The following is a 51,404-nucleotide window of genomic DNA, read 5'->3' on the forward strand; positions in this document are numbered from 1 at the left end:
GGAAAAGAAAGACAGGCGATACCTGAGGGAAAAGAAAGACAGGCGATACCTGAGGGAAAAGAAAGACAGGCGATACCTGAGGGAAAAGAAAGACAGGCGATACCTGAGGGAAAAGAAAGACAGGCGATACCTGAGGGAAAAGAAAGACAGGCGAGGACGCCTATCCCACTCAATGAAATTGCGACGCCTATCCCACTCAATGAAATTGCGACGCCTATCCCACTCAATGAAATTGCGACGCCTATCCCACTCAATGAAATTGCCTTTCTTAATTTAATTGCAGGTCAGAAAGCTTTAGCAGCTTCTGCTTATGGGGTGGCATCCAAATATTTGAATGCAGGGATAGAACTGCTGGCAAAAAATAGCTGGCTGCGTGCCTACGATCTAACCCTAGCACTTTATGAATCAGCCGTAGAGGCAGCCTACCTCAATGGCGACTTTCAACAGCAGAGTAAGTTAACTGAAGTGGTGCTGCAAAAAGCTAAAACTCAACTCGATAAAGTGAAAGTTTCTCAAGTTAAAATTAAAGCTTGCATAGCACAGACACAATTGCCAGAAGCCGTTGAGATAGCTTGGCAAACTGTTTCGTTACTCGGGGTAAATATTCCCAAGCAACCAAGCCGTGCAGACTTGGATGAAGCTTTGTTAGAAACCGCAGCGAAATTAGCAGGAAAAGAATTTTTAGATTTAATAGAATTGCCCCCCATGTCCGATCCAATTGCCCTGGCAGTGATGCGGCTGTTAGCGAGTGCTAATGCTGCGGCTTATACCGCCAATCCTCAACTATTGCCGCCGATCATATCCCAGCAGGTTAACTTATCGCTTGAGTATGGTAATGCTGATGTATCTCCCTTGAGTTATGCTTATTACGGTGCTATCCTTTGTGGTTCGGTGGTATCGATTGAGTCCGGCTATAAATTTGGTCAGGTGGCTTTAAAACTTTTAGATAAATTAGAAAATCAGCAAATATTAGCTCGGACGATCGATTTAGTTTATGGAACGATCCAAGGTTGGAAATTTCATCTTAAGTCTACTTTAAAACCTTTACATAATGCCTATGAAATTGGCAAAGATAACGGCTGTTTTGAATGTGCCGGGTATAGCATTGTAAAATATTGCTATTATTCTTTTTTAACTGGACAGCCTTTGAACGAGCTAGAACAAGAAATGAAAACCTACACTGAGGTTTTAGCTCAACATAAACAATTGACAGCCGTTAATTATCTCGAACGAGATAGACAGGCTATTTTGAATTTAATCGAAGGTTCTCTTTTGCCAGGTGTTTTGACGGGGAAAGTTTATGATGAGTGGGAAAAATTACCGATTTACGAGCAAGCAAACGATTATTACGGACTGTTATATTTATATTTAAATAAATTAATACTTAGCTATTTATTTGAAGAGTATTCTCAAGCGATCGCCTACGCTAACCTAGCAGAAACTTACCTGGATGGGGGAACCGGGTTAGCTCTAGTTGCCGTCTTCTATTTTTACGATTCTCTAGCGCGACTGATGGTATACCCAGAGTTGGCAAGTGAAGAGCAAGCAAAGATTATCAAAAGAGTCAATGTTAATCAGAAAAAAATGAAATATTGGGCGAATATCGCGCCGATGAACTATTTACATAAATACGCTCTAGTCGAGGCAGAAAGGCATCGAGTTTTAGGGCAATATCTGGAAGCGATGGACTATTGCGATCGCGCGATCGCCGGTGCTAAAAAAAACGAATACATCCAAGAAGAAGCACTTAGCAATGAGCTGGCAGCTAAACTTTATTTAAATATGGGAAAAGAAAAAATTGCCCAAGTTTATATGCGGGATGCTTGCTACTGCTATACCTGCTGGGGAAGTCAGGCAAAAGTCAAAAAATTGTCAGATAAATATCCCCATTTAATCACTGAAAATTGGACGAAAAATAGCGTTAAATATTCAATCACCAGTCACATAACTACTAGCACTAGCTCAACGGAAATTTTAGATATAGCGACGGTGATTAAAGCATCTCAAGCGATTTCTGGCGAAATCGTCCTAGAAAAGTTACTGGCTAAGTTAATGAAAATTATGATCGAGAATGCCGGGGCACAAGTTGGCTATTTAATTTTACATTCCCAGGCATATCCAGGGAACGAGTCAGGGCAATTGCTGATTGAAGCTTCCGGTTCAGTGGATAATGAAAACATCGCTGTTTTGCAATCTATTCCCGTTGAAAACTGTCTGCCTGTTTCGGTTATTAATTATGTAGCGCGGACTAAAGAAATAGTCGTGAACCACGATGCTGCTAATATGGGAAGATTTACCGATGACCCCTATATTAAAACTTATCAGTCTAAATCTATCTTGTGTGCGCCAATTATAAATCAAGCTCAACTGAGCGGGCTGATCTATTTGGAGAATAATTTAACGACAGGAGCATTTACAAGCGATCGCATCGAAGTAATCAACCTGATTACTGCTCAAGCTGCTATCTCGATTGAAAATGCTTTATTATACAGCAACTTGCAGCATACCAAGCAGCAATTAGAACACTATTCTCACACCCTAGAAGTTAAAGTAAAAGAACGCACCCAGGAATTAGCAACGGCTAAAAAATCCGCTGAAGCTGCTAGCCTTGCTAAAAGCGAATTCCTCTCCAATATGAGCCACGAACTGCGAACCCCCCTCAACGGCATTTTGGGTTATACCCAAATTTTGCAACGAGACAGCAGTTTAAAAAATAAACAAAAAGAAGCGATTAATATTATACATCAATGCGGCGGTCACTTGTTAACTCTAATTAATGACATTCTCGACCTCTCCAAAATTGAAGCCGGGAAAATGGAACTCTGTCCCAGTGAAATTGATTTTGATTTCTTCCTGCAATGCGTTGTAGAAATCTGCCGCATCAAAGCCGAACCCAAAAACATTTCGTTTACTTACCAACCTTCAAAGCAACTACCAAAGAGCATTTATACTGACGAAAAGCGGTTGCGTCAAGTTTTAATTAATCTCCTGGGTAATGCAATCAAATTTACCGAAGAAGGGGGAGTAACTTTTAAGGTAGAGGTAATTGGTAATGGGTCATTGGTAATAGGTAATGAAGCCAATGATAACCGATTACCAATTTGTCAAATTCGCTTCCTAATTCAAGATACTGGCGTTGGCATGAGTGAGGAGGAAATAGCACAAATTTTCTTACCTTTTGAACGGGTAGGCGATAAAGCTCGTTTGGTAGAAGGAACTGGACTCGGACTGGCAATTAGCAAAAAAATAGTTAACATGATGGGGTCTACCATCAACGTTAAAAGTCAGCTGGGAGAAGGCAGCACTTTTTGGATAGATTTAGATTTACCAGTCATCGTCGGTAACACAAAATCAAGTCAATCTAAGCACAATGAAATGATTATTGGCTACGAGGGAAAACAGCAGAAAATTTTAGTAGTAGACGACAAATGGCAAAACCGCGCCGTTTTGAAAAATATGCTCGAACCCCTGGGTTTTATTATTGCAGAAGCTGCCAACGGTGAGGAAGGTATAGAAATTGCTCGCGCGCTACAACCAAACCTAATAATTATCGACCTCGTTATGCCAGTATTAGACGGTTTTGAAATGATGCGCCAGTTGCGGCGGTTACCGGAATTTCAAGCAGTTCCGATAATTGCTTGCTCTGCCAGCGTTTATAATATCGATCGGCAAAAGAGCATCCAAGCAGGCAGCAACGATTTTCTCTCTAAACCAGTCGTCCTAGAAAATATGTTAGAAAAATTACAACTGCATTTAGGACTGGAATGGATTTATGAACAAAAAAATCCTCAACTCCCACCAGAGATAGAAAATGCACACCAGCTCGCTACGATCGTACCACCACCCGCAGAAGCACTCGCCCGACTGTACGATCTAGTGCGACAAGGACTGATTTTCGAGGTAGAGGAAGAAGCGTCAAGACTTGAACAAGAAAATGAAGAATTTGTTCCCTTCTGTACAAAAATTTTACAATTCGCCCAAGAGTTTGAAGTCGAAAAAATCTTACATTTTCTTGAATCTTATATCAACCCCGGTTAAATTAGAAGGGGTGGGTTCAATCCCAGAACTTTAATTGAGTAAAAATCCGGGGGCAGAACTATGAATCAATCGCCACAAAAAGAACCTATATTAATCGTTGACGACACTCCCAACAATTTGAAAGTTTTATCCCAAGCTTTGACCGACGCTGGCTATACAGTTGCGGTTGCAAAGAGTGGCGAAACGGCGATTAAACAAATCGAATATAAACCGCCAGCGCTGATCTTGCTAGATATACTGATGCCGGGAATGGATGGTTTTGAAACATGCGATTGCCTAAAATCCAATCCCGCAACAAAAGACATTCCGGTTATATTTATGACCGCTTTAACCGATACGGTTGATAAAGTTAGAGGTTTGTCCCTTGGAGCGGTAGATTATATTACCAAACCCTTTCAAATTGAAGAAGTTTTAGCCCGCGTTAAAACTCACTTAGAAGTCAGACGTTTAAATATCACCTTGGAGCGGCAAAATTCGCGTTTAAAAGAAGAAATTGACGCGCATCAAAAAGCTCGCGCCGCCTTGCAACAACTCACCGAAGAATTAGAACAACGGGTACAACAGCGAACCGCAGAACTTTCTCAAGCACTCGATGAATTACGCAAAAGTCAAGAAAAATTAGAATACGATGCCTTCCACGATTCTTTGACGGGATTACCGAATCGCGTCTGGTTAATTAAGCGGTTAAAAAACTTAATTGAAGCGAATTTAAGTTATACCGTGCTGTTTGTTGACCTGGATCGGTTTAAGGTGATTAACGATAGTCTGGGACATATAACCGGAGATGAACTTTTAAAATGGGTTGCAGTCAGAATGCAAGCTTGTTTGAAAGCACCCAACACCGCAATCAGGATGGGTGGGGATGAGTTTGTCATATTGTTAGAAACAGGAGAAGCTACAGAAGTTGCGCGACAATTGCTCGAACAATTAAGCATGCCATTTAACTTCAACGATTACGAAGTTGTTATCGGGGCTAGCATCGGGATTACTTCCAGTAAAATGGGTTACCAAAACCCTATGGATGCGCTCAGAGATGCAGATATTGCCATGTATCGATCCAAACAAGAAAGCAACGGTGGCTATCAGGTATTTACACCCGAAATGCAAGCATCCGCTCTCGCTCGGATGCAGATGGAACACGATTTGCGGAAAGGGATTGGCTCTGAAGAATTTTGCCTTCACTACCAACCAATTTTATCTTTAAAAACCAGAGAACTCAAAGGTTTTGAAGCCCTCTTGCGTTGGAATCATCCCAAGGGAAGAATCTCGCCCGCTCAATTTATCCCCCTGGCGGAAGAAACAGGTTTAATCAATCCTTTAGGCTGGTGGATCGTGCGCGAAGCTTGCAGCCAGTTACAACGTTGGCAAACTGAATTTCCCGACTTTCCCCTCAGCCTTAACATCAATTTCTCCCCGGTACAGTTTAATCAAGCCAATCTGTTTGAAAAACTCGCAGAAATTTTGCAAGAAACAGGTGTGACTCAGAATTGCATCAGAATAGAAATTACCGAAAGTTGTCTGTTAAACAATCCTAACCTCGACTTAAATTTATTGAAAAGCATGGGTTTAGAGTTATGTATAGATGATTTTGGGACGGGCTACTCTTCGTTGAGTCGCTTGCATGAATTACCAATTCATACTTTAAAAATAGACCGTTCTTTTGTAGTTCAATTAACTCCAGAAGACCGGGATACGGCGACGATAAAAATAATTTTAATGCTGGCTAAAAACCTGGGATTAGAAGTAGTAGCAGAAGGTATAGAAACAGAATTTCAATTAGAAAAACTGCGAGAACTTGGATGTAATTGGGTACAAGGGTATTTGTTATATAAACCCCTCGATCCTCAAGCGGCAACGGAAGTGATTAGAAGCTTTTATCAAAAACACTTTACGCGGTAACATTGCCAGGAATTACGCAAATCAACGTTTCTCTGAAAAATGGCTAATTGCTAATTGCTAATTGCTCGCTTTTCAATTGCCAAAAGAGCAGCCAGCGATTATCTATTAACTCAAGTTGCTAGTTATCTCTCTGGGAGCGGCTAATGGCTAATGGCTAATGGCGAGATTGGTAAAAATCCAAGATTAGCAATTAGCAAGCTTGCCAGCTTGCAACGCCAAAGTTTATAACTAGCAACTTGCGTTATTAGCAGTTACACAACCGTTGCAAGAGGACATGATATTACGCAAATCACCGTTTCTCTGAAAAATGGCTAATTGCTAATTGCTAATTGCTCGCTTTTCAATTGCCAAAAGAGCAGCCATTAGCGATTAGCTATTAGCAGTTACACAACCTTTGCAAGAGGACATGATATTACGCAAATCACCGTTTCTCTGAAAAATGGCTAATTGCTAATTGCTAATTGCTCGCTTTTCAATTGCCAAAAGAGCAGCCAGCGATTATCTATTAACTCAAGTTGCTAGTTATCTCTCTGGGAGCGGCTAATGGCTAATGGCTAATGGCGAGATTGGTAAAAATCCAAGATTAGCAATTAGCAAGCTTGCCAGCTTGCAACGCCAAAGTTTATAACTAGCAACTTGCGTTATTAGCAGTTACACAACCGTTGCAAGAGGACATGATATTACGCAAATCACCGTTTCTCTGAAAAATGGCTAATTGCTAATTGCTAATTGCTCGCTTTTCAATTGCCAAAAGAGCAGCCATTAGCGATTAGCTATTAGCAGTTACACAACCGTTGCAAGAGGACATGATATTACGCAAATCACCGTTTCTATGAAAGAAACAAAGGTGTTTGGCATCAAAAGTCTTGTGGTACAGGCCAAAATCCTACCTCTGCCGCGCCCCTAAGATGCGATCAAAACAACTAAGCTTCAATCACCACTCGCAAATTCCCTCGCTTTTTAGCCACGCGACAAGAAGTTGTGTTTCCCGTCCGCTGGAACTCCAAATCCAACAAAGTAGCACCAACTTTTAAATTTTCCAGCCGTAAAGATGAAATCGATTCTGGCAGTGCCGGATCGATAATTCGCAAGCAGTTATTCGGCGCATCGGGAACCAAATTGATCATCATGTGCAGCAGCTGAAAAATACTGCCCGTTGCCCAAGCTTGGGGGGAACAAGCGACGGGATACCGCACCGGAGTACTGTCACCATTACGTTCGTAACCGCAGAATAGTTCTGGCGGACGCTGATAAGGTTGATACAGGGTCATATCTATCAACCCCTGCGCCAATTCTAGAGCTTGATCGATCAACCCCAGACTACGCAACCCCATCGCGATTAGGGCGTTGTCGTGAGGCCATACCGAACCGATATGATACCCCATCGGATTATACGCGGGGGATAAACTGCTCAGGGTCCGAATTCCCCATCCGTTAAACATATCCGGCGCGCGCAATCGTTCGGCGACGCTATAAGCACGCTCTGGCGTCAGAATGCCCAAACTCAAACAATGCCCTGGATTAGAAGTGATGCTATCAACTCGCTGGCAATCGCCATCCAATGCCAAGGCGCAAAAACCCTCGTCTTCTAGCCAAAAATCGCGATTAAACCGGGTTTTTAAATCCCTTGCTTCTTCTTGCCACCGATCTGCTAAATCGATTCGCTTTTTCAGCCGCGCAATTTCCGCCAGACGCACTTTCGCCGCATAAACATAACCCTGCACTTCACACAAGGAAATCGGCGGCGATGCCAGCTGTCCTTTGCGATTGATCATACAATCACCAGAGTCTTTCCACCCCTGGTTGACCAAACCGCGATTAGAACGACAGGAATAGCTGAGATAGCCAGTTTCCGCACAATTGCGATCGATCCAATCCATCGCCGCTAAGGCATTGGGCCACAACCGATCTAAAGTTTCAATATCCGCAGTCCAAGCATAATACTCGGCATAAAGCATCAACCACAACGGCGTCGCGTCTACGGTACCGTAGTAAGGCGTGTGGGGTATTTCTTGACAGCGCGCCATTTCGCCAAAGCGAATTTCGTGCAAGATTTTACCGTATTGCTCGTCGCGCCAATCATCGTCGGTTTTGCCTTGGTATTCGGCTAGGATGGTGAGGGTTTCTCTTGCGATCGCCGAATTCAGCATCAAAGTTTGCGACGCCGCAATAATCGAGTCGCGTCCAAACAACGTGGAAAACCAAGGCACTCCCGCAGATAGCACCTTTCCCTTACCAAAAGTCTGCCGCAGCAAGTAAGCATCTTGTTCCGCACGCGAGATCGCTTGGTTAAACATACTCCGATCCGAACTAATCCGCGTACTCTGATGCACCCAATGTTGCTCCTCCATTAACTCCGCCGCCTTCGCTTGCACCAAAGTAACGGGTGCGTCAACTCGCGAAACGGGACGGTTATTCATAAACATTTGCAGCCGATAACCCAATTTAATACTTTCATGGGACTGCAACTCCAGCTGCCAAATTGCCGTGTATCCCTGGAACGAGTCTGGCGTGCGATGGTGAAACTCGATGCGCGATTCCATCACCGAGCCATCCAAACCTTGGTAAGCTAGCGTCAGATTGCCCGTTTCTTCTTGAGCTGGTTTGCCCTCGCGCACCGCGCGCAACAGTTGACCCCGCTTTTGCCGCGAAAATCCCCGGACTTCAAATAAATCGACAAAATCGGCGTCAAACGTGATGCTGAGTTCAAAACTAACCGCGCCGGTACTGTAATTACATACCTCTATTTCTGAAAACAGCGCGCCGTTGAGAACGATTTCGCGCCGAATTCCCAAGGTGTCGGCATTGATACGCCCTTCAATTTTTGGGTTCGTACACAACACCGAAAGCATAAATCCTTTATCGGCGGTACTGTTGAGTAAAACCGGCGCGCGACCTTCTATTTGCAACTCCAGGCGCGAAAGAAACCGCGTATCGTTGCAAAACAGCCCCATGCTGGCTGATATGTCATCTCTTAAATTAAAATTACAAGCAATATTGCCCAGGGTATCGGTGACCAAAAACATGTCATCGTCTTTGAGTGTAAGCGTTGGCTGGGGTTCTTCGTTGACGACGCAAGGCCACTCTGGGGTGGGCAATTCCTCGGCGGGGATAAAAGTTTGACCTTCGAGTTCAATAATATTCGGTGACATTACTAGCTGTTTTCTCTCCAATCTAAGGTTTCCAAAAGACGAAATTTTGCTGACCGGGTTGCTGGTGTCAACAAAATTACACGATGGATATCCGGTGGCATCGATATTGTATGGGGCGACGGGGTGGGGTCGGTTTAATTGGGTTATTTGTCTCTCTCAAAAGTTATTGGTAAAACCCGCACCTACAGCACCGAAAACATACGATATCGCACAAACGGACACCATATGCAGGCTGCTTGAAGGTTGACAAAATTGAACGTTTAAGCAGCCCGATCGACCATCTTTCTATAAATCTATTCATAACGAAAATTTCGGACATTTGCTAGGATTTAGTTTCTTTTTTATTGATTTTTTTAATTTAACTGAAAATCTTAAGAAAACCAAATTTTTTTGGCTATAATTAACCATTTTTTGATATATAACGCCAGTTGCTATTTATAAACAAGGGCGTTGCAAGCTGGCTAATTGCTAATTGCTAATATAGGATTTTTACTGAGATTAGCCATTAGCCTCGTGACCCAGGCGGTCGCCTGGGAACGCCATTAGGTGCTATGCATGAGATAACTAGCAAATTGAGTTAATAGCTAATGGCTAATGGTATAACTGCCAAATCTTCCCATCAGCAATTAGCAATTAGCAAGCTTGCAATTAGCAAGCTTGCAACTAGGGTTATAAAGCTTGTTCCAAGGATTCGAGTTTATATTCAACCGTTAATCCTGGCAGTCCCTCTAGTTTTTCTTCAAGTGGCATTTCTACGGTTACTGGCGGCACTAAAATAGTTAATCCTCTAGGAATGCACTCAACTTCAAGGGGAGTAGTACCGACAATTTCTCCATCTAAAACAACTTTTTGGGGCGGATTTGCGGTAATTTTGCAGCGTTTGGCGCGCAGATAACCGATATCATCTCGATTGGTAGCATTGCCGGTAAGTGCGGTGCGGAATAAATGATACGAAGCTGCGATCGCTCCTGCTACATTCGCTGGTGCTACCACCGTTAGGTCTAGCAAACCATCATCGACAATCACACCAGCAGGGCCTTGCGCCAAAATCGAGGTAGCCGGTGCAGCATTGGCAACCGTGACGGCAACGGCGTTTACTGTGATAATTCTATCCTCGGTTTCGATCTCGGCCTCAAATGCTTCCATTTCTTGCAGCTGTTTAAATCCAGCCAAAATATAAGCGAGCAAACCAAAGCGATTTTTGGCTTCTCGGTTCGCTTTTTCCACCGTTTCTGCTTCAAACCCAATCCCGGCTAACAATACCATCGGTTTGCCATTACAGAAAGCGGCATCGACTTGGCGCGTCGCCCCGCCTAAAATAGTCTCGCAGGCAGCTGCGATGGTATCGGGAAGACCTAAAGCAGAGGCAAAAGCATTGGCAGTGCCTCGGGGAATTACTCCTAAAGGAATATTGCTTCCCACCAAAGCAGCAGCAACCGCCGAAAGGGTGCCATCGCCGCCAGACGCGATCAGCGCCTCCACCCCGCGCGCGATCGCGCGTTTTGCCAATTCGTCAGCGTCCACTTCTGCTGTGGTCAGAAGTATTTCTAAATCGATCTCTGGCGCCAAAATTTTGCGAATTTGGGCTAAATCTTGGTCTGGGTCGCTTTGACCTGCTACAGGATTAAAGATTAGGCAAGCAGAACGGGTCATAATCAATTTCAGATATTAGATGATAAAAAGTGACAGCGCTGTTTGTTCTCAAGCGCTGCGGTTATAGCGGGAAAGCAGGCGCATGAGGTACACCGAGAGTTTGTGTAGCGGGTATTTGTGCACCCGCTACACAAACGACGCCTTAAGGCTTTCCCTCACTCACTTGCAATCTGCTGTAATGTCAGCAGCCTATAACCCTTGCATCTGACGTTTACTGCCACTAAACTAACAGCGGCTCGTCACCCTTCGCGACTATCCCAAGTAATAAAAACCAAAAATGCCAGACCCGTTAATGTATAACCAGGATGCTTTTGTCGTCCTCGAACCCAACCAAACCGAACAATTCCTGATGCCGGAGGAATTGTTAGAAAAGCTCAAGCAGATTTTGGCGCAGCGACAGGATGATTTACCCCGCGATCTGCAAAAATATACTTCGGTTGAACAACAAGCTCAGTATTTGCTCGAAACTTCCTGCGAACTCGATGTCGGTCCAGGACAGTATTTGCAGTGGTATGCGGTGCGATTCGAAAAGTAATTGGTAATTGCAGATTTGAGATTGCAGATTGCAGATTTAATCTAAAATCTCAAATCTAAAATCTCAAATCTAAAATTAATAAAGTTTGGTAACGCAACGCCACGGGGATCTTGACAGTTGTCCCCAATCGGGCTATTGTCTCTGTTTAAGGTTGCTCTAGTTCATCGACAGCAACCCTTGTCCACCCAAAAACCTAGAATCGCTATCCAAAGCCGCTGCAAACGGCAATGGACAGCTTGACCCCCCAAACTGCCAAAAACAGTCGGGAGGCTAATTGAGAATTTTAACATTCTCTGGAGCCACCCTGCTTTGCGCTGCCTGCGGGGTGGCTAGATTTTTTGGATTTCCCAGCCAAAAAATAGGAGAAAATATCATGGCAGAAGAGTTTTTGTCGGACTCTAGCGGATCTGCGCGTCCAAATTCTGACGCAGGAGAACCGGAACGGGAACGCACCCTCGTTTTTGATTATCGGTACTCGCGAGGGGGTGATGGCAGAAATCCGCAAGTTTTACGCCATCGGATTTGCTCAGGTCGATGATTGGAGTCGCCTGACGCCAGTACCCAATTCGGATCGGGTGATGAGCATCCTGGGCAAGCTATCGCAAACCAGGATCTACCGATTCATCGACTCCGAAGTCGGGACGGTAAGATCGGGACTGACGCAAAGAAACCGGGTTTCTCTACGCAGAAACCCGGTTTCTGATCTCAAGTCCGGTCGAAAAGGTTGTATATAACGCAAGTTGCTAGTTACATCAAGCGGTACTGGTAATGGCTAATGGCTAATGGCTAATGGGTAGTTGTCAAGAAGGCAAAAGCCTGTTAACCCAATTAGCAATTAGCCATTAGCAATTAGCAAGCGAGCAATTACCGCTGTCACAAGTTATAACTAGCAACTTGGGTTATATAGTTTTTTATGCTGTAGGGGCGGGTTTTACCAATCAATCCGTGGAACCATGAGATATCTCTTTAAACCCTTCCTTTGTTTACGCTACCGATGCAACCGGATTTGATATAACTAGCAACTTGGGCTACTAATTCTTTACGCTGCAGTTTTAATCAGCGCCATTTCCACCCGATCGGTATCGGGTTGGGTCAACTCTACTTTGATATTGGGGCCAAAGTATTTTTCCATTTTCTGCTGCTTTTCTTGCCAGCTTTCAAAGGAAACCTGCGGGGATTCAAATTCCAGCACCAAAGTGTAAGCACCTTCAGTTGCTCTTTCGCGTATCCCCACAACCAGGGGTAGTTGTTCGTTTGAGGAACCCAAACCCAAGTAGGCAAGCGCTCGATCTAAATGGGCGACTTGACCGTAGCAATAGCGGGTAATGTCTTTGCGGATTTTATTTTGAGTTGTAGTTGCTTGTTGTTCCCTCAGCGCCAGCACCTCTGGAGTGGTAGGTTGAGAAAACGGCACTGGCTTGAGTTCCGCTGTTTTCAGCGCCAGTCCGCCCAAAATCAGTGGAATCCCGTAGAAGAATCCTGCCAAGTTCAGGGTGGCGTAATCGGCAACGTAGGCGTACACTCCCACGGAGGTTAAAACGAAACCCAGCCCCAAGCCTAAAGTTGCCAAAGAAATTTGACGTAACATGTTGGATAGATACAAAAATTAGCAATCTTTATTATTTTCCCTGTATCGGTGACAAGATATAGGCAACACGCACCCGTAGCGATTCAAACAGTGCCCAATACTGGCGGCGACGGTGCGATATGCCAAGGGCTAGCTGCGCGAACGCGATTCTCCTGTACGCTGACTTTGGTCATAGGTTTTATCCTTGCTGGAAGGGTACTATGTCTGTGTTGGGAAAAATTGGGAAGAATACTGGTAGCAAGCCAAAGCAGCGCTAACTTTAATTATTATCAAAGGGCCTACACATGACTTCTAATGAAGATCGGCAACCTAATGGGGCGCGTGCCTTATTCGAGCAGATCAACTCGCTTAAGAGGGAAGATGAAACGCTGTATAACATCCTGGCTGTCGATGTTTGGGCTTTAGCCAAAACGATGGATGAGTTTCAACCAGGGTTTTGGACTGCTTTCATGAAAAATCGCGAAAAGGCGCTGAAGCGATTTATCGCCGAATCTGTGAAGAATAAACCTCAAGAAACTCAAAGACCACCATTTTTACGCTAAAAGCTTCCTTGGAGCCAAATCTTGACAAATAAACTTAAAAATGATATATGTTGCGCTCAACCAGAGCCAGTCAATTAAACTGATGGTTGGTGTAGTTAAGCAAAAATATGATAGACCCAAAAACGATTCGCGAACGAATTGCCGTGATTGAAAGCAAGCGCGATACTTTGTTGCGGCTGTTGGAGCAACCAGACTTGGGCACCCTGAGAATAGACGTAAACCAAGCACTGGAAGAAATGGACGATCTGATCGAGGAGTTTAAACGCACTTTTGGCGAAACCGACACCCAATAAAACATCAAGCTTGCCTGTTTACTCCAAAAGCCGTTGAATTAAGATTCAATGCTGCTCTTAGTGCCTAACTCCTTGACCAGCGAGATCAGATCTTGGGTATTGGTGTCTTTGCGGCAGAATGCATCTACGCAGGCGGCTGGGTTGATTGCGGCAGCCTGCGCTTCTTCCATTGCCGAGTAAGCGATGATTTGAGTTTGAGGATTAATCTGTTTGATTTGGCTGGAGGCAAGCCAACCGTCCATCACGGGCATCTGTAAATCTAGAATAATTACATCAGGCTCGTGATTTTTTACCATTTCTACGGCTTCTTGACCGTTTTTGGCCACGCCAACTAGCTGGATATTGCTCTGGCTAGTTAAAGCTAACTTTAAGCTTAAACGGGTTAACTCGTGGTCATCTGCCACCAGCACACGTAAATTAGAACGGGAGCATGTCAACATTATGTCCTCAGATGATTCCCAGCAGTAATTGATCCATCTAATTTAGTAAAATTAAATGCGGTTCGCCTCTACCATCAGAGCGATTAGTTAACCAAAGATGCAAGTAAATTCGGGCTGATGCCGGATATAAACATAAAATATTTTTTATTTACATAAATTTATCAGAAAAATATTTAAGTACAAACTTGAGTCGATTGAGTAAATTCTCAGTTGATTGATGGCAAAAAGCGATTATACTGCACGCCGGCGGCGGACAGGCTGCGAGAGCGCCAGCTTCACACAATCTTTAAATTTCTGCCCATTTCACCATCAACCTGCGGCAGTTGGAGAGCAACCGCGATTGATCCGGAGGATGAAAGACTTAACGAGGGATTTTAATCGCTTGACCCTCCCCCCTCTTAGAGGGGGATTCTACAAGGAGGCGAAGCAACGGTCTCTTGACACGTTGCTCCGCTTTTTACTTGCCAATTTCCACAGGAAAATCCTGGGCGGGGAGGTCAACGTCCCCCTAGACACTCCACTCAGATCGAGTCCAAGTGTTGCGCTTACTTTGGTTATGATATTGGCTGCTCCGTTAGCATCAGCATTGACATAAAAGTTGTTCGCAGCACGGAACAACCCGCGCTTAACTCGCGATCCCTTCGACTTCCAGTCTTTGGGTTTCTCACCGTATTTAGGAACTGTATCGCCGTCTAAAAAAGATGCTACCGACGCATCAGCTTCTTCAGTTTCGATAAACTGTATGCCGTATTGTTCGCACAACTGAGCAATACGGCATTTTAATTTAGCTGTTGGGATTTGAACAAAAGATTGGTTATTGCGCTTGCCAATATTTATTTCTTGTTTAATTCCCTGATTCCAGCCAAAAACAATGCGCCCAATTTTATGATCCCAGCAGTGATTAATGACAATTATTGCCGCTTTATTGATGGCCGAAGCGCATCTGTCGATTGCGCTTTTCCGTTAAATGAGCAAGCCGCTTCGACCAAAATCCTTGTGGCTTGTCTTCTTTAATTTTGGCGACCGATTTGTTAAACCATTGGTTTAGGGATTTGACGTGTCGCCCATCAATAATGAAAGAGGTATTGATGTTGCTGACGCAGGTTAACCAATTAGTCACCCCGCTATCAACGCCCAGCACCCGCGATGGATATAGTACAACTGGTACTTTATTTTGAACGTAAACCCACTCGGCATAAAAGCATCGATTGCGAGGCAGTATCCGCACTTCTTTGATATTTTCAAACCGCAGGTTGGATGGCATGGTTAACCAGAATGCTTCTACCCCAAACCAAGTTTTACAAAGCTGTCCCATTGGGAAGCGTACTTGCTTTCCTACCAGCTTTAACGCTTGCTTCGGATAGGTGGCAATCGCCATACCGTTCGATTTGCGGTATTTTGGTGGGCGTGGTTTGTTTTCCAATTCGCCCTTTTTGTAGGAACCGATCAGATCTTGAAACGATTTAAAAGATTCGGCGATGCCGTTAAGCGCTTGCTGTGCGACTTGAGAATAAACTGCACCGTAATGCAAAGAAGCTTTCATCTCTTTGCACAATACCGCGCTTCCTGCTTTGCCGTACAAAATTCTTCCGGTTTTAAAATAAATCTGACGAGCCTAGTAGATAGCACAGTTTGTTAAGTCGTTAATTTCGCTACACAGGTACTCCATTACGGGCGTTAACTCTTTGGTTTTTGGTATTAGTTCTTGTTGGCATCCGTACAAAAAAAATCACCTCCTTTGCTCAGACAAATTATACTATTTGTTAATCTACAAACTTCGTCACTTAGCAAATCTTACAGCGGATTGCAAATGAGTGAAGTACAGCCAACTGGCGCAAGGCAAGTGTAGCGGCACCCTTAAGGGTGCCGCTACACTTGCCTTGCGGTGTACCTCATACGGTTGCAATCCGCTGTAATAGCTGGATTATGACTGGCTAGATAAATCTAGCCTTTGGTTTTCATCCCCCGCATAAATGACGGGGGCTTTCAACCTAATTCTTGTAAATGCGGTTTGCAGATGTCTCAAACCTTGTTGCAATGGCACAGAACTTACTTCATGCAAAAACTGGAGGTCTTGTTGCTGACGAAGGCGATTAAAATGCTTGGGATTAGCTAGTTTTTCTGCGTCACTGGTAGTAATCAGACTGGTGATGACCACGCTCTAGGATATGGGTTGTGGCGAAAGTTCCCGCGCTTCTAGCTGGGGGTAAGCTTACATCGGGAAGGATGAGGCAGACTTCAATGGTTTTTTCTGCTTCATCTTCCCCATCTTGTTGCTCATATCATGTCCTCTTGCAACGGTTGTGTAACTGCTAATAGCTAATCGCTAATGGCTGCTCTGGAGGCAATTGAATTGCGAGCAATTAGCAATTAGCCATCCATACACTACCGATACCTAAGGACATGGTATCAGATGTGCGTCTGGGTTTTTCAAGCCAAACCGGCTGATTGTAGTGCCATATCCATCAATATTTTCTGGGCGCTTTGTTCTTTGGCATTCTCAGGAGGACGGCGTTGGATGTAACTGCCATCCGGCTGTAATTCCCAAGCTTTGCAGTTATCTGCGAGCATAATTCCCAGAATTTCTTGCAAATCTTTGGCTGAATTCGCGTCTTCTACGGGAGCGATCGCTTCGACGCGGCGATCCAAGTTGCGCGTCATCCAATCGGCACTGCCGATATAAACTTCCTCTAAACCGCCATTTTGGAAATAATAAATGCGAGAATGTTCCAAAAACCGGCCCACAATGCTGATAACGCGGATATTTTGGCTTATATCTTCGATTCCCGGACGCAGACAGCAAACACCGCGCACGATCAGGTCAATTTTAACCCCTGCCCGCGAGGCTTCGTAGAGGGCGGCAATGATTTGCGGGTCTACCAGGGAATTCATTTTAGCGACAATGCGCCCAGAAGCGCCGTTCTGGCAATGTTGAATTTCGCGGCGGATCAGGGAGAGAAAGCGATCGCGTAAATTCACCGGAGCTACCATCAGCTTACGATAAGACCGCTGCCGCGAGTAACCCGTTAGATAGTTAAACAAATCGGTCAAATCCGCCCCCAAATCTTCACGACAACTTAAAATTCCCAAATCCGTATAAAGACGAGCGGTCTTTGGATTGTAATTTCCCGTGCCGATGTGAAAGTAGCGGCGGATGCGGTCGTCTTCTCGGCGCACCACTAACACGACCTTGGTGTGAGTCTTTAAACCTACTAAACCATAAACCACGTGTACCCCCGCTTGTTCCAACTTGCGCGCCCATTGGATATTATTTTCTTCATCAAAACGGGCTTTTAGTTCCACCAAAACTACAACCTGCTTGCCATTTTCCGCTGCTGCAATCAAAGCGTTGACAATCGGCGAATCTCCTGACGTGCGGTAGAGCGTCATTTTAATTGCCAGGACATCGCGATCGCAAGCTGCTTGCATAATAAAACGCTGCACCGTTGCCGAAAATGAGTGATAAGGATGGTGTACCAACAAATCCCCGTTGCGAATGATGCTGAAAAAATCTTCTCCTTCTTCTTGCGAGTCAAAAGCGCTAGGATTGATTCCCGCCAGACGTCGCAAGCGCGGCGGTACGACCGGACTCCACGGGACATCTTTTAATTCTGGCAAGGGCAAGCCCATAAAATACATTAAATCCCCCAGTCCCAGCATCCCCTCCAATTCATAAACATCGTTTTGGTGCAAAGACAACTCTTGTATCAGCGTTTGGCGCACCGTTTCAGAAGTCGTCCCTTGAATTTCCAGCCGCACAACTGAACCCCCCAAACGACGCTTGCGGAGTTCCTGTTCAATTGCCAACAGTAGGTCATCGGCTTCATCTTCTTGCACCGATAAATCCGCATCGCGCGTAATCCGAAACGGATGGCATTCCCGAATATTCATCCCTGGAAATAAGGCTGCCAAATTGTGAGCAATCGCCTGTTCTATCGGAACGCCCTGCCAAATCGTTTTGGGCTTTGAATTTTGATTTTTTATAGCGGTTTCTAACTCGTATTTTTGTTCTATCTTGCTGTTGTTATTTCCTGGTAATTGATAATTTTCTAGCGGCAATGATATAAATCTTGGCAATACTTTTGGAACTTTAACTCTGGCAAAAAATTCTTCTTTTGTTTCCGGGTCTTGAATTACCACCGCCAGATTTAGGCTGCGATTGGAAATATAAGGAAAAGGATGACTGGGGTCAACAGCTAAAGGCGTGAGTACGGGAAAAACCTGCTCTTCAAAATACTGTTGTAGATAATTTTTCTGTTCCTGGTTCAAGTCCATGTAATCTAGGATATAAACTCCCACTTGTGCCAACTCAAACCGCATGACTTTATCAAAGTGTTGATGCTGAAGCGCTACAGAAGGACGCAGTTTATGGCAGATGGCTTCTAGCTGTTCTTGGGGCGTCCTACCATCCGGTGTCACCTGGGTTACTCTGGCTTCCACCTGTTTCTTCACACCAGCAACGCGCACCATGAAAAATTCATCCAGGTTGGCGCTAAAAATTGCCATAAACTTCAGACGTTCTAAAAGCGGCGTCTTGGGGTCGAGTGCTTCCTGCAAAACCCGGTAATTGAACTCTAACCAGCTTAATTCGCGGCTAAAGTAATATTGGGAATCGCTGAGGTTAACATCGGTGAGGGTTTTTTTAGTTTTAGGCATGATGGGCGTATGCTTAAAGAGTAGGTAGCAGCCATTTTCGATTGTAGATGGAAAGTTGTAGTTTTTCAGTTGAATTGAAGCTGAATTTTACAATCTGCTATTTCACTTGGCTCGCACCCAAGACGAGTGGGATTTCGCTAACCGAGTCAAGCCAGCTCGTCAGGCGGTCAATCTTCGCCACCATCGGGTTGCAATCGTTTTAAGTTCGCCAGGGCATAAAGCTCTACAAGTTGAATAACCTTTTTAGCTTGCTCGTCGTGGAAAACATCGCTGGTTTCTCCATCTCGCCACCAAACTGTCACTTTGAATTCGCCATCGTCGATGTTAGCTGTCACTAGGCGAATCTCGTCAAAATTTAGAAATCTCTCGGCAGAAATCTGGAGAATAATAGCCATGTTACCTGTATCATGATTGAAGGATTTAAAGCTATTTTTTTGGCAAGCGCTCGCATCCTTAAACCAGGGGCCTTTGCGATCGCAGACCGCCAAAATCTTCACCGCTTGCTTGTAATGGGGATCGTTGGGGTTCGGGGGTTTAACAATTGTGAACTTGTCGTCAAAGGGATTGTAGGTCAAAAGTAAGACCTTGTAATTAAATAATCCCTTGGGTCGCAGCGCCCAAAAGCTTTCCTTTGTTTTTTGCACAAGCCAACCTTCTTTCCCAAAGCGGGCGATGATTTCCTCGATTGTTTGGTTCATGGTTATTGTTCGATCTCAATGGGAAGTAAAAGCGATCGCCAAAGCCATTAAAATTCGCGCTCGCTACAGAAACAGAAAGCCTTTAGAGTTTAATGGTTTACACAAACAAAACCTCCTTTTCTAGACATCACCTCCTTTAAAACGGGGATTGCTCCTCATTTACCGCCGCTGGGTGAGGGGCGTCGTATCAGGCGAATTATTGCCATTTTTATAATGCTATATATTTTAAGGATGGCAATAACTTCAACATCAAGATGGCAATCCCTTAACATTGCCAGTACAATCAAAGGAAATGTTTATGACCGATACAGATGCCGAAGTCAAAACACTATCAGCACAATCAAAGGAAGTCGGAAAAGCTGCAACTTCGCCTAACCCCCGAAGGGAAGGAGAAGTTAGAGCAGCTAACGGCGGCAATGGGGATGTCGATCAGCGAACTACTGGAACAACTAAGTCGGGGACAAATAGCAATTACTCCGGTTCGCTCGCTGGGGGAATCATTGACCAGTTGATTGAGGATTACAAAGATCGACTGGAGAAGGCACGAGCTAGTGTTAAGTGGTATCAGGATGAGGAGCAAGAAATACTCAAAAGGCTGGAAGGTTTTTATCGCCTTAAAGAGTTAGAACTTCAACAAACAAAAATTGAAGAACCTGAATAAACCAGCGATCGCACCCACCGCATCGCTGGTTTTGTTTTACTGCCAGCGTGGGGTTAGCAGCGAGCGACATTTACCCCAGTCATCACCTGCTTAATTTTTCTTCCGGGTTAGCTGCCTTTGGATATCTGCCTCTGTTCGAGGCAGAGAGGTCAGCCAGTATTTTACCCATGGACTCAAATAACATTCTATACACGGGTAAAATTCCCAGTATTACACGGGTAAAATTAAGGAAATTTCACATGGGCATAAGACAAAGTGGGAAGAAAAACCAAGTACGGAGAGCCAGTCAAGGATGTGACGGTCACTCTACCTCAGACGGCAATAGAGAATCTAGACGCTTGGGCGAACAGACTAAACATGACGCGCTCAGAGCTAATAGCCAACATTGGCTTAAGTCAACTCCGAATCAGCCAAGACCAGCAGGCGCTGGGGGAATCATTAGCCAGCTGATAGAAGAAACTGAGTATCAGTTGGCTGAATATGAGGAGCAAATTGAAAAAGCTATAGCTAGTATTGAAAAGTACAAAGAGAGGGTAGAGCAACTTAAAAAACGCAAACAAGAGCTTTTACTATCTCTGGAAAACTGGAAAGCAGATGTAATAGAGAACGCAGCTATTTAATTGCATGACAATAAAAATCTATGGCGAAAGCGAAACACGCAGCCCACGGGGAAAAGAAAACGGTTCAGATAGCGATTCGGATTACTCCGACTGCCTAGGAAGCGCTCAAGAAGATGAAGCAAACACTCTCAAGAATAGTTACAGCGATTTTTATTTCTTTTGATCCCAGCGTAGGGGCACGGCGTAGATAGGATTTCGGTTTCATCAAAAACTGAAGGATGCCGTGCCCCTACTGGCTGGCACCAGGGTACGCATCCCGCCGCGTCGCTGGTTTTGTGTTGCTGCCAGCGCTGGGGGGTAACAGCGAAGCGATCGCATTCCCTCACGCTACGCTGGTGCAAGCGTTCACGAACCGAATACTTCGTCTTCGATGCCAACCCACCATTCACCTAACTTCATCAAGTCTTTGTGAATGTCGGCTAACTCGTTGGCATACTCTTCAGGGGAAAGGGTGGCGCGACGTTCTTGCAGTTTCTTCAGACGGAGTTGCACCAACAGCCAAGGCTTGTGAATGCTGTCGGTCGCTTCTAGGTATTGTGCAAGTTCTTTGCTATTCACGATCGCATGTTTCTAAGCTTTTTTACAAATTGTTACACAATTAGTACAAGAAACCCGGTTTCTTAAAGAAACCGGGTTTCTGTTCGTAGTAGCACGGCATAGGAAGAACTTTGTGCTGGCGACAAAACTTACTGAGGCCGTGCTACTACCACAAACGGGACCCGATTGAAAGCTACTTACGCAGCTGCCATATTTTGGTTGGCGAAGTCCCAGTTAACCAAGTTGTCGAGGTAGGTGGCGATGAAGTCTGGGCGTCTGTTCTGATAGTCCAGATAGTAGGCGTGTTCCCAAACATCCAAAGTCAGCAGGGGGGTTTGTCCGTGAACCACTGGGTTTTCGGCGTTGGGGGTTTTGGTGACTTTGAGGGTGCCATTTTCTAATACCAACCAAGCCCAACCGCTACCAAATTGAGTAGCAGCAGCGGTTTTGAACGCTTCTTTGAATTTGTCGTAGCTGCCGAAGTCGGCGTTAATTTTATCCGCGATCGCGCCCGTAGGAGCGCCGCCACCACCCGGTTTCATTGAGTTCCAGAAGAAAGTGTGGTTCCAGACTTGCGCGGAGTTGTTGAATATACCTGCTTTGGCTGGATCTCCAAAGCTGGTGGTGACAATTTCTTCCAAGGACTTATCGGCGAGTTCCGTATCCTTGATCAAGTTGTTGAGATTAGTCACGTAAGCCGCGTGGTGCTTGGCGTGGTGAAATGAAAAGGTATTTGCCGACATGTAGGGTTCTAGGGCGTTGGCGGCGTAGGGTAAATCGGGAAGTGTAAATGCCATTGTGTTCGATCCTCTCTAGAAGCTTTTCCCTGGCGAACTCATGCACAAGCTCACCAGCTCATAATACCGTTATTTATGATAGGACTTTCTATCAAAAGTCGAAAGATAGGCAAAGTAAGGTTTTTGTCATCTATCAATGGTGGTAGGGAAATAAAGAAATTGACTTTAAAACAGTAATGCGATCAAGAAATTTGACGCAGGAGTGATATGCCTGCGCGGGTTTGCCTATCGTAATGTGGGGTCTGGGGAGTTATAGGACAGAGGCTTCAACGAAACGAAGTGGAGTAAGCCTTTGGTACATGAACTCCCTTTGTAAAAAGCGGAAGGGTGTACCCGCTTTTTACAAACCCTTTAATCCTATGTTAGGATGACTGACATAGAGTCAATACCACCATGTTAGTATTTGAAGCAAAATTACGTGGAACGAACGAGCAGTATGCCATCTTAGACGAGATGATTCGTACTGCGAGTTTTGTGCGTAATTCGTGCTTGCGGTACTGGATGGATAACAAAGGTGTTGATAGATACGACCTCAACAAATATTGCAAAGTACTCAGAGAAGAATTTTCTTGGTGCAAAAAACTCTCGGCTCAAGCTTGTCAAGCTAGTGCCGAAAGAACTTGGAGCGCCATTGCAAGGTTCTTTGACAATTGCAAGAAAAAGGTTCCAGGCAAGAAAGGATTCCCTAAATTTAAAAAACATCAAACTCACGGTTCTGTAGAGTACAAGGTGGACGGATGGGTGTTATCGGAAGACCGATTAACCATTACATTTAGGGATGGCTTTAAGGCTGGAACCTTTAGGTTGTGGGGCAGTAGTGACTTGCACTTTTACCAAAAAGAGCAGATTAAGCGAGTTCGCGTCGTTCGTAGAGCTGATGGATACTACGTACAGTTTTCCATCGACACTGAACGGATTGAAAAGCACGAACCCACCAAAAAAATGCTGGGGATAGATGTTGGTTTAAACCATTTCTACACCGATTCTGATGGCAAAAAGATTGAGAATCCCAGGTTTTTAAGAAAAGCAGAGAAGGCATTAAAACGCGCACAAAAACGGGTTTCTCGCAGAACTAAAGGTTCAAAAAACCGCAAGAAAGCCATCCAGCGGTTAGGTAGAACGCATCTGGCGGTATCGAGGCGGCGTAAAGACTTTGCGGTTAAGACTGCCAGGGCGCTCGTCCAGTCGGCAGACTTGGTAGCCATTGAAGACCTAAAAGTGCGGAATATGGTTAAGAACCATCATCTAGCCAAATCAATATCTGATGCTAGCTGGACATTGTTTAGGCAGTGGTTAGAGTATTTTGGCAAAGTATTTGATGTGCCAGTGATTGCTGTAGCACCTTATTACACCAGCCAAAATTGCTCCAATTGTGGGCATGAGGTCAAGAAAGCCTTATCGACCCGTACTCATAAATGCCCGCATTGCGGTTACTTAGATGACCGCGATACGAATGCTGCCATCAATATTCTGGTTAAAGCATTACAAGGTCTAGCTCAACTACCGAGGGGCACTCGGAAAGTTACGCCGCTAGGGAGATGACCCGCTGCGAGGATGGGGAAACCCAGACGACTAAGGTTACTCGACGAACCAGGAAATCTCATCAGCGATGATGGGAATCCCCACCCTCGGCGTCAGCTCTCTTGGGGAGCATGTCAAACTGATAGCCAAGCGATATGTAATTGCAACTTATGGCACCCGAAACCGAGTCAAAATCAATTCGGATTTTAATCGTGGAAGACGATCCGATGATGCAATTGGGGTTAGAACAGTCGTTAAGCGCGCAACCCCAATACACCCTTGTCGGACAAGCGGAAGATGGTTATTTGGGTGTACAAGCGGCGTTGAGACTCAAACCAGATGTAGTTGTGATGGATATTGGTTTGCCGCGCAAAGATGGAATAGCTGCGACCCAGGAAATTAAGGCGGCGCTTCCGGATGTGCGAGTAGTAATGCTAACTTCCCACACGGCGGAAACGGAAATTATTGCGGCGCTTTCTAGCGGTGCGGATGCTTATTGTGTGAAAGGTGCGAGTATAGATCGGTTGTTGAATGCGATCTCCGCTGCAATTGAAGGCGCTACCTACCTCGATCCGCAAATTGCGCGGCGAGTGATTGAACATTTAAAACCACCCGCGCCTAGTGACAATATCGGTCAATTATCCCAGCGGGAATTAGAAGTTTTAAAACTGATGGTAGAAGGCAAAAGTAATCCAGAAATTGCTGCTGCACTTTATTTGAGTACGAATACAGTTAAAACCCACGTGCGGGGGATTATGAATAAATTATCGGTGGACGATCGAGTGCAAGCTGCTGTTGTAGCGCTGCGAAATGGAATTGTTTGAAGAAATGCTAATAGCTCATGGCTGGCTAATGGTTAATGGAAGGATATTAGTGTTGTGAGCTTCACATCTCCCAATTAGCAATTAGCAATTAGCCAGCCAGCCATTTTTTCCTATCACCTTTGTTTTTTTGCGTAAGTTTTGTAGCCATTAGCAATTAGCCATTAGCCATTAGCCATTAGCCATTAGCCATTAGCAACTTGGGTTATTAGGAGAAACACAAGGCAATCGAATTGTGAAGGTGCTACCTTTGCCTAATTCGCTTTGCACTTGGATGCTACCTCCATGTGCTTGAACGATCGCTTGTGCGATCGCTAATCCCAATCCCGATCCGCCGGTGTGGCGAGATCGATCGCTATTGACGCGATAAAACCGATCGAAAATTCGCTTTTGATCTGCGTTGGGTATGCCAATTCCTGTGTCTTGAACTTGAATGAATGCTTCGCGATCGCTGCGTTCTAAAATAACAGTAACTTTTCCACCCGATGGGGTATATTGAATGGCATTTACGATTAAATTAGCAACCAAACGATAAAGCTGATCGGCATTGCCTAAAACCTTGAGTGGTGTTGTTACCCGGATGTCGGATTTCAGATGGACTTGGTGTGCGATCGCTAATGCTGCTAATTCTTCTATTAAATCGCTTACCAAATCGTTCAAACAACAGATTTGGCGTCGCGCGGAGGCAGATTGTTTATCCATCCGCGATAGCAGCAATAAATCGGCAACTAACTGGGTCAGGCGTTTATTTTGACGTTCGATTGTTTCTAGGATTTCTCGCGCTTCTTTTTCATCTACATGCATTAATGCCGATTCTACAGTTGCCTGAGTTGCTGCTAAAGGCGTTCGCAATTCGTGAGCAGCATCGGCGGTAAATTGTTCGATTTGTCGGTAAGATTTGTAAATTGGTTGCATCGCTAACCCAGCTAACCACCAACTAGCAACACCTACCAAAATTAAAGAGATTGGCAAGCCAATTTTTAAAGACCATTTGACTATATTCAAATAATCTTCAAAGTCTTTGAGACTGCGCCCGACTTGGAAGTAACCCCAATTTTGGTAAGTTTTAGTGTGCAGATGAACAGAAATTTGGTGATAGATGTTGCCTTGGCTATCGGTGAGAGTTTGCCAAGTTTCTGGGTTAAATTTTTGGGGTATTCCTTCTGGATAAGCGCCGGCGATCGCGATCAATCGTCCCGATATATCAAATAATCGAATATAGTAGTGACCTTGGTTAATGGCGCTGAGGGTATGGCGGGAAGAATTGGATGGTGATTTAACGCAGCTAACCCCAACCATACAGAGATTTGGTAACAGTTCGCTCACCATTGGTTCTAAGCGTCCGGGTTGCTTTAATTTTAGTTCCAAACTGTCGTGTAGCGTCCCCGCGACTGATTCTAATTCATTGTCTATAGCTACCCAATGAGCGTGGGCAATCGCGTGATAAACCCCAAACCCCAACAAGCTTAAAATCAAACCCATCACCCCAGCATAGGAGAAAGCTAACCGCCACCGAGTTTGATTAAACAGCTTATTTTGATTCATATTATTTGGCTAATTGCTAATTGCTAATTGCTTGGTCATTGGTCTTTGCTATTACCTATTACCAATTACCGATTACCGAATTTAAACGATAGCCGACACCATGCACTGTTTCAATTATATTGGCACAGCCAATCGGTTCTAATTTGCGGCGCAGCAGACGCATTTGAGCCGCCACTACATTACTAAAAGTATCTGCACTAGCTTCCCAAATTTGATTTCTAATTTGCTCGCTGGTGATAATTTGATTGGGATGTTTCATTAAATATTCTAGCAACTGGAATTCTTTATTAGTCAGGGAAATTTCTGGTTTTTCACCATTTTTATTCTGAGAATAAACCGTGCGAGTGCCGTAGTCGAGAGTGAGGTTGCCTACCTGTAACTGTGGGGGTTGGATTTGAGGCGATCGCCGCTGCAATGCTCTCAACCTTGCCAGCAATTCTGCCATACCAAAAGGCTTGACTAAATAATCATCTGCCCCCGCATCCAGTCCGGTTACTTTATCTTCCATTCGATCTTTTGCGGTTAGCATCAATACGGGTAGCGGATTATTTTTAGCACGCAAGCGACCCAACAATTCTAATCCGGATATCCCTGGCAATAACCAATCAAAAATAGCCACGGTATACTGGGTCCACTGGTTTTCTAGAAAGTTCCAAGCTTCATTTCCATTACTTACCCAGTCAACGATATATTTTTCCCGTTCCAAGGTTCGCTTAATCGCTTTTCCTAAATCTGGTTCATCTTCAACTAGCAGCACTCGCATAAGAGTAATCTATCATCAATAAGTTTGAATGCGAACGGTTCCCAGGGGAATTTCTTGATTCATTCCAGGGATTGTGCCATAAACTGGGTATAACCAAGTAAAGCCGTTATACATTGGAGTCCGAACGCCATTCATATTAATTGATAGGATGGTTTCAGCCGGTACGGGTTGGGAAAAAACAACCGTAGCCTTTTTGTTATTGATAGAAACTTGGGCATCAATTCTGTTATCCGATTGATTGGTTACTTCAATTCCATTGCGGATTTTAATGCCATCTGGTAGAGCAATTGAAAGTGATGAAAGGGCAGCTCCTTGCACGTGAATTTCAAAATGATGAGTCGGATTTGGGAAGCGAGCGTTATTAGGATGTGCGCCGCTATGGATAATGTGAGTAACTTTGAGATCCCAGTGACTTTTTGTTGCATGAACTGCTGGAATCGCCGAAGCGATCGCCAGGATAGATCCCGCCATGTAAATTAGCTTTTTCATGGTATTTTCTTATTAAAAAACTTATTTTTTCTTTACTACTAACTACGTTAACAAGCAATTGTGAAATCAAGATGAAATATTTAGGGCTAAGTCATAAATTTATCGGAGCGAGAAACTCTCGCTCCTACTTTATAATACCAAATCCGGTTTGCTCGCCCCCCTTATTTTATAGCCCGCGTAGGCGGGCGAGAGTTTGTGTAGCCCCACCCTTAAGGGTGAGGGTTAAAAAGGCGGTGTTGGAAGCGGATTTGGTATAACTGGGCAAAGTTACTGAACAACATTCACCCAAAAATCAGCGGTGACAATTTTACCATTGCGGTTGAATTGTCCCCAGAGTTTATATATCCCTGCTTGAGGAAAGCTGGTGATAAACTGCACTTGATTGGCAGGACTATCTTTTACAGCATGGGCGTGAATATAATCGGCTTTAGTCAATGGGGATGACTGTTTGACGATAACTAAATGTCCTTTCTCACCCAAGTAAGGCTGTAAATCTGCAATGGGTTGGTTGTTAGAAGTCTGTTGTAAGTTAAATATTAGAGTGACTTCTTTACCCACTTTGGGTTGCGGTTGAGAAAGCAAAAAATTGACTTTGGTATCCCCAAAGGTTTTGCTGCGATTAAAGTTAACGATGGGTGTGGCTGGACTGTTTCCAGGGACTTGCGCTTTTAGAACCGAAATTTGTTCTGATTGTCCAGAGGGTTTATAGTCGCTGAAAATAGTGTAATTTCCTGGTTGGGGAAACTTGGCATCGACTGCAAAATGTCCGTTGGTTTTGTAAGTGGGATGAAGGTGATCGAAAACCTGCAAATCATCGCTGACAACTATTAGGTGCATCAGCTTTTCTTGAAAGGTGTCAAATTTAGATATCCCATTCCCAGCCTTGTCTTGAATATCAATTCCCAACGTCACATTTTGATTCGCAGCAATTGTTTTTGGAACGGTAAGTTTAGCCTGGGAACTTGCGGTTATTTGCCCTTGTTCTTGATGGTGGTGGTTGTGACTATTTTCTCCCATTCCCATGTGATGTTCGTGGGAATGATGAGTTTCCTGTGTGGGTTGCATTTTTGGGCTACGGGCAATAGCTACTGCGGTAACGGCGCTACCTGCTAGTAGGCCAATCATACCGTAAAGCGCTAATTTTTTATTCATAATTCTGCCACTTTATTGATTGAAAGAAAACCTACCGTTAACTTTTTCTCCCCCAATATCTGCTGTGATTTTAACTTGATATTGACCCGCTGCTTTTTGGGGAAGCACAACAGCGTAATGTTTGCCCTCTGCATCGTATTTCATATCTAAATTTTTCGGCGTTCCATCTGGTAATTGAACTTGAGCTGTTACTTTAGCATTAGGAACTGTTTCGTGAGCTTCGCCTTTTAGTAAATAAAAATCTAGGTGCGTTCCGCTGTCTTCTTTTTCAGCTACAAACTCTAAATGGTAAGCACCTGTTTCAACTACTTGACCGATTTTTGAGGATTTGAAAACCTGTGATTTTGTAGCGGTTTCGGCGGTAGTTACTGCTGAGGTGTTGGTTGAAGTTGTAGAAGATGTGTTGTTACTACAAGCTGCTAAGAACAGGACACTACCGATAACCAACAAGTTTGATTTGAGGGACCGCATCATTTTTTTTCCTTGTATCCACTGAAAAACGCACTTTGTTTTATAGTCCTCTTGAGAGGACTTCCGCTATCAGCCAGAGAATTTATTCTCTGGCGGGTAATTGATTGGCGCAACAGCACTGAGCATGGCAATTTTATATTTTAGACTTTACATCATGGTGAGGTTCTTGATGCTCACCTCCTACACCTGAACGAGATAGAGTTGGATGTTTAGAATTTTGTATTTCATAGGTAGAAATGTCGGATTCGATATAAGCGATCGCCACCGGATTTTGCTTCCCACGACGACTCGCCCAAACAGTACCTGCCCAAAATGTGCCACATGCGATCGCACCCCCAAGTGGTATAAATGACCACCAAGGTAGACCATTTTGGATAGAAGAATTTACTTTTTTCTCCCCTGCTCCTCCGCTCCCATGCTCCCCTGCTTTACTACCACCGCGCAACGATTGGGCATAAAGTTGAGTCGCCCGCTGGGTAACAATTAAATCTCCCTCAAATAACCCAGTTTTAACTTCAACCATATCCCCAGAAGTTTGACCCAAATTTACTTCAACGGGTTGATAAGCATTGCCATTTTGGAGATACACAATTTTTTTGCCATTCCCATCAACAATTGCTGAGTTAGGAATCGCCAAAATTGCACTGTTTGTAGTATCTGTTAAAACTTCTAATTCGGCAAACATCCCCGGTTTTAGCACGTTGCTATAGTTTTCCAATTCGGCTTTTACCGGCACGACTCGTGTTTCTCCTTCTACAACAGAACCAATAACGGTTATTTTACCGCTCAATGTTTGGTTGGGCAAACTAGCAACATTCACGCTGACTTTTTGACCTTTCTTGACTTTGTATAAATCTTTTTCATAAATATTAGCACTGGCAAAAACCCGACTGTCATTGACAATTGTCATTAACTTGCCCCCGGCATCTTGAAATGATTGACCCAAAGTCACTTCTCGCTCGGCAACTTTGCCAGCAATGGGAGCCGTTACCGTTACCAATCCTTTCCCATTAGCTTTTGTTCCTAATTGTTGCAGCCGAGTTTGATAAGCCTCGTTACTTAAATTGAGCCGCGATTTTGCCACTTCAACCCCAGAGGTAGCGCGTTTTAATTCCGCTTCTGCTTCTAAAACTTCGCGCCGACTCAGCGCTTTTGTAAGTAAAGCTTTTGCTTCTGCCAATTTACTTTCTGATTCCCGCAAATCCCGCCAAGGTAAATCTACTTCAGCGCGTTTCACTTCAGTTTCAGCTTGGATAACTTCTGGGCGTCCGAGTGCCTTAGCAAGAGATGCTTTCGCTGCTGCTAAATGCGCCCCAGATTCTAGCATTTGCCGGCGCGGTAACGCTCCTTGTGCCACTAATTCTCGCTCTCGATCGTACTGTTCCTGAGCCACAGCTAATTCTGTTTTCGCTCTGGCGATTTCTGCTTCCGAAATTCGCAACTGACGCTGATAGTTTTCTTGGGCAACTGTTAAAACAGCTTTTTGATTTACTAGCTCTCGATCTCGGTCATATTGTTTTTGAGCGGCTGCGAGTTGGCTTGTCGCTTGCGCTATTTCCGAGGCGGCGATTGTTTGCTGACGCCCGTAGTTTTCTTGAGCGAGTTTTAAGTTGGCTTGTGCTTGTTGTAAAGAGGCGATCGCTTCTGCCCTTTTCTCCTCGGAATTAACCCGCAATTCCACCAACTCGGGTGCAGCGATAACCGCAATGGTTTGACCCGCTTTTACATTAGCACCCGGTTCTACCAATAACTCAACAACTTTCCCTGGAATCGGTGCAGTAACTTCAACTTTTTGACTGGGGAGAGTTTCAATTTGCCCGGTAGTTTTAATCCCAATTGCCAGTTGCTGACGAGTGACTGGCTCAACTTTAATCCCCAGTCGTTTGGCGGTTTCGGTATCTACCTGAATTGCATCAGAAACCTGAGTTGTTTCGCTACCGCTATGAAACTCATCTCCATGTCCAGCGTGGGCTAAAACAGCACTGGGAGTAGTGAGTAAAACCAGACTCAGCAGCGTAGAAGAAACACAACTGATACCAAATCCGGCTCGACCACCCCCTTTATTTTTATAGACCGCGCAGGCGGTCTTTGTTTGTGTAGCCGCGACTTCAGTCGTTAGGAATAAAAGGGGTAATAGAACCGGATTTGCTATGAGCGCCGCCAGAGATGGGAAACGATCTAGCAGATTGCAAATGATTGAGGTAGAGCCAAAAGGCTTTGTTTGTATAGCGGCACCGTTAACGGTGCCGCTACACAAACAAAGCCGTATGAAGTACGGTTGCAAACCGCTGTAAGAGTTGCTCGTCATCGGTTAAGTACCAACAGAACAGCTAAAGCAAACCCAGGTAGCTAACGCCAGAAAGCCGCCAGCAACGGCGATCGAGACAGCTGCCCGAAGCGCTTACCCTTCAGTGTTTCATACAGAGATGAAATTAGGATGAAATTGTGATGAGCGGTGGCGAAAAAATCATCCCCCAGTTGGGCGATCTATTTAGGTGAAGTGGGAGTGGGGAAATCAACTTTATTCTAAAAGTGTTCCAACAGATTATGAGTACGGGAATAACTATGAAAGCTTTTAGCGATAAAAACGCCACACCGCAACCAACTGGAGATCCTCGGATAAAAAAACCCCTACTGCGACGCGGTGCTTCTGGTCCAGCGGTTATAGAACTACAAAAACTCTTACTTCACTACGAGGTATTATCCACTTCCCCCGATGGTTTATTTGACAAAAAAGTTGAGGCTGCTGTCAAAGCATTTCAGCACCGCGTTTTCCTCAAAAAAGATGGTATTGTGGGAGCGCTAACTTGGCAAGCACTCTACACGGGAGTCCCGCTCAATATGCCAACTTTACAGCGCGGCAGTCAGGGTGAGGCTGTTATAACCTTGCAGACTGTTTTACAGGGTGTTAGCTTCTTTCGCGGCGAAATTAACGGTAAATTTTGTTTAGATACCGATGCTGCGGTGCGAGCTTTTCAGAAGCGCTACGGACTTGTACCCGATGGCATTGTTGGCCTTTATACTTGGTTGGCTTTGAGTAAAGTTCCCCATTAGCCAACATATTCAGATTTAGAGTTGGGTTTCGTTACCTCAACCCAACCTACTAACCCAAGTTGCTAGTTATAACTATCGTGGGTTGCACAGCAGAAGCTAATCGCTAATTGCTAATTGCTTATGGGAATATTTTTCGGTTCTACCATTAGCCATTAGCCATTAGCTATTAGCCATTAGCCATGAGCAGCCCTAAAAAGATAAGTAGCAACTTGCGTTACTAGCATCACGTTCGCTGAATTCACAACTTTGTATATCTGTCAATATTAATTCGACGGATTTTCCGGTTGATTTTTATAAAGCGACTCTAACTGTTGACGTGCGTCCTCTACACCGATCGACTTCATCACCAAAAGAGGTTCTTCAATCACGTTACCAGCCGCATCCAAAAATTCTGGGTGCGGTACCTGCTGGGGACGGCGTCTAGAATTCGAGTTGTACTGATAATCTGTACTGATACTAAGCAAGCTGCGCATGAGATTGCCGACAGCTAAAAAGGCAATTATCGTGAAAGCCAAAATGTAAAGCAAGTGAAACATCATATCCTCCTCCGATTCAGATAGTCAACAGCATTAGGTGAGAAAGTTTTATCAAAAATGAGAGATTTTAACCAAACGTTACAAGCCAGTCTAAGGGTTGGAGGCTTTACATCTCCGGTTTTTGTTCCGTAGATTGCTCCATGCGAAAGCGCATTGCCACTTGCCAGCATTCGGTGACCAATATATGCCAAGGCATGAGGGTGGATGTTTCCACGCCCACTTGACCGCCAATGGCTTGAAACAGCATCTGAGTCGTTCTGACTTCAGTTTGAGCCTGTTTTACCCGCGCCAGTAAATCGGCTTGCTGCTCTTGAGTTAAGAAGTGAAGTTGCTCGGTTTCCAGGAAGTTGCGCGAGCGCTCAAACCAATACGTAAAATCTTCTAATAGCGGTTCCAGTAAGGTTTTGAGCAATTCCGGCTCCGGCAAGTTTGAATTGGGCATCAATCGAAAGACAAGCTTACTAACTTACATCATAATCTTAACCTCATTTACGTTTCGTTACATTTCTGGCAGATTTTGTTAAATATCCCTACTCTAACCAGCGGTAGGGCAAGTCGGTAAGATAGAGCGGTAGGGGGTGGACTCTTGTGCGGGTGAGCAGGGGAGCAGGGGAGCAGGGGAGCAGGGGAGATGGGGAGCAGGGGAGATGGGAAGAATGATAGATTCAAATTCCCCTGGGTCCCTCTGCTGCTTTTGCCTCCCCGCCTTCTTGCCCAAGAGCTCACCTGCCCAAGATCCCACCTGCCCAATGCCCGATGCCACTATTATCAATTTTTTTCTTAGAAACATGGTTCAGCAGCCTTCAATTAAACCAGAATCGACCGATTCCCCAGAACAGCCAGTAAAAATGTATTTACCTCGCACCAACGAATCTGAAACCTTAAAGAAAATTCGTCACACCGCCTCCCACGTGATGGCGATGGCGGTGCAAAAGTTATTTCCCAAAGCGCAGGTGACGATCGGCCCCTGGATTGAAAATGGATTTTACTACGATTTTGACAATTCTGAACCATTTACGGAAAAAGATTTGAAAGCCATCCAGAAAGAGATGGTCAAAATCGTTAACCGCAAATTGCCCGTGATTCGGGAAGAAGTCACCCGCGAGGAAGCCCAACGCCGCATCAAGGAAATTAACGAGCCTTACAAACTGGAAATACTAGAAAGTATAAAAGAAGAACCGATTACGATCTACCACCTGGGAGATCAATGGTGGGATTTGTGCGCGGGTCCCCACTTGGAAAATACCGGCGAGTTGAACCCCAAAGCAATTGAACTAGAAAGCGTCGCCGGGGCATACTGGCGGGGAGATGCTACCAAAGCGCAACTGCAACGGATTTACGGCACTGCTTGGGAAACTGCGGAACAGCTGGCAGAATATAAACGCCGCAAGGAAGAAGCATTGCGCCGGGACCACCGCAAACTGGGCAAAGAATTAGGACTGTTTATATTTTCCGATGACGTAGGGCCTGGGTTGCCTTTGTGGACGCCCAAAGGAACCGTGTTGCGGAGTCTTTTGGAAGACTTCCTCAAACAGGAACAACTCAAACGCGGTTATCTACCCGTCGTCACGCCGCACATCGCCAAAGTGGACTTATTCAAAATCTCCGGACACTGGCAGAAATATAAAGAAGATATGTTTCCTTTGATGGCAGAAGATGAGCAATCTGCGGCGAAGGAAGAGGGTTTTACCCTCAAACCGATGAACTGTCCTTTCCACATCCAAATCTATAAAAGCGAGTTGCGTTCTTATCGGGAACTGCCGATGCGCTTAGCGGAATTCGGCACGGTTTACCGCTACGAACAATCTGGGGAATTGGGCGGTTTAACGCGGGTGCGGGGTTTCACTGTCGATGATTCTCACCTCTTTGTCACGCCAGAACAATTAGACAGCGAATTCCTGAATGTAGTGGATTTAATTCTGTCGGTGTTCAACAAGCTGCAACTGAAGAATTTTAAAGCCAGATTGAGTTTCCGAGATCCGGCATCGGATAAATATATCGGTGCTGATGAGGCATGGGAAAAAGCGCAAGGTGCAATTCGCCGCGCGGTAGAAAAGCTGGGAATGGAACACTTTGAAGGTATTGGGGAAGCAGCATTTTATGGCCCCAAACTCGATTTTATTTTCCGCGATGCCTTGGAACGCGAATGGCAGTTAGGAACGGTGCAAGTAGATTACAATTTGCCAGAACGATTCGAGTTGGAATATGTGGCAGAAGATGGCACGCGCCAGCGTCCGGTGATGATTCACCGCGCACCTTTTGGCTCGTTGGAAAGGCTAATTGGGATTTTAATTGAAGAGTATGCGGGAGATTTCCCCTTGTGGTTATCACCAATTCAAGCGCGATTGTTGACGGTTAGCGATGAGTTTTTGCCATTTGCTAAAGAAGTCGCGGAAAAAATGCGATCGCTCAATATCCGCGCCGAAGCAGATACCAGCGGCGAACGTTTGGGTAAACAAATTCGTAACGCCGAAAAAGACAAAATACCCGTGATGGGAATTGTCGGTGCCAAAGAAGTCGAAACCGACAGTCTCAGCATTCGCACCCGCGCTGCTGGAGAATTAGGCTCAATCCCAGTTGCCGAAGTATTGGAAAGGCTGAAAAACGCTATTTCCAACTACAGCAACTTCTAGGGAATATTATTAGAGACGTTGCGTGCAACGTCTCTACAATCCCAAATCCCAAATCTAAAATTCCTATGCCTAATCCATTTCCACGGATGAATCCCTATTTAGAACATCCTGATGAATGGCCTCAAGTTCATCACCTGCTACTTAGTAGCTTGCTGGAAACATTAGTACCTCAGTTGCTACCGAAATATATTGTCACGATAGACAAGCGAATTTACCGGGCCAGTGAAAGCGAAGATGACCTTTTAGTAGGTCTTCCAGATGTTAGCGTGCCAGATAACCAGACTGGAACGGAGTCTAGAGACTCTGCTGTTGCTGTTGCTACGCCAACGGCTACACCTGTAGAAGTAAGAGTTCCAATGTTGATGGAATTTAGAGAAGGATATTTAGAGGTACGCGAAACTAAAAATAAAGAAGTAGTGACAGTTATTGAATTGCTGTCACCTGCAAATAAACGTGCCGGACAAGGACGCAAAATGTATGAAGAAAAACGACAGCAGGTACTGGGAAGCCGTACTCACTTAGTGGAAATTGATTTGCTGCGAGGATGGAAACCTCTCCCAGTTTTTGATAGTAACCTTGCCGCGAATTATCGGATTTTGGTGAGTCGGGGCGACCGGCGACCCAAAGCGGATTTATACCTGTTTAATTTACCCGATGCAATCCCGACTTTCCCGTTACCTTTGCGGCGAGGCGATGTAGAACCCATTGTCGATTTGCAGCCATTAATTAATGGGTTATACGACCGATCGGGTTATGATTATACAATCGATTATAATAGCGAAACCGTGCCGAAATTGTCAGAATCAGAGGCAAATTGGGTAGATACATTAACGCAAGTTGCTAGTTACATCAAGCGGTACTGGTAATGGCTAATGGCTAATGGCTAATGGGTAGTTGTCAAGAAGGCAAAAGCCTGTTAACCCAATTAGCAATTAGCCATTAGCAATTAGCAAGCGAGCAATTACCGCTGTCACAAGTTATAACTAGCAACTTGGGTTACATTACTGCGAGAAAAAGGCTTAAGGTAAAAGAGGTGAGTTTATGCCTAATCCATTTCCTGGGATGAATCCCTATTTAGAACATCCTGAAATATGGCCTGAAGTACACAATAGATTGATAATAGCGCTCGCGGATGCTTTGGTTCCTCAATTAGTCCCAAAATATCGAGTTAATATCGAAAAGCGAGTTTATCAAGTTAATGGGGATGATTCGCTTTTAGTAGGTATTCCTGATGTAGTTGTGCAACAACGTTTGCAAAATCAAACAAATCAAACAAATTCTAATGTTGCTGTTGCTGCGCCACCCGTCACACCTCGTCGGGTGAGAATGCCTATCCCTTTGGAATTCAGAGAAAGGTATTTGGAAGTAAGAGAAATAGCAACTAAACAAGTAGTGACAGTTATTGAAGTGCTTTCGCCTACAAATAAACGCGCCGGACAAGGACGAGAAATGTATGAAGAGAAACGTCAGCAAGTATTAGGAAGTCGCACCCACCTTGTGGAAATTGATTTACTACGGGCAGGGAAACCAATGCCTGTGTTAGACAGCGATATAGAAGCAAATTATCGCATTTTAATCGGTAGGGGAAATGAGCGCCCAATGGCTGATTTGTATTTGTTTAATTTACCAGATGCAATTCCCTCTTTTCCTTTACCTTTGCGGCGCGGCGATGTCGAACCAATCGTAGATTTACAGACGTTAATTAATAGTATATATGAGCGAGCGGGGTACGATTATGTAATTGATTATAACAGCGAAACCGTACCGCAATTATCCGAATCTGAGGCAGCTTGGGCAGATGGTTTGTTGCGGGAAAAAGGGTTAAAGTAATGGGGGAAGTGGAGAGCGATATGCCGACCGCACGCTACGCGAACGCTTTCTTACATAAACTTTTAGTGGTACTTTCAACGGCAACAACTTCAGGACTTACCCACGACGAACCTATCATATCATGTCCAATAGCAACGGTTGTGTAACTGCTAAATAGCTAATCGCTAATGGCTGCTCTGAAGGCAATTGACAAGCGAGCAATTAGCAATTAGCAATTAGCCTCAGGACATGATATCACCTTTGTTTCTGGCGGCGTACTCTGGTTCTTTTGCCACGATTTTTCGCAGAAACCCGGTTTCTTTGCGTATAACTTTTGTATAAGTTGCAACCCTAGCAATCTTTACTACTAAGTTGGACAACTAAAATAAATCCATATTAAATGGTTCAGGTTGCCATTGATTTATACCAAACAGAGAACAAGTAATAGATTCCCGCAGAACATCCGCCGCTAAACCTCCTGCCAAACTTCCTTGGCTATCTCTTAACAAACGTTCTACATCATATTCAGTTGAAAATCCCCATCCTCCATGAAGATTCATGGCAGTTTGGGCTATGCGAACAGCCATTTCTGTTGTATGTATTTTAGCTATTGCCACTAGCTCGCGAGCGGATTGCTTCTTCTCTTTTAACCAAGCGACATGCCAAATAATAGCACGTGCTGCGTTAATTTCAGCTTTCATATCTACTAATTGGCGATGCACCGATTGCAATTCAATTAAAGGTACACCTGCTACTTGAGCTTTTTTTGTATAAGATATAGCAGACTCAAGAGCAGCTTCAGCAATTCCAAGCGAACAACAACTAATCAAAAATTGTCCCCATTATACAGTTTTTAATAGCTCTGATAAATTGGTATTTTTGAGTATAATTACATCTGATTCAGGCACTGCAACATTTTCAAAAGTTATTCTTCCCCAAGGCATAGCGCGTAATCCGTGAGTTTCTATACGCTCTTGTTTAATATTTTGATTTTTTAGCTCGACGAGCGCATAGGCAAATTCATTTTTGAGATTGCCTTTCTCGTCGGCAATGTTCGCATATATTATCCCAACATCAGCTCCCGGAATATTGGTGGTTTTATTTTTTTTTCCATTGAGCAAATAGCCGTTTTTCGTTTTTACTAAATGAGTCTGCATATTAAGTTGATCGCTTCCTCTCAATTCGACCACCGAGAAACAAGCAATTTTTTCGCCTTTGATGACGGGACGCAGCCATTTTTCTTGGTGAGCTGGAGTGCCAAAATTTGCGATAATTTTGCCACTGAGTAGGGTAGAAATTGTCGCAACCCAAGCTGTACTTGCACAGGCTTTAGCTAGGGTTTCTATGGCAATAGCCAAGGTAACACCATCAGCTCCTTTGCCACCCAATTCTCGCTCGTGAAAGAGGGCAAAATATTCTTTTTGTTTAAGGTATTCCCAGTTTTGCTGAGGAAATATACCCGTTTGATCTGCTTCCCGACTCCCAGGAGCAATCCGTTCTTGACAGAAGTTAGAAAAAGTTTCTTGAAACTGTTTTTGTTCAGGGGTAAGTGAAAAATCCATTGTTTAATTTTCCCTTCATGATATCAACCAATCTAAAATATTGCTTGAGCGATCGCAGAACGAGTAATTTCGCTATCGCCACCAAGGATAGTCAGCAACATGGCATCTCGGTAAAACCGCTCTACATGTTGACTGAGAAGCAGACCATTACTTCCGTGTAACTGAACCGCATCCCGTGCTACCTTCTGAGCTTTTTCTGAAATAAAAACCTTAGTCATTGCCATTTCCACCAGCAGCTGATCGCTATTTTGTGTCATTAACCAAGCTGCACGATCGGCTAAATGCTGACTGAGTTCATAATTAATTCTCAGGTTAGCAAGAATGGCGCGGATTCCTGAAAAAGTTGCCACCCGTTTGCCGAGTAGTTCTCGGTTTTGCGCTTGAGTCACAGAGCGATCGTATAAAGCCTTCATAATACCAATCCAAGGTGCAATGATCAGAAATCGCTCCCAATTTTGCATCAGCAGCAAGATTGTTTTGAAATCTGTTACCTCGAACAAGTTTTGCTGAGATACTTTATAATCTTCAAAGTACAGATCTCCTACGGGACAGGTTTTCCAACCCAATCTAGCTAGGGATGGATCGACGCGCAATCCTGCCAATCCAGTTTCTACTATGAAGGTAGAGATGGTATCTTTCTCTGTAGCCGCAGCGACTACAAACAAGTTTCCTTGCATACCATTGGCGATCGCTTTCGCTACCCCGTTAACTAGCAAGTAATCTCCTTTATTCACCGCCTTCAGCTGCAAATTTTGTGCCTTAAAACCCTGTTCCCAATCACCCAAATAATATCCCCCGACTTTTGCGCCACCACAGAGTTGGGGTATGTATTTTTTCTTCTGCTCTTTATTACCAAATTTTTCAATCAGCAAACCGCAGATTACATGAGTTCCCCAAGCTTGGGATAAACCTACATCTAATCCTCCTTCGGCAAAACCTTGAATTTGTAAGTAATAGTCGAATACAGATTGATTTCTGCCACCTTAATCCGTCGGAAATATACTGCCTAATAAGCCTTCTTCACCCATTTTTTCAAAAATATTGGCTGACCACAGTCTTTCTTCATCTCGTTTGATTACTGTGGGAGCTACTTGCTTTTCTGCAAATAGCCTAGCTGATTCTTTCAGTTGCTCTTGAAATTGAGAAATTGTCAAATTCATGGTTAACGATCGAGAGTTAATAGTTCAAAGGCAAAATCAACTTCTTATTTTTCATAATTTTTGAATCTTTCTGCCAAAATCCGAACATTTGGTTCTAGCAGCATGGTGTAATGATCTCCGGGAATCGTATAACTCTCCAAGACTTGGGAATAGTTTTGATTCCCATCCCATTGAAGCCCAAGAAGGGGTTGCTCTATTTTTAAAGACTCTTCAGCATCAAACCAGACAATTCGATTGGCAGAGACGATTCGAGGTTTGTAGTTTTTGATTTGTTCCATTGCGGTGTTGATGCCATTTTTGTAGGCTTGAAAAAGATTTTTTAAATCCAATAAATTGTGAGTTTTTGGCAATATATCGGCGGCGATCGCTTGCTGCAAAATTTGCCTCAATCTTTCATCTATCCCAAGCTCTCCGACTTGGTTCGATATACCAGGTAGTTTTTTGCCGTAACGACAGCCTAAGTAACTGGCAAATCGCATCACTAATTTGTCATCATCACTAGAAGGTATATTCCGGACATCAAATAAAGCTAACAAAGCAACTTCCTGGCCTTTTTCATTTTGCTGGCACACCCACCTAATGACCACCCTCCAAGAAAGTAAGGACCCTCTGGCTTCAGACTGTGGAGAATTTCCAGACAATGCGCTGCTACTTCCTCAATGGGAGTTGGAGAAAATAATCGATCCTCAAGACTTTTATAATTGTCTATATCGGATGGTTTCAAGGCGTAAAATGGTCGTTCATTGCCCAAATGAGAGGCTAAATCGCCGTAGCAAGATACATCTAAGGCACCTGGATGGACGCAGATAAAGGGAGGCTGGAAACCGCAAGGTTGAATGGCTATCAGTTCTTCGCTGTGTGAATTACAATGTTGCTCTGCTATTGTCTCGTGGGGAGAAAGGGAAGGAATCGCTTTGGCGAGCATTTGCTTGGTTAGTTGCTCCAGGCTAATATCTGGCAAAGTGTTGACTGGTGGTACTATCTTTCCCAAATGCACTTCAATCTTGCTTTTTACCTCTATTGCCATTAGAGAATCAAGTCCTAAGTTCTTAAGAGGTGCGTGCAAGTCTAACTTGGAGTGAGAAATTTCCAATACTCTTGCCACTTGTTTTGCTAAATAGGATTCCATAAGCTGATGACGATCTTGCGGATTTGCGGCTGTTATTTCTGCAATGGTTAGATGTGGAGCTGGGGAGGGTTTGAAAGAATGGCTATTGTCACCATTACTAGAAAGCGTCAGACTATTTTTTGCTTTAGCTATTGCCTCTGGGGTTATTGGTGCTTGGGCAACAATGACGGCTTGAGAGAATAAATCCTCAAAGCCTGGTTGAATAGTTGATACTTCTGTAAATCCATTTTGTTGCAAAAATTCTTGCCACTTAAAAGCGGACAGCAAGGGATAGTTAGGTCGTAGATCGTAGTCGGAAAACATCCACCATCCCTTTAATAAGCCAAAAATTAAGTCTATCCAGCGGCGAGGAGCTGTTCCTTCCAACAGCACTAGCATTCCTCCGGGAACCAATAATTGCCGTATATGCTGTAAGGTAGTGCGTAAATCCCTGGTGGCGTGCAGTACATTAGCAGCGATAATCAGGTCGTAATGATGGCTGGCAAATCCTTGCTGCTGCGGAGATTTTTCGATGTCTAAAACTTGGTAGTGGACGAAAGGGTAATCAGCGAATTTCTGTCGCATCCGAGCGATAAACAACCGTCCTATATCAGTCAACGCATACTCCGTCTGCTGGGGATTTAGATGAGGCAAAAGACGGACAGTCGTTCCACCCGTACCGGCACCAATTTCTAGGATGCGGACTCTTCGTTCTTGGGGTAGATGCTTCAGCAATCCAGAGATCGCCTTTTGCACGAGAGCATTCATCTGCACAAAAGTAGGGGAATCCTGATATAGCCTTTCTAGAGTCGTATCTGCTTCTTCGGGGAATAACAACTGTAGCGCCTCTCAAGTTCCTTGAAGCACCTTTCCCAGCTTGGAAGCACAACGATCGAGAAGGATTAACTCAGCTTTTGCTGCTGGGTACTGAATTAATAATCTACTCCAACGCTCTTGTGGAGATTGAATCTCAGGCACAAAGGCAACTTCCCACTCTGAACCTATCCCTTTTAGCACTCCAACTTCCGATATAATTTCTAGCAACCGTCCTAGCAATCTCTGCTGTTGGTTAACAACGCCTAACTGCTCTGCGATGAAGGCGGTAGTCAAGCGCTGCCCCTGTTGAAACTTCCATCCCATTTCCTTGAAGGCGTTGAGAATATAGTCAATGCTTAAGCTTTCTAACCCATCTAATAGTTCTGGTTGTGGGATTAATTCACCCACAAAAGGCATGACTGCATCGCGAATTTCTCCGGGAGTCGGCATCCATTCAGCCACAGAGAATGCAGAGGGGAGCGAGTCAGAGATTAACTGTTTTTCGCTCTGTTCAAATAAGGCGTTTAGCAGCTTAGGCAGTAATTTCATCTCCGACTCTGAGAACCTGCCGGATTTGTTCAGCTGCTCGATTAAAGTTTGGCGATCGCTCTCCGCTAAATTGGGAAAGAGGGGATTTGTTCCGAGGCGCGATTGCTGGGATTCCACAGACTCGTACCAATAACGCTGTCGCTGCCAGGGATAGGAAGGCAACCGCACGAAGTTTCCTGCTTGCGGATAGAGCTGATGCCAATCAACCGGATATCCCAAAGTGTAGAGCTTACCCAGCGAGCCTAGCATCATCAGACGCTCTGATTCTTTGCGTCGCAAGGAAGGAATTACCATTCCTTTACCTTTAACAGCAAGAAGGCTCACGTCTGACCCGAAGGGCAGCGTGAGATGAATTGCGAGTGAGTTGACGACAGTCCTTTGACCGATGCCGAAGGCGAGAGAAAAGGACATGGAGGAAACGAACAAATTCCCGTGTATTCACCACAGTATTCATTATTTATGTTATCATGAATGTGTGAACACGGTAAGGTCGATGCCATGTATAGAGCAATAAAAGTTAGAATTTATCCTACTGATGAGCAGGAAGCCTACTTAACTCAATGTTTTGGTAATACTCGGTGGCTGTGGAATTATATGCTCAATGCCACTACCACTGCGTATAAAGAAACTGGTAGGGGTCTTTCTAAAGCAGCAATGGATAAGTTGCTTCCGGGATTGAAGAAAGAATATGAATGGTTGGGACTTGCATACAGTCAAGTGCTGCAACGAGTCACATTCAACCTTTCAAGTGCTTTTGTCAACTTCTTTGAAGGGCGCGCCAAATTCCCTAACTTTAAATCTAAGCATGGCAAGCAATCGATTCAATATCCTCAAAATGTGAAACTAATACCACGGGATTCCGTGATTAAGTTTCCAGGCAATTTGGGGATGGTAAAAGCCGTGTTCCACAGAGAACTGCCGGATGCTAAATTCACAACTGTAACCAGATCGAAGAATGCAGATGGTAGACAGCTTCTATTCTGTTTAATCAGGAAGACAATCCGGTAGCTGCAATTAATGAAGCTATTGGAGTTGATTTAGGATTGAAAAATTTGGCTATAACTTCTGATGGGTCGAAATACGACCTACCTAAAAAACAATTAGCAAAACTAGAGAAGAATAGAAAACGTAAGCAAAAGAAGTTATCAAAAAAAACAGACAAGACATCTAACAAACGTCGCAAAGCTAAACGCTTAGTCGCTAAAGTCTCTGGCAAAATAGCTAGAGTAAGAGAAGACTTTCTACACAAGCTATCTCGCTTTCCGGGCATACGAAAACAAAGTTATTTGCGGAGAAAATTTGGCAGTGAAGAACATGGTTAAGAATTCCAACCTTGCGAAAGCTATTAGCGACCAAGGCTGGGGAATGTTTTTAACCATGTTGAAATACAAAGCCGAGAGATTTGGTCACACCTACTTTGAGATTGGTCGTTTCTTTCCATCTTCTCAGCAATGCACGTGAAACTCTACTACCGATTCCCATGCTGCAAAATGGCTACGATTCATTGGGTGTTAGGTTTGTAGATTGCCCACACTGCTCATCGCAGCATGATAGAGACATTAATGCTGCAATAAATATTAGAAATGAGGGATTGCGATTATTGGCGTTAGGAACTAGCGCTTCTGCCCACCGAGGGGATGTAAGACCAAAGTCTTCGGGACGTAAAAAATCCACGAAGACCGAGGCAATCCCCAATGAATTGGGAAGCCTACACCGTACCGCAAGGTCGGTGTAGGTAGTTCACTCCCAGCTTTTGCCAGACACTCGGAGATTGAATTAGCGAGAACTGGATGAGAGCTTATTTCTAGGTAGTGCTTGTAACCTGCTTGAATCAGTTGAGCGATCGCTGTCGCAAACAGAACCGGATTCCTCATATTTTTTCCCCAGTAGGTTCCATCTAACTCCGAACCTTCAACCTGCCTACCCGTGACGGTAGAAAACAGGGGAATTTTAGCTGTTTGAGGCTTGATTTCCAGCAGCGATTCTGCTAAATCTGCCTTGAATGGCTCCATCAACGGGCTGTGATAAGCTACCTCAACTTGCAGGAACCGGCAGAAAATCTGTTTTAACTCTAAAGATTTAGCAATTTCTTCCAGGGGGGTGCTAGCCCCAGCGAGAGTGACAGCGCTAGGACTGTTGACAGCTGCTACAGAAACGCAAGTCTCGTATCCGATTAAAGCTTGCTCAGCCTCTTTTAATGACAGTCCAACTGCTAACATTTTCCCTTTACCAGCAGCGATCGCTTGCAAGCGACTGCGATGGAAAACCACCCGGATAGCATCTTCCAGACTCAGAATTCCAGCAACGTGGGCAGCAGCAACTTCGCCGACACTATGACCCACAATCCCTTGCGGGGTAATGCCCCAAGAACGCCACAAGGCGGCTAGAGCGACTTGCACGCCAAAAATGGCACATTGAGCGATTTGGGTTTGATTGATGCGGGAAGTCTCCTGTGATGCTGTCAGTTCCTCCCACAATGACCAATCGGCATATTGCCGCAGCAAGCGATCGCACTCCTGGATAGTTTGGCGGAATACGGGTTCTTCTTCCAACAGCTGACGCCCCATTGCCCACCATTGCGGCCCCATGCCGGAGAAAATGAAAGCCAGTTTGGTTTCTTTTTCTGGTGTCACCACGTCATTGCAAGACATGCCCAGACGGGTTTCTCCAGCTAGAAATGCTGCCAATTTTTCGGCTAGATCTTGTTTGGAATCAGCTACTATCGCCAGCCTATATTTATGATGGCCTCGCCGCAGACTCGCGCTGTAACATATGTCTGATAGTGAAACGCTGGAATTGATATCTTCACCAGTAGTCCTCTCCAATAACTCTTGTGGGATAGGCGTCTCGCCTGTCAAAGAGTTTGTTTGTTTGAGAGATCTAATTAACGCAAGTTGCTAGTTATAAACAAGGGCGTTGCTAATTGCTAATTGCTAATTGCTAATCTAGGATTTTTACTGACATTAGCCATTAGCCATTAGCCATTAGCCGCTCCCAGAGAGATAACTAGCAACTTGAGTTAATTAAAAAGTCACGGGTTAGGAGCGCAACAGCCTTCAGAGCTTCCGGACTCTTTGCCGATAGAGGCAATAAGAATGATTTTGGATACTCGATTGTATATTGTTGATTAATTTCGCCCGCCGCATTTTGAGGTGCTTCTTCTAGAAGTACGTGAGCATTGGTTCCCCCAAACCCAAAGGAATTCACCCCAGCTAAGCGCGGACTATTACCGTTATCAGGCCACGTTTCTAGAGTCTGCGGCACTCGCAACCGCAACTCCTCAAATCGAATTTTGGCATTGGGTGTGTGGAAATGCAGATTGGGCGGAATCTGGCGATGCTTCAAAGACAGCGCTACCTTAATCAATCCAGCAATACCTGCTGCTGATTCTAAATGTCCGATGTTGGTCTTAACCGAGCCGACAACGCAGTAGTTTCCAGGATCGCGATTGGCACCTAGTACGGTTCCCAAGGCGTTTGCCTCAATTGGGTCACCTACGGCTGTACCCGTCCCGTGAGCTTCCACATACTGTATCTGCTGTGGTGAGACACCAGCCTGACGACACACCTTTTGCAGCAAAGTCTCCTGGGCTTTGCCGTTTGGAACTGTAATCCCATTGGTGCGACCGTCTTGGTTTATACCACTGCCCCGGATGACAGCATAAATCGGATCTCCGTCAGTTAGAGCAGCCGATAAAGGCTTCAGAACCACAATACCTGCCCCCTCGCCCCGAACGAAACCATTGGCTTGTGCATCAAAACTTTTGCAACGACCATCAGGAGAGAGCATCCCTGCTTTGCTGAAACTGATAGTCCACTCTGGCTTGAGCATGACATTCACGCCTCCTGCCAAAGCAAGGCTACATTCTCCATTCCACAGACTACGACAGGCAAAGTGAACCGCAACTAGAGACGAAGAGCAGGCGGTGTCGAGGACAACGCTTGGACCGTGAAAATCAAATATGTAAGAGATACAATTAGCGGTGATGCTCATAGCCATGCCTGTAGCTGTTTGAGCATCAATCAAATTGCGATCGCGATCGCTGCTCTGGATGTTCTGGTAATCGTGGATATAGATCCCAACAAACACACCAGTGTTCGAGCCAACAAGGCGTTCTGCCACCTGTCCCCCATCCTCTAGCGCTTCCCAAGCTACCTCTAGCAGCAGTCGTTGCTGCGGATCGATGCGAGCGGCTTTTCGCGGGGAAATACCGAAAAATTGGGCATCAAATCGATCTATCTTTTCGATAAATCCACCCCAGCGGGTATGGGTTTTGCCCGGTTTTGCCTTGTCTGGGTCGTAGAAACTCTCCACCTTCCAGCGGTCTGCTGGCACTTCTGTTATGGCATCTATGCCGTCTCGCAGCAGTTTCCAAAACGCTTCGGGACTGTTAGCACCCCCTGGAATGCGGCAGCCGATGCCAACGATCGCGATCGGTTCTGTTTCAGTTTTTTTATCTTGGGAAGCCGACTCATTGAAACTCCCCAACTTGCTGTCTTCGGTTTTCGCAACCATGAACGCCCCATTGAGATTGCTGATTTAATTAATTTAACTGCCGCTAGTTATAGTATTAAAGCTTTTTTTTCTATCCATACATAGCCAATTTTTCGCCAGCGTTCGCACGCGCTGGTGTCAGTTTTACTTGATGAATCATCGAGATAAATCGCATTATAGCAGCCCTAAATTTATTGTCAAATCCACGTCGTAGATCGCCAAAATATTTACTAACACCATTGTTCCAAGTAATACAATTAGCCAAAGTAGGAAAAGTAGGAAAAGTAATAAAAAATGATGTGGCACTGTCTGCCAAAAAAATTACAAAAACTCTTCAGCGTCAGGATAGATATTTAACACCCCAGTCTTGGCAACAAATGTGCAATAACGCAATATTAACTCAAGTTGCTAGTTATTTATCGAAGAGCGGCTAATGGCTAATGGCTAATAGCTAATGTCAGTAAAAATCCTATATTAGCAAGCTGGCAATTAGCAAGCTGGCAATTAGCAACTCCCTTGTTTATAACTAGCAACTTGCGTTATTAGTAAAAATTAACAACCGGGCTTCAAGAAAATCGGCGATCGCATGTAATGATATTATCTGCGTTGATCTGCGATTAAAAATTGAAAATGAGCAAAAGCGTTACGGTTAGAGTTCCCGCCACGACTGCTAATTTAGGGCCAGGTTTTGACTGCATTGGTGCAGCTTTAACGCTGTACAACGAGTTCAAATTTTCTCGCTTAGATCCCCCCCAACCCCCCAGCGTTCCCAGGCAGAGCCGTGGGAACGAGGGGGCGCTAAGAATTCCCCAACCCCCCAGCGTTCCCAGGCAGAGCCGTGGGAACGAGGGGGGGCTAAGAATTACTGTCACTGGTATTGAAGCAGACCGCGTTATTACCGATGAAAGCAATCTAGCTTATCAATCTTTCTTAAAGTTGTACCAGCATATCAATCAAACGCCGCCACCCGTGCAAATAGAAATCAATCTCGGCGTACCGTTAGCGCGAGGATTGGGAAGTTCGGCGACGGCGATTGTGGGGGGGTTAGTAGGTGCAAATTTGTTAGCGGGTTCGCCAATGCCTGAAAATGAAGTGATGGGGCTGGCGATCGCTCTCGAAGGACACCCAGATAACGTCGTCCCCGCCTTGGTGGGTGGATGTCGTCTCGCCGCTACCAACGCCACTGATTGGGAAATCTGCGATATTCCCTGGCACGGGGATATTATTCCTGTAGTGGCAATTCCCGATTTTGAACTTTCCACGGCGGAGGCGAGGCGCGTTTTGCCTACCGAATACAGCCGTGCTGATGCTATTTTTAACACGGCGCATCTGGGTTTGCTCGTGCGCGGGTTAGAAACTGGTAAACGCGATTGGTTACAAGCAGCTTTGCAAGATAAAATCCACCAACCTTACCGCCAAGCATTGATTAAAGGCTATGATGCTGTCAAAAACGCGGCGTTAGCATCTGGTGCATATGGCATGGTAATTAGCGGCGCAGGGCCTACACTTTTAGCATTAGCAGATGGGGCATCAGCACCCGCCGTGGCGACGGCGATGGGGGATGCTTGGAAGGAACAAGGAGTGAAACCAGAGGTACTTACGCTGCAAATAGATTCCCAAGGAGCAAAAGTTAGTATCTAGAAAAATGTTTTCTATTACCGCTACTTTTTCAGCAGTCGTTTCAGTATTTGAATCAATTCTGACGGATGGAAAGGTTTAGTAATATAAGCATCTGCACCTTGTTTTAGCCCCCAGTAACGGTCGAATTCTTCCTGCTTAGACGAACACATAACCACAGGTACATTCTGCGTTTCCGGGTTCGATTTCAGCCGACGGCAACATTCATAACCGTTCATCCGGGGCATTACGATGTCCATCAGTACTACATCTGGACGATGCGCTGCAATTTGGTTGAGCGCTTCGATTCCATCACTCGCTTGGGTGACTTGCAGTCCCTTCTCTTGGAGGAAACCTGAAATCATCTCCCGTTGCGTCCGACTGTCTTCCACAACCAAAACTGTAACCATAACTCTCCAGGGTTTTGCAGGGTTAAAAGATTCATTTGAACATAATGGTAGTGTCCCCGAGCGGGATTTCACTTCGGTAAATCAAACAGACCCACTTGTACTCACAGTACAATCACCCTGTTATCAATCTCCGAGAAACCCCTGTTGCAGTTGGCTTATATATTCGGATACAGGTTTGCATTGTTCTATTCCCAAAATCACAAAGGAATTGTGTCATGGATCAATTACAACTAGAGATAGAAGCAATTCGATCTCAAATACAGGCTCTGCGACAGGAACGGGAACAGATCAAAGTCGATCCGTTAAGTCCAGACAATGAGTCACCCAAGGCTATAGCCTCTGCTTACCGCCGCCGTGCCAGAGAATTGGCGCTAGCTGCGGCCGAAGTCAAGGGAATTGACGATGCTATCGCTACCCTAGAAGCTCAATTAAAGCAGAAACTAGCCGAGTCAAACAGGTTACCGGCTAAAACTAGATACACCCAATTGGAGGAGCAACTAGAAGCGGGCAGAGAAAGCGCTCGCGCCCACGCCCAAAGAATTAATCAACTCTCAGCGGAACTGGCACAGGAGATCCAAGCACTGAAAGCAATCGCTGATGACATCGCTCCCAGTTATTGGCAAGTCTACTACAAGCCTTTCATTACAGGCTTCAGAAGTATCTCCGTTCCTTACGTCCGCTCTGATGGCGACGTTTGGACGATCGTCAATCGAGTTGTTTGACTACTGGCTGGGGCAGTATTCGTCGTCCCTGAACAGCTTCATCCAAGTTGGGTCTATGCAGGGAACTACTTTAACCCCATTCTGGCAAAGTCCCAACCCAATTGTCTGGGTCGCTAGGGTAGTGCGGATCCGTAGCTTTCCCACTACCCACTTACCTTTCTAGGAGAAAATGCGGAGGATATTTTTAACCAGGCTCCAGACCCCAGTCAGGTACTTATGTATTTATTCTTATCTATGCTGACCGCTACTTTTTTCCGCGTTTCCACCATTCTCAAAACTTTACACAGCTTAATAAAATGAAAGTGTATGCAATAAGTATTTATTCTCAGTGATGTTTAGCACCTCGTTTCCTTGGCTAACCACTATAATTCTGCTACCCCTAGTAGCGGCCTTTGCGATTCCCCTCATCCCGGACAAAGAAGGCAAAACCGTCCGCTGGTACTCGTTAGGGGTGGGAATTCTGGAATTGGGCTTGATCGTTAATACCTTTTGGAATCATTACGATTTACAAAGCTCATCGCTCCAGTTGGTGGAAAACTACCCCTGGATACCGCAGTTGGGTTTGAATTGGTCGGTGGCTGTGGATGGTCTATCCATGCCGCTGATTGTATTAACCGGCTTGGTAACGACTTTAGCCATCTTCGCCGGATGGAAAGTTACCAACAAGCCGCGTTTATTTCACTTCCTAATGCTGGCAATGTATAGCGCCCAGATTGGCGTGTTTGCGGCTCAGGATCTGCTTTTGTTCTTCTTGGTGTGGGAACTAGAGCTAGTGCCAGTCTATGTATTAATCTCGATCTGGGGCGGTCCAAAGCGCCTCTATGCAGCTACCAAATTTATTCTCTATACGGCAGCAGCCTCCGTATTTATACTGGTTGCTGGCTTAGCAATGGCTTTCTATGGCGACAATATTACGTTTGACCTTTCAACCCTGGCACAAAAGCACTACCCCATCGGGTTTGAACTTTTACTATATGCTGGCTTGTTGATTTCCTTCGGCGTCAAACTGGCCATCTTCCCCCTACACACTTGGTTACCGGACGCCCACGGCGAAGCTTCTGCCCCCGTCTCGATGATTCTGGCAGGGGTTTTGCTCAAGATGGGTGGTTATGCACTCATCCGCATGAACGTCGAAATGCTGCCCCACGCTCACGTTTACTTTGCTCCGGTGTTGGTGATGCTGGGTGTGGTGAATATTATCTACGGTGCGTTGAATGCCTTTGCTCAAAAGAATCTCAAACGGCGTTTGGCTTCTTCTTCGATTTCCCACATGGGGTTTGTCCTGATTGGCATCGCCTCTTATACCGAGTTGGGAATTAACGGTGCTTTGTTGCAAATGATTTCCCACGGGTTAATTGCCGCCGCGTTGTTCTTCCTCGCAGGTGTGGCTTACGATCGTACGCACACCTTGATGATGGATAAAATGGGCGGTATTGCTAAATCTATGCCCAAAACCTTCGCTCTGTTCACTGCGGGTGCGATGGCTTCCCTAGCGCTACCGGGAATGAGCGGATTTGTCAGTGAGTTGACGGTATTCTTGGGCGTTACCACCAGCGATGCTTATAACTCCAGCTTCAAGGTTATCGTAGTGCTGCTGTCGGCAGTGGGATTGATTCTGACCCCGATTTACTTGCTCTCGATGCTGCGGGAAGTGTTCTACGGCAAGCAAGATGAAAAGCTAGCCCTCGAATCTTGGATGGATGCAAAGCCTCGCGAAATCTTGATCGCCGCTTGTCTGTTGCTGCCGATTATCGGAATTGGGTTGTATCCCAAGCTGATGACGCAAACCTACGATGTGAAAGCGGTAGCAGTCGCAGCCGAAATGCGCCAAGTTCTGCCCATCGTTGCTCAACAAAAATCGCCCATCTACTCTTTCAACTCCAACGCACCTCAAATACTCGATAGCAATTCGCTTTAGATCGGGAATTACGCAACGACACCTAAAAATACCGGGAGCGTGGTAGCCCCGCATTTTTAAATCGGGGCGGAAACGCGATGCGAGCAGATTTATCTGCCGTCAATATTAGGTGAATTTAATTAATATTAACACTCAGGTTAAAAGG

At 44.9% G+C, this 51,404-nt stretch carries 44 protein-coding genes and 5 pseudogenes; 20 read left to right on the forward strand and 29 right to left on the reverse strand.

Annotated elements, in window-relative coordinates:
* On the forward strand, positions 1-4,038 hold a 4,038-nt coding region (locus tag MiSe_RS20550; protein WP_226584428.1), incomplete at its 5' end, for a response regulator.
* Between the two features lie 60 nt (positions 4,039-4,098).
* A complete protein-coding gene (locus MiSe_RS20555; RefSeq protein WP_226584430.1) occupies positions 4,099-5,937 on the forward strand; it encodes a two-component system response regulator in 1,839 nt (612 codons plus the stop codon).
* Between the two features lie 923 nt (positions 5,938-6,860).
* Here MiSe_RS20555 and MiSe_RS20560 read toward each other — a convergent pair.
* Complete coding sequence (locus tag MiSe_RS20560; RefSeq protein ID WP_226584432.1) at positions 6,861-9,089, reverse strand: amylo-alpha-1,6-glucosidase; 2,229 nt, start codon at positions 9,087-9,089, stop codon at positions 6,861-6,863.
* A gap of 669 nt (positions 9,090-9,758) precedes the next feature.
* A complete protein-coding gene (locus MiSe_RS20565; RefSeq protein ID WP_226584434.1) occupies positions 9,759-10,742 on the reverse strand; it encodes a YegS/Rv2252/BmrU family lipid kinase in 984 nt (327 codons plus the stop codon).
* A gap of 277 nt (positions 10,743-11,019) precedes the next feature.
* Between MiSe_RS20565 and MiSe_RS20570 the strand changes: the two genes are divergently transcribed.
* The 3 genes from MiSe_RS20570 (at position 11,020) to MiSe_RS20580 (ending at position 12,011) form a co-directional block, all read left to right on the forward strand.
* Positions 11,020-11,277 (forward strand): CRR7 family NDH-1 assembly protein, encoded by a 258-nt coding sequence (locus MiSe_RS20570; RefSeq protein WP_226584436.1) that lies wholly within the window; start codon positions 11,020-11,022, stop codon positions 11,275-11,277.
* Positions 11,278-11,650: 373 nt separating this feature from the next.
* Positions 11,651-11,815 carry a hypothetical protein gene (locus MiSe_RS20575; RefSeq protein WP_226584439.1) on the forward strand — a complete coding sequence of 55 codons (165 nt, stop codon included), beginning with the start codon at positions 11,651-11,653 and terminating at the stop codon, positions 11,813-11,815.
* Entirely contained in the window at positions 11,766-12,011 is a 246-nt protein-coding gene (locus MiSe_RS20580) for a hypothetical protein (protein ID WP_226584442.1), read from the forward strand. The genes MiSe_RS20575 and MiSe_RS20580 overlap by 50 nt, the downstream gene beginning before the upstream one ends.
* 305 nt (positions 12,012-12,316) lie before the next feature.
* On the opposite strand, the gene MiSe_RS20585 is transcribed toward MiSe_RS20580, so the two are convergent.
* Positions 12,317-12,865: a DUF2854 domain-containing protein gene (locus MiSe_RS20585; RefSeq protein ID WP_226584444.1), complete on the reverse strand. Its 549-nt coding sequence runs from the start codon at positions 12,863-12,865 to the stop codon at positions 12,317-12,319.
* Positions 12,866-13,149: 284 nt separating this feature from the next.
* Between MiSe_RS20585 and MiSe_RS20590 the strand changes: the two genes are divergently transcribed.
* Together MiSe_RS20590 and MiSe_RS20595 are read left to right on the forward strand one after the other, a co-directional pair.
* Positions 13,150-13,407, forward strand: a complete 258-nt coding sequence (locus tag MiSe_RS20590) for a hypothetical protein (protein ID WP_226584445.1) — start codon at positions 13,150-13,152, stop codon at positions 13,405-13,407.
* Between the two features lie 107 nt (positions 13,408-13,514).
* Positions 13,515-13,700, forward strand: a complete 186-nt coding sequence (locus MiSe_RS20595; RefSeq protein WP_444980527.1) for a hypothetical protein — start codon at positions 13,515-13,517, stop codon at positions 13,698-13,700.
* A 38-nt stretch (positions 13,701-13,738) separates the two neighbouring features.
* Here MiSe_RS20595 and MiSe_RS20600 read toward each other — a convergent pair whose 3' ends face one another.
* From MiSe_RS20600 to MiSe_RS20625, 5 genes and pseudogenes are all read right to left on the reverse strand, one after another.
* On the reverse strand, positions 13,739-14,140 hold the full coding sequence (locus tag MiSe_RS20600) for a response regulator (RefSeq protein WP_226584447.1): 402 nt from the start codon (positions 14,138-14,140) through the stop codon (positions 13,739-13,741).
* Between the two features lie 411 nt (positions 14,141-14,551).
* Positions 14,552-15,863, reverse strand: a pseudogene (locus tag MiSe_RS53895) (RNA-guided endonuclease InsQ/TnpB family protein).
* 276 nt (positions 15,864-16,139) lie between these two features.
* A pseudogene (locus tag MiSe_RS53900) lies at positions 16,140-16,226 on the reverse strand (RNA-guided endonuclease InsQ/TnpB family protein); the annotation flags it as partial.
* Positions 16,227-16,570: 344 nt separating this feature from the next.
* Complete coding sequence (ppk1, locus tag MiSe_RS20620) at positions 16,571-18,796, reverse strand: polyphosphate kinase 1 (protein ID WP_226584452.1); 2,226 nt, start codon at positions 18,794-18,796, stop codon at positions 16,571-16,573.
* A gap of 167 nt (positions 18,797-18,963) precedes the next feature.
* Complete coding sequence (locus MiSe_RS20625) at positions 18,964-19,494, reverse strand: hypothetical protein (protein WP_226584454.1); 531 nt, start codon at positions 19,492-19,494, stop codon at positions 18,964-18,966.
* A gap of 298 nt (positions 19,495-19,792) precedes the next feature.
* Between MiSe_RS20625 and MiSe_RS53905 the strand changes: the two genes are divergently transcribed.
* Both MiSe_RS53905 and MiSe_RS20640 read left to right on the forward strand, forming a co-directional pair.
* Positions 19,793-20,155 carry a hypothetical protein gene (locus MiSe_RS53905; RefSeq protein ID WP_264196615.1) on the forward strand — a complete coding sequence of 121 codons (363 nt, stop codon included), beginning with the start codon at positions 19,793-19,795 and terminating at the stop codon, positions 20,153-20,155.
* A 47-nt stretch (positions 20,156-20,202) separates the two neighbouring features.
* On the forward strand, positions 20,203-20,775 hold the full coding sequence (locus MiSe_RS20640; RefSeq protein ID WP_226584462.1) for a hypothetical protein: 573 nt from the start codon (positions 20,203-20,205) through the stop codon (positions 20,773-20,775).
* Between the two features lie 128 nt (positions 20,776-20,903).
* On the opposite strand, the gene MiSe_RS20645 is transcribed toward MiSe_RS20640, so the two are convergent.
* The 3 genes from MiSe_RS20645 to MiSe_RS20655 all read right to left on the reverse strand — a co-directional run bounded on the left by MiSe_RS20645 (position 20,904) and on the right by MiSe_RS20655 (position 22,109).
* Positions 20,904-21,152 (reverse strand): hypothetical protein, encoded by a 249-nt coding sequence (locus tag MiSe_RS20645; RefSeq protein ID WP_226584464.1) that lies wholly within the window; start codon positions 21,150-21,152, stop codon positions 20,904-20,906.
* Positions 21,121-21,333, reverse strand: a complete 213-nt coding sequence (locus MiSe_RS20650; protein WP_226584466.1) for a hypothetical protein — start codon at positions 21,331-21,333, stop codon at positions 21,121-21,123. Before MiSe_RS20650 ends, MiSe_RS20645 begins: the two co-directional genes overlap by 32 nt.
* Positions 21,334-21,509: 176 nt before the next feature.
* On the reverse strand, positions 21,510-22,109 hold the full coding sequence (locus tag MiSe_RS20655) for a superoxide dismutase (RefSeq protein ID WP_226584468.1): 600 nt from the start codon (positions 22,107-22,109) through the stop codon (positions 21,510-21,512).
* Positions 22,110-22,502: 393 nt separating this feature from the next.
* On the opposite strand from MiSe_RS20655, the gene MiSe_RS20660 reads away from it, so the two are divergent.
* Together MiSe_RS20660 and MiSe_RS20665 are read left to right on the forward strand one after the other, a co-directional pair.
* Entirely contained in the window at positions 22,503-23,651 is a 1,149-nt protein-coding gene (locus MiSe_RS20660) for an RNA-guided endonuclease InsQ/TnpB family protein (protein ID WP_307731479.1), read from the forward strand.
* Between the two features lie 149 nt (positions 23,652-23,800).
* Complete coding sequence (locus tag MiSe_RS20665) at positions 23,801-24,454, forward strand: response regulator (protein WP_444980528.1); 654 nt, start codon at positions 23,801-23,803, stop codon at positions 24,452-24,454.
* A 189-nt stretch (positions 24,455-24,643) separates the two neighbouring features.
* Here the strand turns inward: MiSe_RS20665 and rppB are convergent, their stop codons facing one another.
* From rppB to MiSe_RS20695, 6 genes are all read right to left on the reverse strand, one after another.
* Positions 24,644-25,996, reverse strand: a complete 1,353-nt coding sequence (rppB, locus tag MiSe_RS20670) for a two-component system sensor histidine kinase RppB (RefSeq protein WP_226584470.1) — start codon at positions 25,994-25,996, stop codon at positions 24,644-24,646.
* A 58-nt stretch (positions 25,997-26,054) separates the two neighbouring features.
* Positions 26,055-26,759, reverse strand: coding sequence for a two-component system response regulator RppA (gene rppA / locus MiSe_RS20675; protein WP_226584472.1), 705 nt, complete (start codon positions 26,757-26,759; stop codon positions 26,055-26,057).
* A gap of 15 nt (positions 26,760-26,774) precedes the next feature.
* The gene (locus MiSe_RS20680) at positions 26,775-27,248 is read right to left on the reverse strand and encodes a DUF2808 domain-containing protein (RefSeq protein WP_226584474.1); all 474 of its coding nucleotides are present in this window, start codon (positions 27,246-27,248) and stop codon (positions 26,775-26,777) included.
* Between the two features lie 267 nt (positions 27,249-27,515).
* The gene (locus MiSe_RS20685) at positions 27,516-28,400 is read right to left on the reverse strand and encodes a DUF8832 domain-containing protein (RefSeq protein WP_226584477.1); all 885 of its coding nucleotides are present in this window, start codon (positions 28,398-28,400) and stop codon (positions 27,516-27,518) included.
* A 12-nt stretch (positions 28,401-28,412) separates the two neighbouring features.
* The gene (locus MiSe_RS20690; protein ID WP_226584526.1) at positions 28,413-28,871 is read right to left on the reverse strand and encodes a hypothetical protein; all 459 of its coding nucleotides are present in this window, start codon (positions 28,869-28,871) and stop codon (positions 28,413-28,415) included.
* 133 nt (positions 28,872-29,004) lie between these two features.
* On the reverse strand, positions 29,005-31,179 hold the full coding sequence (locus tag MiSe_RS20695; RefSeq protein WP_226584480.1) for an efflux RND transporter periplasmic adaptor subunit: 2,175 nt from the start codon (positions 31,177-31,179) through the stop codon (positions 29,005-29,007).
* A 257-nt stretch (positions 31,180-31,436) separates the two neighbouring features.
* On the opposite strand from MiSe_RS20695, the gene MiSe_RS20700 reads away from it, so the two are divergent.
* Positions 31,437-31,925: a peptidoglycan-binding domain-containing protein gene (locus tag MiSe_RS20700; RefSeq protein WP_226584482.1), complete on the forward strand. Its 489-nt coding sequence runs from the start codon at positions 31,437-31,439 to the stop codon at positions 31,923-31,925.
* 263 nt (positions 31,926-32,188) lie between these two features.
* Here the strand turns inward: MiSe_RS20700 and MiSe_RS20705 are convergent, their stop codons facing one another.
* Positions 32,189-32,461: a DUF2973 domain-containing protein gene (locus MiSe_RS20705; protein ID WP_226584528.1), complete on the reverse strand. Its 273-nt coding sequence runs from the start codon at positions 32,459-32,461 to the stop codon at positions 32,189-32,191.
* A 106-nt stretch (positions 32,462-32,567) separates the two neighbouring features.
* Positions 32,568-32,903 (reverse strand): DUF2605 domain-containing protein, encoded by a 336-nt coding sequence (locus tag MiSe_RS20710; protein ID WP_226584484.1) that lies wholly within the window; start codon positions 32,901-32,903, stop codon positions 32,568-32,570.
* Between the two features lie 346 nt (positions 32,904-33,249).
* Here MiSe_RS20710 and thrS point away from each other — a divergent pair, with 346 nt between their 5' ends.
* From thrS to MiSe_RS20725, 3 genes are all read left to right on the forward strand, one after another.
* Positions 33,250-35,094, forward strand: coding sequence for a threonine--tRNA ligase (thrS, locus tag MiSe_RS20715; RefSeq protein WP_226584486.1), 1,845 nt, complete (start codon positions 33,250-33,252; stop codon positions 35,092-35,094).
* Positions 35,095-35,159: 65 nt separating this feature from the next.
* Positions 35,160-35,960 (forward strand): DUF4058 family protein, encoded by an 801-nt coding sequence (locus tag MiSe_RS20720; RefSeq protein ID WP_226584488.1) that lies wholly within the window; start codon positions 35,160-35,162, stop codon positions 35,958-35,960.
* Between the two features lie 175 nt (positions 35,961-36,135).
* A complete protein-coding gene (locus tag MiSe_RS20725) occupies positions 36,136-36,924 on the forward strand; it encodes a DUF4058 family protein (protein ID WP_226584490.1) in 789 nt (262 codons plus the stop codon).
* A gap of 359 nt (positions 36,925-37,283) precedes the next feature.
* Here MiSe_RS20725 and MiSe_RS20730 read toward each other — a convergent pair whose 3' ends face one another.
* From MiSe_RS20730 to MiSe_RS20760, 7 genes and pseudogenes are all read right to left on the reverse strand, one after another.
* Positions 37,284-37,733, reverse strand: a complete 450-nt coding sequence (locus tag MiSe_RS20730) for an acyl-CoA dehydrogenase family protein (protein WP_226584492.1) — start codon at positions 37,731-37,733, stop codon at positions 37,284-37,286.
* 12 nt (positions 37,734-37,745) lie between these two features.
* Positions 37,746-38,465, reverse strand: coding sequence for an acyl-CoA dehydrogenase family protein (locus MiSe_RS20735; protein ID WP_226584494.1), 720 nt, complete (start codon positions 38,463-38,465; stop codon positions 37,746-37,748).
* Between the two features lie 32 nt (positions 38,466-38,497).
* Positions 38,498-38,926: an acyl-CoA dehydrogenase family protein gene (locus MiSe_RS20740; protein WP_226584530.1), complete on the reverse strand. Its 429-nt coding sequence runs from the start codon at positions 38,924-38,926 to the stop codon at positions 38,498-38,500.
* Between the two features lie 72 nt (positions 38,927-38,998).
* Positions 38,999-39,625: pseudogene (locus MiSe_RS52805) on the reverse strand (acyl-CoA dehydrogenase family protein); the annotation flags it as partial.
* Between the two features lie 44 nt (positions 39,626-39,669).
* Entirely contained in the window at positions 39,670-40,161 is a 492-nt protein-coding gene (locus MiSe_RS20750) for a thioesterase domain-containing protein (RefSeq protein ID WP_226584497.1), read from the reverse strand.
* Complete coding sequence (locus tag MiSe_RS20755; protein ID WP_226584500.1) at positions 40,155-41,570, reverse strand: methyltransferase; 1,416 nt, start codon at positions 41,568-41,570, stop codon at positions 40,155-40,157. Before MiSe_RS20755 ends, MiSe_RS20750 begins: the two co-directional genes overlap by 7 nt.
* 12 nt (positions 41,571-41,582) lie before the next feature.
* Entirely contained in the window at positions 41,583-42,509 is a 927-nt protein-coding gene (locus MiSe_RS20760) for a hypothetical protein (RefSeq protein WP_226584503.1), read from the reverse strand.
* A gap of 87 nt (positions 42,510-42,596) precedes the next feature.
* Between MiSe_RS20760 and MiSe_RS53910 the strand changes: the two are divergent.
* A pseudogene (locus tag MiSe_RS53910) lies at positions 42,597-43,833 on the forward strand (RNA-guided endonuclease InsQ/TnpB family protein).
* A 28-nt stretch (positions 43,834-43,861) separates the two neighbouring features.
* On the opposite strand, the pseudogene MiSe_RS20770 reads toward MiSe_RS53910, so the two are convergent.
* Positions 43,862-44,956 (reverse strand): annotated as a pseudogene (locus MiSe_RS20770) (acyltransferase domain-containing protein); the annotation flags it as partial.
* A gap of 148 nt (positions 44,957-45,104) precedes the next feature.
* Complete coding sequence (locus MiSe_RS20775; protein WP_226584505.1) at positions 45,105-46,613, reverse strand: type I polyketide synthase; 1,509 nt, start codon at positions 46,611-46,613, stop codon at positions 45,105-45,107.
* Between the two features lie 173 nt (positions 46,614-46,786).
* Between MiSe_RS20775 and MiSe_RS20780 the strand changes: the two genes are divergently transcribed.
* Positions 46,787-47,026: a hypothetical protein gene (locus tag MiSe_RS20780; RefSeq protein ID WP_226584508.1), complete on the forward strand. Its 240-nt coding sequence runs from the start codon at positions 46,787-46,789 to the stop codon at positions 47,024-47,026.
* 196 nt (positions 47,027-47,222) lie between these two features.
* Positions 47,223-48,233 carry a homoserine kinase gene (thrB, locus tag MiSe_RS20785; RefSeq protein ID WP_226584511.1) on the forward strand — a complete coding sequence of 337 codons (1,011 nt, stop codon included), beginning with the start codon at positions 47,223-47,225 and terminating at the stop codon, positions 48,231-48,233.
* Positions 48,234-48,253: 20 nt separating this feature from the next.
* Here thrB and MiSe_RS20790 read toward each other — a convergent pair whose 3' ends face one another.
* Positions 48,254-48,619: a response regulator gene (locus tag MiSe_RS20790; protein ID WP_226584513.1), complete on the reverse strand. Its 366-nt coding sequence runs from the start codon at positions 48,617-48,619 to the stop codon at positions 48,254-48,256.
* 215 nt (positions 48,620-48,834) lie between these two features.
* Here MiSe_RS20790 and MiSe_RS20795 point away from each other — a divergent pair, with 215 nt between their 5' ends.
* A complete protein-coding gene (locus tag MiSe_RS20795; protein ID WP_226584516.1) occupies positions 48,835-49,341 on the forward strand; it encodes a hypothetical protein in 507 nt (168 codons plus the stop codon).
* 331 nt (positions 49,342-49,672) lie between these two features.
* On the forward strand, positions 49,673-51,259 hold the full coding sequence (locus tag MiSe_RS20800; protein ID WP_226584518.1) for an NAD(P)H-quinone oxidoreductase subunit 4: 1,587 nt from the start codon (positions 49,673-49,675) through the stop codon (positions 51,257-51,259).
* The last annotated feature ends 145 nt before the right edge of the window (positions 51,260-51,404 follow it).

The sequence above is a fragment of the Microseira wollei NIES-4236 genome (assembly GCF_020521235.1).
Taxonomy (GTDB): domain Bacteria; phylum Cyanobacteriota; class Cyanobacteriia; order Cyanobacteriales; family Aerosakkonemataceae; genus Microseira; species Microseira wollei.

What these genes read in the sequence shown, in the direction of transcription:
- MiSe_RS20790 (WP_226584513.1), bottom strand. Translation starts at nt 48,619, where the DNA reads ATGGTTACAGTTTTGGTTGTGGAAGACAGTCGGACGCAACGGGAGATG.
- MiSe_RS20720 (WP_226584488.1), top strand. Translation starts at nt 35,160, where the DNA reads ATGCCTAATCCATTTCCACGGATGAATCCCTATTTAGAACATCCTGAT.
- MiSe_RS20710 (WP_226584484.1), bottom strand. Translation starts at nt 32,903, where the DNA reads ATGCCCAATTCAAACTTGCCGGAGCCGGAATTGCTCAAAACCTTACTG.
- MiSe_RS20590 (WP_226584445.1), top strand. Translation starts at nt 13,150, where the DNA reads ATGACTTCTAATGAAGATCGGCAACCTAATGGGGCGCGTGCCTTATTC.
- MiSe_RS20680 (WP_226584474.1), bottom strand. Translation starts at nt 27,248, where the DNA reads ATGAAAAAGCTAATTTACATGGCGGGATCTATCCTGGCGATCGCTTCG.
- MiSe_RS20695 (WP_226584480.1), bottom strand. Translation starts at nt 31,179, where the DNA reads ATGACGAGCAACTCTTACAGCGGTTTGCAACCGTACTTCATACGGCTT.
- MiSe_RS20585 (WP_226584444.1), bottom strand. Translation starts at nt 12,865, where the DNA reads ATGTTACGTCAAATTTCTTTGGCAACTTTAGGCTTGGGGCTGGGTTTC.
- MiSe_RS53905 (WP_264196615.1), top strand. Translation starts at nt 19,793, where the DNA reads ATGACCGATACAGATGCCGAAGTCAAAACACTATCAGCACAATCAAAG.
- MiSe_RS20685 (WP_226584477.1), bottom strand. Translation starts at nt 28,400, where the DNA reads ATGAATAAAAAATTAGCGCTTTACGGTATGATTGGCCTACTAGCAGGT.
- MiSe_RS20705 (WP_226584528.1), bottom strand. Translation starts at nt 32,461, where the DNA reads ATGTTTCACTTGCTTTACATTTTGGCTTTCACGATAATTGCCTTTTTA.
- MiSe_RS20665 (WP_444980528.1), top strand. Translation starts at nt 23,801, where the DNA reads ATGGCACCCGAAACCGAGTCAAAATCAATTCGGATTTTAATCGTGGAA.
- MiSe_RS20725 (WP_226584490.1), top strand. Translation starts at nt 36,136, where the DNA reads ATGCCTAATCCATTTCCTGGGATGAATCCCTATTTAGAACATCCTGAA.
- ppk1 (WP_226584452.1), bottom strand. Translation starts at nt 18,796, where the DNA reads ATGCCTAAAACTAAAAAAACCCTCACCGATGTTAACCTCAGCGATTCC.
- MiSe_RS20555 (WP_226584430.1), top strand. Translation starts at nt 4,099, where the DNA reads ATGAATCAATCGCCACAAAAAGAACCTATATTAATCGTTGACGACACT.
- MiSe_RS20580 (WP_226584442.1), top strand. Translation starts at nt 11,766, where the DNA reads ATGGCAGAAATCCGCAAGTTTTACGCCATCGGATTTGCTCAGGTCGAT.
- MiSe_RS20795 (WP_226584516.1), top strand. Translation starts at nt 48,835, where the DNA reads ATGGATCAATTACAACTAGAGATAGAAGCAATTCGATCTCAAATACAG.
- MiSe_RS20690 (WP_226584526.1), bottom strand. Translation starts at nt 28,871, where the DNA reads ATGCGGTCCCTCAAATCAAACTTGTTGGTTATCGGTAGTGTCCTGTTC.
- MiSe_RS20560 (WP_226584432.1), bottom strand. Translation starts at nt 9,089, where the DNA reads ATGTCACCGAATATTATTGAACTCGAAGGTCAAACTTTTATCCCCGCC.
- MiSe_RS20700 (WP_226584482.1), top strand. Translation starts at nt 31,437, where the DNA reads ATGAAAGCTTTTAGCGATAAAAACGCCACACCGCAACCAACTGGAGAT.
- MiSe_RS20760 (WP_226584503.1), bottom strand. Translation starts at nt 42,509, where the DNA reads ATGTCCTTTTCTCTCGCCTTCGGCATCGGTCAAAGGACTGTCGTCAAC.
- MiSe_RS20735 (WP_226584494.1), bottom strand. Translation starts at nt 38,465, where the DNA reads ATGGATTTTTCACTTACCCCTGAACAAAAACAGTTTCAAGAAACTTTT.
- MiSe_RS20600 (WP_226584447.1), bottom strand. Translation starts at nt 14,140, where the DNA reads ATGTTGACATGCTCCCGTTCTAATTTACGTGTGCTGGTGGCAGATGAC.
- MiSe_RS20775 (WP_226584505.1), bottom strand. Translation starts at nt 46,613, where the DNA reads ATGGTTGCGAAAACCGAAGACAGCAAGTTGGGGAGTTTCAATGAGTCG.
- MiSe_RS20565 (WP_226584434.1), bottom strand. Translation starts at nt 10,742, where the DNA reads ATGACCCGTTCTGCTTGCCTAATCTTTAATCCTGTAGCAGGTCAAAGC.
- MiSe_RS20660 (WP_307731479.1), top strand. Translation starts at nt 22,503, where the DNA reads ATGTTAGTATTTGAAGCAAAATTACGTGGAACGAACGAGCAGTATGCC.
- MiSe_RS20575 (WP_226584439.1), top strand. Translation starts at nt 11,651, where the DNA reads ATGGCAGAAGAGTTTTTGTCGGACTCTAGCGGATCTGCGCGTCCAAAT.
- MiSe_RS20800 (WP_226584518.1), top strand. Translation starts at nt 49,673, where the DNA reads ATGTTTAGCACCTCGTTTCCTTGGCTAACCACTATAATTCTGCTACCC.
- thrS (WP_226584486.1), top strand. Translation starts at nt 33,250, where the DNA reads ATGGTTCAGCAGCCTTCAATTAAACCAGAATCGACCGATTCCCCAGAA.
- MiSe_RS20595 (WP_444980527.1), top strand. Translation starts at nt 13,515, where the DNA reads ATGATAGACCCAAAAACGATTCGCGAACGAATTGCCGTGATTGAAAGC.
- rppA (WP_226584472.1), bottom strand. Translation starts at nt 26,759, where the DNA reads ATGCGAGTGCTGCTAGTTGAAGATGAACCAGATTTAGGAAAAGCGATT.
- MiSe_RS20740 (WP_226584530.1), bottom strand. Translation starts at nt 38,926, where the DNA reads ATGCAAAATTGGGAGCGATTTCTGATCATTGCACCTTGGATTGGTATT.
- MiSe_RS20625 (WP_226584454.1), bottom strand. Translation starts at nt 19,494, where the DNA reads ATGAACCAAACAATCGAGGAAATCATCGCCCGCTTTGGGAAAGAAGGT.
- MiSe_RS20655 (WP_226584468.1), bottom strand. Translation starts at nt 22,109, where the DNA reads ATGGCATTTACACTTCCCGATTTACCCTACGCCGCCAACGCCCTAGAA.
- MiSe_RS20570 (WP_226584436.1), top strand. Translation starts at nt 11,020, where the DNA reads ATGCCAGACCCGTTAATGTATAACCAGGATGCTTTTGTCGTCCTCGAA.
- rppB (WP_226584470.1), bottom strand. Translation starts at nt 25,996, where the DNA reads ATGAATCAAAATAAGCTGTTTAATCAAACTCGGTGGCGGTTAGCTTTC.
- thrB (WP_226584511.1), top strand. Translation starts at nt 47,223, where the DNA reads ATGAGCAAAAGCGTTACGGTTAGAGTTCCCGCCACGACTGCTAATTTA.